The organism is Sphaerotilus sp. (genome assembly GCF_031429695.1).
Classification (GTDB): Bacteria; Pseudomonadota; Gammaproteobacteria; order Burkholderiales; family Burkholderiaceae_C; genus Sphaerotilus.
In genome coordinates, this window is record NZ_JANPAB010000030.1 from 55931 (window position 1) to 98969 (window position 43039).

The 43039-nt window shown below is 69.1% G+C and carries 40 protein-coding genes (1 of these 40 only partly in view); 14 read left to right on the forward strand and 26 right to left on the reverse strand.

Annotation, left to right across the window (positions count from 1 at the left end; genetic code table 11):
- Positions 1-716: the 5' portion of a B12-binding domain-containing radical SAM protein gene (locus tag RMP06_RS05905; protein WP_310460846.1), read on the reverse strand. The gene continues 1210 nt to the left of window position 1, outside the view; only the first 716 of its 1926 coding nucleotides appear in the window; its start codon is at positions 714-716; the stop codon falls past the left edge of the window.
- A 154-nt stretch (positions 717-870) separates the two neighbouring features.
- Between RMP06_RS05905 and RMP06_RS05910 the strand changes: the two genes are divergently transcribed.
- From RMP06_RS05910 to RMP06_RS05920, 3 genes are read left to right on the forward strand one after another with little or no spacing between them, the layout of a single operon-like run.
- Complete coding sequence (locus tag RMP06_RS05910; RefSeq protein ID WP_310460847.1) at positions 871-1881, forward strand: patatin-like phospholipase family protein; 1011 nt, start codon at positions 871-873, stop codon at positions 1879-1881.
- Positions 1874-3982, forward strand: a complete 2109-nt coding sequence (locus RMP06_RS05915) for a hypothetical protein (RefSeq protein WP_310460848.1) — start codon at positions 1874-1876, stop codon at positions 3980-3982. Before RMP06_RS05910 ends, RMP06_RS05915 begins: the two co-directional genes overlap by 8 nt.
- A 14-nt stretch (positions 3983-3996) precedes the next feature.
- Positions 3997-5205 carry an MBL fold metallo-hydrolase gene (locus RMP06_RS05920; RefSeq protein WP_310460849.1) on the forward strand — a complete coding sequence of 403 codons (1209 nt, stop codon included), beginning with the start codon at positions 3997-3999 and terminating at the stop codon, positions 5203-5205.
- Between the two features lie 11 nt (positions 5206-5216).
- On the opposite strand, the gene RMP06_RS05925 is transcribed toward RMP06_RS05920, so the two are convergent.
- The 15 genes from RMP06_RS05925 to RMP06_RS05995 all read right to left on the reverse strand — a co-directional run bounded on the left by RMP06_RS05925 (position 5217) and on the right by RMP06_RS05995 (position 21723).
- Entirely contained in the window at positions 5217-6002 is a 786-nt protein-coding gene (locus RMP06_RS05925) for an SDR family oxidoreductase (RefSeq protein ID WP_310460850.1), read from the reverse strand.
- Positions 6003-6015: 13 nt separating this feature from the next.
- Complete coding sequence (locus RMP06_RS05930; RefSeq protein ID WP_310460851.1) at positions 6016-6666, reverse strand: nucleoside/nucleotide kinase family protein; 651 nt, start codon at positions 6664-6666, stop codon at positions 6016-6018.
- Between the two features lie 36 nt (positions 6667-6702).
- Positions 6703-10449, reverse strand: coding sequence for an EAL domain-containing protein (locus RMP06_RS05935; RefSeq protein WP_310460852.1), 3747 nt, complete (start codon positions 10447-10449; stop codon positions 6703-6705).
- A complete protein-coding gene (locus RMP06_RS05940) occupies positions 10427-10864 on the reverse strand; it encodes a hypothetical protein (protein WP_310460853.1) in 438 nt (145 codons plus the stop codon). The genes RMP06_RS05935 and RMP06_RS05940 overlap by 23 nt, the downstream gene beginning before the upstream one ends.
- Positions 10865-10952: 88 nt before the next feature.
- Entirely contained in the window at positions 10953-11594 is a 642-nt protein-coding gene (locus RMP06_RS05945; RefSeq protein WP_310460854.1) for a response regulator, read from the reverse strand.
- The gene (locus RMP06_RS05950) at positions 11591-14089 is read right to left on the reverse strand and encodes a PAS domain-containing sensor histidine kinase (RefSeq protein WP_310460855.1); all 2499 of its coding nucleotides are present in this window, start codon (positions 14087-14089) and stop codon (positions 11591-11593) included. The genes RMP06_RS05945 and RMP06_RS05950 overlap by 4 nt, the downstream gene beginning before the upstream one ends.
- Before the next feature lie 10 nt (positions 14090-14099).
- Positions 14100-14696: a malonic semialdehyde reductase gene (locus RMP06_RS05955; protein ID WP_310460856.1), complete on the reverse strand. Its 597-nt coding sequence runs from the start codon at positions 14694-14696 to the stop codon at positions 14100-14102.
- Positions 14697-14729: 33 nt separating this feature from the next.
- Positions 14730-15989 carry a phosphate regulon sensor histidine kinase PhoR gene (phoR, locus tag RMP06_RS05960; RefSeq protein ID WP_310460857.1) on the reverse strand — a complete coding sequence of 420 codons (1260 nt, stop codon included), beginning with the start codon at positions 15987-15989 and terminating at the stop codon, positions 14730-14732.
- On the reverse strand, positions 15986-16702 hold the full coding sequence (gene phoB, locus RMP06_RS05965) for a phosphate regulon transcriptional regulator PhoB (RefSeq protein ID WP_310460858.1): 717 nt from the start codon (positions 16700-16702) through the stop codon (positions 15986-15988). Before phoB ends, phoR begins: the two co-directional genes overlap by 4 nt.
- Before the next feature lie 18 nt (positions 16703-16720).
- Positions 16721-17422, reverse strand: coding sequence for a phosphate signaling complex protein PhoU (gene phoU, locus RMP06_RS05970; protein ID WP_310460859.1), 702 nt, complete (start codon positions 17420-17422; stop codon positions 16721-16723).
- A gap of 40 nt (positions 17423-17462) precedes the next feature.
- Complete coding sequence (gene pstB / locus RMP06_RS05975) at positions 17463-18260, reverse strand: phosphate ABC transporter ATP-binding protein PstB (RefSeq protein ID WP_310460860.1); 798 nt, start codon at positions 18258-18260, stop codon at positions 17463-17465.
- A gap of 14 nt (positions 18261-18274) precedes the next feature.
- Positions 18275-19216, reverse strand: coding sequence for a phosphate ABC transporter permease PstA (gene pstA / locus RMP06_RS05980; protein ID WP_310460861.1), 942 nt, complete (start codon positions 19214-19216; stop codon positions 18275-18277).
- A 22-nt stretch (positions 19217-19238) separates the two neighbouring features.
- A complete protein-coding gene (pstC, locus tag RMP06_RS05985; protein ID WP_310460862.1) occupies positions 19239-20216 on the reverse strand; it encodes a phosphate ABC transporter permease subunit PstC in 978 nt (325 codons plus the stop codon).
- Positions 20217-20232: 16 nt separating this feature from the next.
- Complete coding sequence (locus tag RMP06_RS05990) at positions 20233-21231, reverse strand: PstS family phosphate ABC transporter substrate-binding protein (RefSeq protein ID WP_310460863.1); 999 nt, start codon at positions 21229-21231, stop codon at positions 20233-20235.
- 96 nt (positions 21232-21327) lie between these two features.
- Positions 21328-21723, reverse strand: a complete 396-nt coding sequence (locus RMP06_RS05995; RefSeq protein ID WP_310460864.1) for a winged helix-turn-helix domain-containing protein — start codon at positions 21721-21723, stop codon at positions 21328-21330.
- 133 nt (positions 21724-21856) lie between these two features.
- On the opposite strand from RMP06_RS05995, the gene RMP06_RS06000 reads away from it, so the two are divergent.
- Genes RMP06_RS06000 through RMP06_RS06015 form a run of 4 tightly spaced genes read left to right on the forward strand, consistent with a single transcriptional unit; the run spans position 21857 to position 23967 of the window.
- Positions 21857-22195, forward strand: a complete 339-nt coding sequence (locus tag RMP06_RS06000; RefSeq protein WP_310460865.1) for an ArsR/SmtB family transcription factor — start codon at positions 21857-21859, stop codon at positions 22193-22195.
- A gap of 43 nt (positions 22196-22238) precedes the next feature.
- Positions 22239-22718 (forward strand): ArsI/CadI family heavy metal resistance metalloenzyme, encoded by a 480-nt coding sequence (locus RMP06_RS06005; RefSeq protein WP_310460866.1) that lies wholly within the window; start codon positions 22239-22241, stop codon positions 22716-22718.
- A 24-nt stretch (positions 22719-22742) separates the two neighbouring features.
- Entirely contained in the window at positions 22743-23258 is a 516-nt protein-coding gene (locus RMP06_RS06010; protein WP_310460867.1) for an arsenate reductase ArsC, read from the forward strand.
- Between the two features lie 4 nt (positions 23259-23262).
- A complete protein-coding gene (locus tag RMP06_RS06015) occupies positions 23263-23967 on the forward strand; it encodes an MIP/aquaporin family protein (protein ID WP_310460868.1) in 705 nt (234 codons plus the stop codon).
- On the opposite strand, the gene RMP06_RS06020 is transcribed toward RMP06_RS06015, so the two are convergent.
- Both RMP06_RS06020 and RMP06_RS06025 read right to left on the reverse strand, forming a co-directional pair.
- Entirely contained in the window at positions 23945-25162 is a 1218-nt protein-coding gene (locus RMP06_RS06020; RefSeq protein WP_310460869.1) for an OmpA family protein, read from the reverse strand. The genes RMP06_RS06015 and RMP06_RS06020 overlap by 23 nt on opposite strands.
- 47 nt (positions 25163-25209) lie before the next feature.
- On the reverse strand, positions 25210-26619 hold the full coding sequence (locus RMP06_RS06025; RefSeq protein WP_310460870.1) for a serine/threonine-protein kinase: 1410 nt from the start codon (positions 26617-26619) through the stop codon (positions 25210-25212).
- A gap of 102 nt (positions 26620-26721) precedes the next feature.
- Between RMP06_RS06025 and RMP06_RS06030 the strand changes: the two genes are divergently transcribed.
- Positions 26722-28020, forward strand: coding sequence for a hypothetical protein (locus RMP06_RS06030; protein ID WP_310460871.1), 1299 nt, complete (start codon positions 26722-26724; stop codon positions 28018-28020).
- Positions 28021-28096: 76 nt separating this feature from the next.
- On the forward strand, positions 28097-28372 hold the full coding sequence (locus tag RMP06_RS06035) for a hypothetical protein (protein WP_310460872.1): 276 nt from the start codon (positions 28097-28099) through the stop codon (positions 28370-28372).
- A 7-nt stretch (positions 28373-28379) separates the two neighbouring features.
- Here the strand turns inward: RMP06_RS06035 and RMP06_RS06040 are convergent, their stop codons facing one another.
- Positions 28380-29144 carry a CAP domain-containing protein gene (locus RMP06_RS06040; protein ID WP_310460873.1) on the reverse strand — a complete coding sequence of 255 codons (765 nt, stop codon included), beginning with the start codon at positions 29142-29144 and terminating at the stop codon, positions 28380-28382.
- A gap of 145 nt (positions 29145-29289) precedes the next feature.
- On the opposite strand from RMP06_RS06040, the gene RMP06_RS06045 reads away from it, so the two are divergent.
- Complete coding sequence (locus tag RMP06_RS06045) at positions 29290-31227, forward strand: hypothetical protein (protein ID WP_310460874.1); 1938 nt, start codon at positions 29290-29292, stop codon at positions 31225-31227.
- A gap of 137 nt (positions 31228-31364) precedes the next feature.
- Positions 31365-32141, forward strand: coding sequence for an enoyl-CoA hydratase/isomerase family protein (locus tag RMP06_RS06050; protein WP_310460875.1), 777 nt, complete (start codon positions 31365-31367; stop codon positions 32139-32141).
- A gap of 37 nt (positions 32142-32178) precedes the next feature.
- Here RMP06_RS06050 and RMP06_RS06055 read toward each other — a convergent pair whose 3' ends face one another.
- Genes RMP06_RS06055 through RMP06_RS06070 form a run of 4 tightly spaced genes read right to left on the reverse strand, consistent with a single transcriptional unit; the run spans position 32179 to position 36564 of the window.
- On the reverse strand, positions 32179-33738 hold the full coding sequence (locus RMP06_RS06055; protein WP_310460876.1) for a tannase/feruloyl esterase family alpha/beta hydrolase: 1560 nt from the start codon (positions 33736-33738) through the stop codon (positions 32179-32181).
- Positions 33739-33790: 52 nt separating this feature from the next.
- Positions 33791-34567 (reverse strand): alpha/beta fold hydrolase, encoded by a 777-nt coding sequence (locus RMP06_RS06060; protein WP_310460877.1) that lies wholly within the window; start codon positions 34565-34567, stop codon positions 33791-33793.
- 4 nt (positions 34568-34571) lie between these two features.
- Positions 34572-35567 (reverse strand): Bug family tripartite tricarboxylate transporter substrate binding protein, encoded by a 996-nt coding sequence (locus RMP06_RS06065; RefSeq protein WP_310460878.1) that lies wholly within the window; start codon positions 35565-35567, stop codon positions 34572-34574.
- Positions 35568-35580: 13 nt separating this feature from the next.
- Complete coding sequence (locus RMP06_RS06070) at positions 35581-36564, reverse strand: Bug family tripartite tricarboxylate transporter substrate binding protein (protein ID WP_310460879.1); 984 nt, start codon at positions 36562-36564, stop codon at positions 35581-35583.
- 208 nt (positions 36565-36772) lie between these two features.
- Between RMP06_RS06070 and RMP06_RS06075 the strand changes: the two genes are divergently transcribed.
- Positions 36773-38005: a CaiB/BaiF CoA transferase family protein gene (locus RMP06_RS06075; RefSeq protein ID WP_310460880.1), complete on the forward strand. Its 1233-nt coding sequence runs from the start codon at positions 36773-36775 to the stop codon at positions 38003-38005.
- Positions 38002-38607 carry a glutathione S-transferase family protein gene (locus RMP06_RS06080; RefSeq protein ID WP_310460881.1) on the forward strand — a complete coding sequence of 202 codons (606 nt, stop codon included), beginning with the start codon at positions 38002-38004 and terminating at the stop codon, positions 38605-38607. The genes RMP06_RS06075 and RMP06_RS06080 overlap by 4 nt, the downstream gene beginning before the upstream one ends.
- 15 nt (positions 38608-38622) lie before the next feature.
- Here RMP06_RS06080 and RMP06_RS06085 read toward each other — a convergent pair whose 3' ends face one another.
- The 3 genes from RMP06_RS06085 to RMP06_RS06095 all read right to left on the reverse strand — a co-directional run bounded on the left by RMP06_RS06085 (position 38623) and on the right by RMP06_RS06095 (position 41049).
- The gene (locus RMP06_RS06085; RefSeq protein ID WP_310460882.1) at positions 38623-39426 is read right to left on the reverse strand and encodes an amidohydrolase family protein; all 804 of its coding nucleotides are present in this window, start codon (positions 39424-39426) and stop codon (positions 38623-38625) included.
- The gene (locus RMP06_RS06090) at positions 39426-39995 is read right to left on the reverse strand and encodes a carboxymuconolactone decarboxylase family protein (RefSeq protein WP_310460883.1); all 570 of its coding nucleotides are present in this window, start codon (positions 39993-39995) and stop codon (positions 39426-39428) included. The genes RMP06_RS06085 and RMP06_RS06090 overlap by 1 nt, the downstream gene beginning before the upstream one ends.
- 85 nt (positions 39996-40080) lie before the next feature.
- Positions 40081-41049, reverse strand: coding sequence for a LysR substrate-binding domain-containing protein (locus RMP06_RS06095; protein WP_310460884.1), 969 nt, complete (start codon positions 41047-41049; stop codon positions 40081-40083).
- Positions 41050-41276: 227 nt separating this feature from the next.
- On the opposite strand from RMP06_RS06095, the gene RMP06_RS06100 reads away from it, so the two are divergent.
- Positions 41277-43039: phosphoketolase family protein (locus RMP06_RS06100; RefSeq protein WP_310460885.1), on the forward strand; the 1763-nt coding region annotated here is incomplete at its 3' end.

A 43039-nucleotide genomic window follows, 5' to 3' on the forward strand; every position in this document is an offset into this window, starting at 1 on the left:
GCAATCCGGAACGCCGCGTACACCGCCCCCGGAAACGGCACCGACAGCAGCACCAGCCGCGGCCGATGCCGCTCGACTGCCGCCTTGGTCAGCTCGGTCAGCACCTCGTCCATCAGATTCGGCGCGGCGGCCAGCGCGGCGGCCAGCGGCTCGAAGGTCGGCTGGCTGGTGGCGAGCGACTCGGCGTAGCGCACGAACTCGAAGCGTGGATCGACCGCGTCGCGCAGCACGTCGGCGAGGTCGTTCAGGTACAGCGTGGCCAGATGGCGCGCCTTGTCCTGCAGGCCGAGCGCGCCGAACGCCCAGGCCAGCGGGTCGCCACCGTCCTCGTCCACATAGACATCCAGCGTGCGGAACCGCGGCCCCTCGGGCAGGAAGGCGCGGCTGTTGATCCGGTGCGCCAGCGTTGCATCGCGGCCTTGGAGGAAGGCGATGACGCGGTCGATGGTCGCCACGTACCGGTCGAACTGCGCCATGAAGCTCTGCACCGGCTCGGTCGGTTGCGTTGGCGGCGCAGCCTCGACGCGCCGCCGGATTTCCAGCAACCCGCCCCGCGACAGCAGCCGCAGCACCAGCGCCAGCGCCAGATCCTCCTGCACCGCGTCCACCCCGCGCGAGCGCAGGAAGCCGGTCAGGTAGGCGGTGGACGGGTACGGGGTGTTGAGCTGGGTCATCGGCGGGATGACAGACAGCACGCGCAAGGGGGTATCGGGCATGGCGCGGCTCGGGGTGCAAGCAGACGACTGGGGGCGTACATTTTGCCAGCCGCGCGCATGTCCTTTGAATGAAGGATGCCTCGCCGCGCGCACCCTTGACTTCATGGCGAGGTACGTCTATGAACCATGTGGTGCGACGACCAAGGAGCGCGACATGGCAATCACCGTGGGCAATGTGCAGAAACGCATCGGGCTGGCCTTGTCCGGCGGCGGATTCCGGGCTGCGGCGTTCCACCTGGGGGTGTTCCGGCAGTTGCAGACCCAGGGGTTGCTCTGGAAGCTGGATCTGCTGACCTGCGTCTCCGGTGGCAGCATCGCCGGCGCCTTCCTGTGCCGGCACTGGGGCGACGACAGCGCGCTCGATCGGCTGGAACAATACCTGCGCAGCGCATCCATCGCGGTGTCGTCTGTCCTTGGCGGGATGTTGGACCCCTTCCATACCCGGCTGGACAAGCTGGCCGACACCTACGACCGCGACCTGTTCGGCGACTGCACGCTGAATGCGCTGTCCGCCGGCCCGCGCCTCTACCTGAACGCGACCAATCTGGCCACCGGCAACCTGTTCTCCTTCGTCACCGGTGGCGGCAAGCCAACCGAGATGGGTGAATGGGAGATGGGTTTCCAGCCCGCCGATGCCTTCCGGCTGAGCCGCGCGGTGGCCGCGTCATCGGCGTTTCCGCCGGTGTTCCCGCCGCTGCGGCTGGACCGGAGCGACTACCCGGCCGACGGCGCCGATTTCATCTGCCTGACCGACGGCGGCGTGTACGACAACCTCGGCGTCAACCCGCTGCTGCGCGACCGCAACGCGCTGGACTATGTGATCGTCAGCGACGGCGGCAAGCCTTTCTCGATCGTCGAGCGGCCCACGGAGACCGGCAGCGCGGTGCTGGTCGAGGCCATCGACATCCTGATGGAGCAGGTGCGCGGTCTGCAATTCAGGCGGCTGGAGCTGGGCATGCACCTCGCGCACGGACCGAAGCCGGTGTGGTTCTCGATCGACAGCGCCATCGGACAGGCGCAGGACGGGGACGCCGCGTTCGCCTCGGCGATCAGCACCAACCTGAAGCGCCTGTCCGCGCCGGAGATGGTGGTGCTGAAGCGGCATGCCGGGGCGCTGCTGATGCACCGCCTGCTGAGCTACACGCCCGAGCTGCTCCATGCCTGACCGGCTCGGCCTCGACGCGCTGGCCCCGCTGCTCGGTCTGGTGGACACGGATCCGGACCCGCAGGTCCGGCGCGTGGCGCTGGCGGTGGCCGCCCGTTTTCCGCTGGATGCGCAGGCCTGCGCCGAACTCGCCACCTACGGGCGCACGGTCGCGCCGTCCCCTGCGGTGCAGTCGCTGGACGCGGGCAGCGTGGCGGCCCGCATTCGCGCCGAGGTCGAGGTGATTCTGGACACACGCGACGTCGACGCCCGGCTGGCCTTGCTGTCCCGCCTCGGCCAGTACGGCGACCAGCTCAGCGGCCGCAAAGCCGGCGCGACACGGGGCATGCACCGCGGCGTGCGGGAGTCCGCGCACGAAGACCCGGGCGGTGCCCTGCCGGAGGAGCGTCGGGTGCAACTGCGCATCGTGCAGCAAGGGCACCGCCGCCGCACCTTCCTCGCCGGGGCGGCCCACGTCATCCGCTGCTGGATCGGCCCACTGGAGGACGACGAGATTGCCGCCAACCAACCCATTCCGGATGTCGCCCTTCCGGCCGAAGGCCTGCGGCTGCAAGCCCAGCTGTACTGGCGCGACGGCCTCGGCAACGAGCACAGCGACAGCCAGTTCCTGCTGCTGCCCGCCGCGCGCGACGCCCGCAGCGGCGACTGCGACCTGCACCTCACGGTACCGGAGGGCGAATCCTTCGTGGCGGCCGACATCGTGTTCCGCTACCGCGGGCGGATCTTCGAGGCGGTGCGGCTCGACGCGGCCGTGCTGGTCGCGGGCGAAACCGAGACGGCGGACCACCAAGTCCGGCTGCGGGTGCAGGCCAGCCGCCGCGAGGTGCTCGACATCGTCAACAGCCCCGCGGTCGACGGGACGCTGGTGCTGGATGCACCGCGATCGCCCTCGGCCGACCCCGGCGCCAGCCTGCTGCTGTTCGACGCCCACGGTGCCCATGCCGTCGACCTGGGTGGTTCGGCGACCGCGCTGCGCTGGCTGAACGACACGCTGCACCTGACCGAGACGGCCGTCGTGCGACGACAAGCCAGGTCGGGCTCGCCGGGCACTGAAGAACTCGACGCCGACGACCCCGACGTCCTCGGCCTGCTGCGCACCTTGGCACGCCACGGCGCCAATCTCTGGAACCAGTTGCGTGACAACGGCTTCCGCGATCCCGGAGAGCGCCTGCAACTGCTCAACCGCACGCGCGACCACGTGCCACTCGAATTTGTCTACGACCGCGGCGTGCCGGCCGAGGACGCACGGCTGTGCGACGGCTGGCGCGAGGCACTGCAGTCGGACACGGCGACCTGTCCGGTGTGCAGCCGCACGCCGTTGACGCAGGACCAGCGCGACAACGTCGCCACCCTGTGTCCATTGGGATTCTGGTCGTTGCAGAAGGTGATCGAGCGCATCGACCCGGACGCGCTCCCTGGGTCAGGGTCAGGCGCATCGGTGCCGACCGCGGCACGACGCAGCCTGCGCCCGATCGACTCGGCGCTGTTCGCCTGCAGCGACAAGGTGCCCGAAGCCGAGCGCACCCGGCTGTGGGAGACGCTCACCCAGTGCGTGCCCCGCGCCGCGCGGGCCGCGGACTGGCCGCAGTGGAAGGCGGCGATGCAGGCAGATCCTGCACTGCTGCTGGTCCTGCCCCACCACGACACCGACCAGGGGCTGGACTACCTGGAGATCGGCGCCGACGGCCTGGCACATGCCCAGGCACGGCTCGGGCGCGAACAGCTCTCGCCCAGCTACATCAACCCCGACGCCACCGAACCCGGCCCGATCGTGTTGATGCTGGGTTGCCAGACAGCCACCGACACCGAGAACCCGACCGGCTACACCGACCTGACCCGCCGGGTGCAGCAGCAGCACGCCGCCATCGTGCTCGGCACGCTGGCCAAGGTGCTCGGCCGCCACGCCGCACCGGTCGCGCAGGAGCTGGTCCGGCAGCTCGCCACGGTGCGCGATGGCGACACCGACTTCGGCACCGTGATGCGCCGGGTGCGCCGCCGCATGCTCGGGCGCGGCTACCTGATGGCCTTGTGCCTTGTCGCGCTGGGCGATGCGCAGTGGCGGCTGGCCCCGCTGCAAGCCGACACCACGCCCGCGCACTGAACCAGGAGTCCCCCATGTTCCGCATCGAAATGCTGCCCGCCGCCCACGGCGACTGCCTGTGGATCGAGCATGGCGACGCGGCCCACCCCCGGCGCCTGCTGATCGACGGCGGGCCGAGCCGCACCTACGCCGCCCTGCGCGCCAGGGTGCTGCAGGTACCCACTGCGGAGCGGCGCTTCGATGCACTGGTCATCACGCACATCGACGCCGACCACATCGAAGGCGTGGTCCGCCTGCTGCAGGATGCCGAAGCGCTGGGCTGCACCTTCGACCGGATCTGGTTCAACGGCCGCGACCAGCTCGACCAGGTGCCGGACCCCGCCGGCCAACCGCTGGGCGCCCTGCAGGGTGAACTGCTCGGCCTGCTCATCGCCGACTACGAACGCCGCACCGGCACCACGGTCTGGAATGTCGGCTGGCCCGACCGGCTGGCGGCGATCGACCGGGCAGACGGACGCCTGCCCAGCGTCGATTTCGGACCGGGCGGGTGCCGGCTGACGCTGCTGTCGCCCGACCACCGCCGCCTGCTCGCACTGAAGGACACCTGGCGCAGGGCGCTGGAGGAAGCCGGCATCGCGTCCGGCGACGAAACCGCCTTGCGCCTGCGGCTGGCGGCCTCGCCCCACCTTCGACCGCTCGGTGATGGGCTGGGCGCGGATGGCGCAGGGCCGGAAACGGTGGAAGAACCACCAGTCGCCGCCCCGGAGGCCGAACTGGATGACGCGCTGGGCGGCGCGGGTGAAGCCGGCTCCGCCTTCGGCAGCGATGCCAGCGAAGCCAACGGCAGCAGCATCGCGCTGTTGCTGGAATACCCCAGCGAGCGCCCCACCGTGCGCCTGCTGCTGGCTGGCGACGCCTGGGCCTCGGTGCTGGAGGCCTCGATCGGCTGCCTGTCGTCGTCCGCGCACGGCGAGCGTCTCACGCTCACTGGCTTCAAGCTGCCGCACCACGGCAGCGTGCGCAATCTCACCGCGAAGTTGCTGCGCGCCATCGACAGCGCACGCTATCTCGTGTCGACCAGCGGCGCCGTGTTCGGCCACCCGAACGCCCGGGCCATCGACCTGGTGCTGGCCGAACACCCTGGCCCGGCGGCACCGCAACTGCTGTTCAATTACCGGCGTGCGACCACCACGCCGTGGGCTGCGCCCGAGCGGCAGCAGGCCGAGCACTTCGTGGCCATCTACCCGCCGGCCGCAGCGCAGCCGACCGTGCTGGCGCTGTAAAGCAGCCGGACTCAGACGCTCGGGATCACTCCACCGTCGACACGAACCACCGACCCGGTCACGTACGACGCCCGCGCGCTCGCCAGAAACGCGACCACATCCGCGTATTCCTGCACATCGCCCACACGCCCCATCGGGATCGCCGCGGTGCTGTCGGCCTGCACCTGCGCAAGATCCTTGCCCTGCCGCTGCGCGGCCATCTCGTCGAGGAACTGGATGCGGTCGGTGGCGATGCGGCCGGGCACGACGATGTTGGCGGTGATGCCGTCACGCGCCACTTCGCGGGCCAGCGTCTTCGACCAGCCCACCAGCGACAGCCGCAGCGCGTTCGACATCGCCAGGTTCGCGATCGGCGCGACCACGCCCGACGAGGTGCTGGTGACGATGCGGCCCCAGCGCTGCGTGCGCATGCCGGGCAGCACGCGGTCCGTCACCGCGATCACGCTCAGCACCATCGCCTGGAACTGCGCCAGCCAGCGCTCGGGCGACTGGCCGGCGGCCGTGCTCGGGGGCGGTCCCCCGGTGTTGTTGACCAGGATCTCGACCGGACCGAAACGCGCCTCGATCTCGGCGATGTTCGGTTCGATCTGCGCCAGATCGGCCAGATCCCAGGTGAGCGCCAGCGCCTGGCCTCCGGCGGACTCGATCTCGGCCACGAGGGTGGTCAGCCGGTCCGTGCGCCGGGCCGCCACGGCCACGCGGGCGCCCTCGGCAGCCAGTGTGCGGGCGATGGCCGCGCCGAGCCCGCTGCTGGCGCCCAGCACGAGCGCCGTCTTGTTCTTCAGTCCCAGATCCATCGGATGCTCCGGTTCACCACGCGATGACGCGATCGGCCCGCGCCCGCGTCGATTCGATCAGCCGGGCGTTCGGCTCGTCGGTCGAGGCCACCCAGGCACGGGCCGCCTCGGCGCTGCGGCCGAACTGCACATGGCGGGCGATCAGGCGCTCCAGCCGCAGCGCAGGATCGACGTCCACGTACCACGCAGCATCCAGCAAGGCGCGCACGCCGCCCCACGCCCCCAGCCGCGGGTCGTCCAGCAGCAGGTAGTTGCCCTCGGTGATGACCAGCCGGGTTTCGGCAAACACGGGAATCGCGCCAGCGACCGGCTCCTCGATCTCGCGGCGGAACTCGGGTGCCAGCACGGTCTCGCCCGCTGGCTGATCGCGCAGGCGGCGCAGCAGCGCGACGAAACCGGCACTGTCGAAGGTGTCGGGCGCGCCCTTGCGTGCGGCCCGGCCAAGGCGGGCCAGTTCGACATTGGCGAGGTGGTAGCCGTCCATCGGCACCACCTGCGCCGTGCCCGGGTGGCGCGCCTCCCAGGCCGCGAGCAGCGCGGCGGCGAAGGTGGACTTGCCCGCCCCCGGCGGGCCGATCAGGCCGATCAGCACACGCCGTCGCCCATCGGCGAACAGCGCGTCAAGGTGGTCGAGACAGGCGACAGGGACGGTGGGGATTTGCATGGCCCGATTGTCGGCGAACCGGGCGGGCTGCCGAGGTCACAGGGTTTCGCAGCGCTTGTACCAAAGCCGGATCCACTCCGGCAACGCTTCCGCCGGCATCGGACGGCCAATGAAAAACCCCTGCGCGATGTCACAACCGGCGGCGCGCACGAAATCCCAGTCGGCCCGGTCCTCCACGCCCTCGGCCACCGCAGTCATGTCGAGCTGGTGCGCCATCTCCAGGCTGGCGGTGAAGATGGCGCGCTGGGTGGCGTGGTCACGGTTGCCATGCACGAAGCCGCGGTCGATCTTGAGTTCATCGAAGGGGATGTCGCGCAACTGCGCCAGCGACGAATGGCCGGTGCCGAAGTCGTCGATCGACAGGCCGATGTGCTTGAGCCGCAGCCGGGTGAGGATGTCCATCGGCACCCGGGCGTCGCGTGTCAGGCGCGACTCGGTCACCTCCAGCATCAGGTCGGCCAGCGGCACGCCGTGGTGCGTGGCCTCGCGCAGCACGAACTCCGGGAAGTCCAGCCGCGCCAGGTTGTCCATCGAGACGTTGACCGCCACCCGCAGCGCCATGCCCGCCGCCCGCCAGCGCCGGGCCTGGGCCAGCGCCTGCGACAGCACGTTGCGGGTGAGCGCGTCGATCTGGCCGCTGGATTCGGTCACGGCGATGAAGCTGTCGGGATACAGCAGACCTTCGGTCGGATGCCGCCAGCGCACCAGCGCTTCCACGCCGACCACCGAACCGTCGGACAGCGCCACCTTGGGCTGGTAGTGCAGCACCAGCTCGTTGCCACGCAGGGCACGCTCGATCTCTTCCGGCCGGCGCGTGCGGGCCGCCCGGTGGATCTGCGCCGGCACGAACCCGCGCCAGCGTGCCACCAGATCGCTCAGGATGGCCGACGGCACCGGCTTGTGCAGGTGGCTCAGGACATGGAGCTGGTAGGCGCTGGCGAGCTTGGCCGCCGTCTCCAGCACGCGGGTGTCGGCGCCGCTGATCAGCGCCAGCGCACCGGCGTAGTGCTGCTCGGCCAGGTGGCGCATGAACTCGACCCCGTCCATGCCCGGCATGTTCAGGTCGAGCAGCAACAGCATGGCCGATGTGTCGCGCCCGCGCAGCCGCTGCAAGGCCGCGGCACCGGACGTGCAGGACTGCACCAGCGGGACGCCCAGCGTGGCGAGCTGGCGCTGCAGCACCTGCAACTGGAACGGATCGTCGTCCACGAGCATCAGCTCGGGCTCGGCGCCGCAGAGCAATGGGGTGTCCCGCACCGCCGGTTCGTCGTCCAGACGCGCCACCAGCAGCGCCAGCTCGCTCTCGAAGCGCTGCAGCAGGGCCATGACCGCCACGCCGTCACCCGCCGCGCCAGCCTGTTCCAGTCCGGCGCAGCATCCCCCCAGCGCCATCGCCCCGATGGCACGGGCCGACGACACCAGACGGTGTCCCAGCGCGCCCACCTGTGACCAGTCGGTGCGGGCCACCGCCGTGCGCAGCACCTGGGCCGTGGCCCGCGTCGAGGCGAGGAAGTCACGCCGGAAACTGGCCAGCAGCACCGGATCGTCCCCGATGAGCTGCGCCAGCGCCGTGCTGTCGAACACCGGCAGCAGCGGGATCTCGGCGGGCAGTGGCCCAGCCGCAGCCACCTCGGGTAGACCGGTCAGCCAGCGCGCCAGCGTCGCGCCGAGCTGGTCGAGCTGCACCGGCTTGCTGAGGTAGTCGTCCATGCCGGCGGCGCGGCAGCGCTCGGCCTCGCCGCTCAGGGCGTTGGCGGTCAGCGCGATGATGGGCAGCCGCTGGCCGGGCAGTTCCTCGCGCCGCACGGCGCTGGCGAGTTCATAGCCATCCATGCCGGGCATGTGCAGGTCGGTCAGCAGCAGGGCGTAGCGTCCGCTGCGGGCGCGTTCCAGCGCATCCAGCCCGTTGCCGGCCACCTCGGCCGCCAGCCCGAGCAGTGAAAGCTGGCGGCGGATCACCTTCTGGTTGATGTCGTTGTCCTCGGCCACCAGCACCAGGCGGCCCTGCAGGCCAGTCTCGCCCTGGTCGGGCGCCAGTGCACTGCCCAGCGGCACGCTGGCGGCGAGGTCCATCGGTTCCGGCACGAGCCGGCTGGCGGCCAGCGCCACCGCCTTGAGCAGCGCGGCGCGGTGCAACGCATCGTGGTCGAGCACCACCAGCCCGGGGCCGAGCACCCGCGGGTTGCGGCGCTGGCCCGGCGCAAGCCAGACCCAGCGCAGCCCCGGCGCCCCCACCTCCTCGCGCAGCCGGTCCAGCGTGGTGTCCAGCGGCTCGCGGGTCTGGTCGGTCTGGCACAGCACGACGGTCGAGCGGTCCGGCGGCAACCCGGTCAGCGCCTGCCGCAGAGGGTCCAGCGCCGGCCAGCACTGCACCTGAGCGCCCGCGCCCGCCAGATAGGCACACCAGTCCCGGGCCTGCTGCGCGTCCCCCAGCACGATGTGGCAATGCAACCCCGACAGGTCATTCACCCGCTCGGCCGCCGCCAGCAACTGCCCCGGCACCGTGTCGCACCGGTGCATCGGCAGGGTCACCGTGAACACGGCGCCCTCCCCCGGCTGGCTCTCGACACCGATCTCGCCACCAAAGGCGCTCGCCAGACGGCGGCAGATGGACAGCCCGAGGCCGGTCCCGCCATAGCGGCGCGAGGTGCTGCCTTCGGCCTGCTCGAACGGATCGAAGATCCGGGTCTGGGCCGACAGCGGCAGTCCGACCCCGTTGTCGCACACCTGCAGGCGAAATCGGTCCACGCCGTGGGCCTCGACACGCACCCGCACCTGGCCGGGTCGTTCGATTCCCGCCGAGAACTTGATGGCATTGCCCACCAGGTTGTTGAGGATCTGACGCAGCCGCACTGCGTCGCTGCTGATCCAGTCGGGCAGCGTCGGATCGACGAACACCTGCAGCGCCACGCGCCGGGCCGCCGCCACCGGCTGCAGCGTGTCGCACACCCCTTCGGCCAGCCGCAGCAGCGCGACGGGCTCCGATTCCAGCGCCAGATGCCCCGCCTCGATCTTCGAGAAATCGAGGATGCCATCCAGAATACCCAGCAGCGCGAAGGCCGAGTCGCGGATCGTGTCGGCCAGATCGGACTGGTAGGGCGTGAGGCTAGACTGCCGCAGCACATCGACGATGCCGACCACGCCGTTCATCGGCGTGCGGATCTCGTGGCTCATGGTGGCCAGGAAGGCGCTCTTGGCCTCGTTGGCCGCTTCGGCGGCCTGCTTGGCCAGCGCCAGTTCGGCCGTGCGGCGGGCCACCCGGTCTTCGAGGTGGTGGAGGTGCAGATCCAGCGCCTGGGCCTGGCGCCAGCTCACCATCCAGTGGGCCGCCGCCCGGCCGAGATCGACCAGGATGCCGCGCTGCGCCTCGGTGAGGCGGCGTGGCTCGCGGTCGAGGATGCACAGCGTGCCGATCTTGTGGCCGTCGATGTCGATCGGCACCCCGGCGTAGAAACGCAGATTCGGTTCCCCGGTGACCAGCGGGTTGTCGGCGAACCGCTCGTCCAGCGTCGTGTCGGGCACCTCGAACACCGTGTCGCCAAGGATGGTGTAACCGCACAACCCCGTGGCACGGTCAGTCTGCGTGACGGGCAGCCCCAGAACGGCCTTGAACCATTGGCGGCCCGCATCGACCAGACTGACCATGGAGATCGGACAATCCAGCGCCAGCGCGGCACTGCGCACCAGCCCATCCAGCACTGGGTCGGCCGGGCTGTCGAGCACGTTCAGCCCATGCAGGGTGCGCAGACGCGCGGCTTCATCAAGAGGCTTCGGTGCCGGCATCATTTGCAGCTTTCATCTTGTTCTTGTGCCAGTGTCGCAACACGGCTTCCAGGTCAGCCCAGGCCCGCACCACCTGGTGACCGGGCACGGTGCGCGCACACACGTCGAACAGCAGCACCTCGGTGACCGGCGCCACGCGGGCCAGGTGGCGCACCACGATCGGCGCGAAGGCGTCGTCCACCGACAGGTCCAGCAGCAGCAAGTCGGCGGGTTTGCGCATGGAACACAAAAGCGCGTCCACCACCGAATCGGCCGACTCGACCAGCGCGCCCGGCACGGCACGGGCCAGTACCTCGCGCACCAGCGCATGCCGGCTCGACACGCCGACGACCATCAGCACCCGACAGGGCAAGGTGGCAGGCGCCGGGTCACCGGGATCGGACGGCCGCGCGAATTCCAAAAGGGTCTGGGGCATGCCATGACTCTAGGCGGGCGGCCCGTCACGGTCTGTGGGGAGTTCTGGATGCGTGGTGGCGGGAACCCGCGTCAACGCTGGAACAAAGTCACGGCTCGGCGGCATCGATCAGGCCGGCCCGGATGGCCAGCCGCACCAGCGCGGGCACATCCGCCACGGCGAGCTTGCCCATCAGGCGGCTGCGGTAGGAGTCCACCGTCTTGGACGACAGGTGCAGCAGCGCACCGATTTCGGTGCTCGACCGCCCGCGCACCACCAGCTCGGCGATCTGCCGCTCGCGCACCGACAAGGCATCGACCGCAGAGGACTCGTCGCGGGCCGTCAGGCCCTGCACGGCCAGATCGGCCACCTCGGGGCTGAGGTGGCGGCGGCCCTGCAGCACGGTGTCGATCGCGCCCATCAGTTCCGCCGACGACGACCCCTTGAGCACGTAGCCCGCCGCACCCAGCCGCATCGCCTCGGCCACATGCCGGGGCTGGGCCGACATGGTCAGCACGATGGTGCGGGTTGGCAGGCGGCGCCGCTGCAGCTCGGTGAGCAGCTCCAGCCCGGAGCGTTCGCCCAGGTGCAGATCAAGCAGCAACAGCGCGGGCACGAGCCGCTGCAGTTCCGCCAGCGCCAGCGTCGGATCCCCCGTTTCACCGACGATCCGGTGGCCGCCAGCCTGCAGCACGGCGCGCAGACCATCGCGCATCATGGCGTGGTCGTCCACCAGATAGACATCCGTCACGGCGCAGGCCCCTCCCAGTGCATGGAAACCTCGGTGCCACGGCCACTGCCAATCCCAGGGCCAATGCCGTGTGACACAGCAAAACGCGCGCCAATGGCAATGGCCCGTTCGCGCATGCCGACGATGCCGAGGTGCCCGGGCCGGCCGTGCAGCATCGGCGCCGGAATGCCTCGACCATCGTCGATCACGCACAGGTCGAGTCCCCCGTGCCCGGTCGGCGCCGACAGCAGCACGCGGATCAGGCTTGCGCCAGCGTGCTGGCGGGCATTGGCGATGGCCTCTCGTGCCACCATGAAGAAGCCGTATTCCACATCCGCCGGCCAGCGCCCCGCTACCACGTCATCGCCCGCTTCGACCAGCACGTCCGCCCCGTTGTCGATGCCGACACCGGGCAGCACCCGCGAGCGGATCTCGTTGTCGATCGCGGCGGCCAGCCCTTGCTCCTCCAGCAGCGGCGGGCGCAGGTCGGCCAGAACCTGCCGCACTTCGCGCACCGCCTGGTCGAGCATCTGCGCGATGCGGTCGCAGGCGAGGTGCAGGCCTTCTGGCATCGTCGCCCCAAAGGAGGTGTGGGCCGCGTCCAGGTGGAGGCGGACCACGGCCAGGGTCTGCCCGACCTGGTCGTGCAGCGACTGCGCCACGCGCTGGGTGGTCTCCTTTTCCTGCTCCAGCAAACGCCGGGTCAGCTCGGCCAGCTCCATCTGGTAGGTCAGCACGGCCTTCTCCGACGCACGCCGCACGGTGATGTCCCGCAGCACCTGCACGTGGCGCTGCGCGTCCAGCGACCGCATGCTGACCTCGGCCGGAAACTGCGTGCCATCGCGGCGCCGGTGTTCCCATTCGTCGAGGTGGGTACCACCCGCCGGCAGCCGCAGCATCTCGCTATCGAGCCGCGCACGTTCCTGGTCGGCCAGCAGGTCCGGCAGCGACAGCCGCAGCAACTCGTCGTGCGCGTAACCCAGCATGGCCAGCGCCTGGGGGTTAGCGTCGAGGATGCGCAGCGTGCGGTCGATCAGCAGGACACCGTCGGCCAGTTGTTCGAACACCAGGCGCCGGTAGGCCTCGGACTCGCGCAGCGCCTCCTCGGCACGTCGGCGCTCGGTGATGTCGAAGGTGGTGCCGGCCATGTAGGTGGCCCGGCCCTGCGCGTCCCACACCGCCTGGCCATGCGTGCGGAACCAGTGCCACGAACCGTCGGCATGGCGCAGGCGGAACTCCAGGCCGTACGGCACCCGCTGGCTCAGATGCGCCGTCAGGGCGTGCCGGAAACGCGACAGGTCGTCCGGATGCAGGCAGCTCTCCAGGTGCTGCAGGCTGCCCTCCGGGGATGGCGCGGTCTGCCCCAGACCTTGCCAGAATTCAGTGGCCACGATCAGTTCCCTGGTCTCTGCACTCCAGTCCCACACCTGCCCCTGGCGCGCCGCCAGCCGGTAGCGCAACTCGCTGACCTGCAGGGCACGTTCGGCGGACTTGCGGGCCGTGATGTCGGTGAAATAGATCGACAGGCCCTCTGGCGACGGGTAGATGCGGTTCTCGAACCAGCGGTCCCAGGGCTTGAAATGCTCCTCCAGCACAACAGGCTGCTGGGTGCGCATCGCCTGCTCGTAGGCCCGGTGAAACGGCTGGCCGATCCCCTCGGGAAACTCGATCCAGATGTTGCGGCCGATCAGGTCATCCGGGTGCTCTCGGCCCAGCAGGCGCGCAGCCTGCAGGTTGAGGTAGGTGTAGCGCCAGTCCTGGTCGAGCGCGACGAATCCGTCGTCCACCCGCGCCAGCACGTCACGCAACACGTCCCGCGCCTGGCTGGCCTCGGCCAGCGCCGCCTGCCGCTGCTGCGCCAGCTCGCTGCGTTCGGTGATGTCCCGGGAGATGCCGAACAGGCCCGTCACCTGCCCGCTGGCATCGCGCAGCGGTCCCTTGGTGGCGAGAAAGGTCATGCGGCCCTGAACGGTGTCGAGCACTTCCTCGAAGGTCTCCGGCCGGTCCTGCTGCATGACCTGCTGGTCATTGGCGCGGACCATCGCCGCCTGGTCGGCCGGAAAGACGGCGGTGTCGTCCAACCCGATCACCTGGTCCACCTCCAGTCCCGCCAGGCGGGCAGCCGCCCGGTTGAACAACTGGTAGCGGCCCTCGCGGTCCTTGGCGAAGATGGCGTCCGGCGAGCCTTCGGCCAGTGCCTGCAGCAGGGCCTGCGACTGCTGGTGGTGCTGCCAGACGGCCCGCTCGCGGTCGAACGCGCGGTGCAGGCGCTCGACACCCCGCGCCATCAGGCCGTAGAGCAACACCGCAGTGACTCCCACGAACCCCCAGCCCTTGACCAAGCCGGCCAGCACCCGCTGCTCCGGGTCTGCCAGCAGCAGCGCCACCACGGAGTCGGACAGACCGATCCACAGCGCCGAAACAACAACGTACCAGCCCACCACCCGCCGGACGTCGGCGAACGATTGCCTGCGGGCGTCCGAGTCGGTGGGAGACGGTGCTGGCACGGTGTTCATGGAATCCCCTTCAGAGGATGCGGGCCGCCGTGTCGAAGTCCAGACGCGGTCCGCGCGGACGGTTGCCAGCCGGATCGGCATGACCCAGATTGACCAGCAGATACGACTGGAAGCGCCCGTCCGGGAAAAACGCCGCGTCCACCTTGGCGCGGTCGAATCCACCCATCGGACCGACGCCCAGACCGAGCATCCGCGCCGCCAGGATCAGGTAGCCGCCCTGCAGCGTGCCGCTGATCCGGCCAGTTTCAGCGGCCATGGCCGGGTTGTCGGCAAATCGCTGGGCAGCCCCGGCACCGCCGGACGGGAACTGCGTTGGCAGGTGGGTGTGGAACGCGGTGTCGATGGCGAGGATGGCCGTCACCGGCGCGGCCATCGTCTTGTCCACGTTGCCGGGCGACAGCGTTGGCTGCAGCAGTGCCTTGGCCTCGGCGCCACGCACGAACACCAGCCGCATCGGCTGGCAGTTCATCGAGGTCGGGCCGAACTTGCAGAGGCCGTAAAGGGCGTGCAGCACCGCGTCGGTGACGGGCTGCGCAGTGAAGGCATTGGCCGTGTGGGCCTCGAAAAACGTCTGGTCGAGTGCGGTGGAATCGAGCGGTGTGGTCATCAGGCAGCGTCCAGTCAATGGAAGCCGCCGAGATTACAGGTTCCGGCCAATTCCCCACATGCCCAAGGGGCCTTCGCGAACCCGAAAAGCCGGCAGCACCACCCGGAACACCGAGCCCTTGCCCGGCACGCTGTCGATCAGCAGTTCGCCGTCGTGGCGCTGCACCACATGCTTGACGATCGCCAGCCCCAGCCCCGTGCCGCCGGTCTCGCGCGAACGGCTGCTGTCCACGCGGTAGAAGCGCTCGGTCAGGCGGGGGATGTGCTCGCGCTCGATGCCCGTACCGGTGTCGGTGACCCGGAACTCACCCGTCCCGTCCGGCCGCACCGACCATTGCGCCGTCACGCGACCACCGGCCGGGGTGTAGCGCAGCGCGTTGCTCACCAAGTTCCAGAACGCGCTGAACAGCTCGGACTCGATCCCGCCCAATTGCGCCGGACTGCCGGATTGCAGCTCGAAATGGTGCTGATCCCGGTCCGAGGCGCGGGCACTGATCTCGATCTGCGCCAGCAACTCTCCCACGTCGGTCCAGGTGTCGGGCAGTGGCCGCGGCGCGCCTTCGATCTGCGCCAGCGCCAGCAGATCGGTGACGAGGTTGCGCATGCGGTCGGTCTGCTGGCGCATCAGGGCGAGCACCCGCTGACGCTCGGAACCGGTCAGCGGCAGATCCGCCAAGGTTTCGATGAAGCCGGCCAGCACGGTCAGCGGACTGCGGATCTCGTGCGAGACGTTGGCGACGAAGTCGCGGCGCATCCGGTCGCTGCGCTCGCGCACGGTGATGTCCTGGGACAGGACGAGCTTCAGCGCATCACCATAGGGCCGCACCGTGACGGACAGCATCGCCTCGCCCCGCGGACTCGGAAAGCTCACGCCCTCGTCAAACCGCTCCGCCTGCAGGTACTCGACAAACGCGGGCGAGCGCACGAGGTTGGTCACCCGCTGGTCGCGGTCGCGCTGCACGTCGAGCCCGAAATGGCCCGCCGCGGTCTGGTTGATCCACTGCAACTGGTCCTGCGCGTCGAGCAGCAGGATGCCGTTGGGTGATGCGTCGATGGCGGTGAGAAAGGTCGCCAGCCGATGCGCGTGTTCGGCCTGCCGGACATCCGCGGCGCGCAAGGCCCGTTCAACCCGCTCCCCGATCTCGCCGAGCGTGCCCGGCAGATCGGGCGCGTCCTTGTCGCCCATGCCGGACGCCGTCCAGCGCAGCAGCACGCGCTGGCGCCGCCACATCTGCGAGGCCGCCACCGTGGCGCCAAACGCCAGCAGCAGGCTCAGCACCAGGGCGATGGTCATGCAGCGGCCTGGCTGGTGGCACCGGTGGCCGTCGGCCGGGCCAGCCGATAACCCGCACCACGCACCGTCTCGATCAGGTCCGAGCAGCCGACCGGCGCCAGCGCAGCCCGCAGGCGCTTGATGTGGACATCGACCGTGCGTTCCTCGATGAACACATGGTCGCCCCAGACGCGGTCGAGCAACTGGCTGCGGCTGTGGACCCGTTCCGGGTGCGTCATCAGGAAACGCAGCAGGCGGAACTCGGTCGGGCCGAGCGCGACCTCCTCGTGGCCGTGCCAGACGCGGCGCGTGGCCGGGTCGAGCCGGATCGGGCCAGCGTCGACCGGCGTGTCCAGCGCCTCAGGCAGCTTGCGGCGCAGCACCGCCCGGATGCGCGCCAGCAGCTCGCCGGGCGAGAACGGCTTGGTCAGGTAGTCGTCCGCCCCCGCATCCAGCCCCTGGATCAGGTCGCGCTCTTCGGAGCGGGCGGTGAGCATGATGATCGGCAGCTCCCGGGTGCGCACGTCACCGCGCCAGCGCCTCGCCAGCGACACACCCGACTCGCCCGGCAGCATCCAGTCCAGGATGACCAGCTCCGGCAGTTGCTCCGTCACCAGCCGCACGGCGGCATCGGCCGTGCCGGCGACCCGCACGTCATGGCCCTCGTAGCGCAGGTTCAGCGCAATCAGCTCGGCGATGGCCGGCTCGTCCTCGACGATCAGGATGCGTCCCATGGTGGGCCTCTGCGGAAGTTACTGGATAGCCGTCTCGACGCTGTCGAGCGGCGAGTGGCGCACGTCGGCGCCCTTGACGATGTAGATCACCTGCTCGGCGATGTTCTTGGCGTGGTCGCCGACGCGCTCGATCGCCTTGACGACGAACACGAGGTCGATGCTGGCGGAAATGGTCCGCGGGTCTTCCATCATGTAGGTGATGAGCTTGCGCATCAGGCCGTCGAACTCGGCGTCGATCTCGTTGTCCTGCTTGATGACCTGCAGCGCCTGCGACGCATCCAGTCGCGCAAAGGCACCGAGCGCCCGGCGCAGCGAGGTGGTGGCCAGCGCCGCCTCGAACGACACGTCGGCCACCGGCAGGCGGCTGGACATGCCCGTGGTCATCAGGCGCTGCACGGTGCGGGCGATGCGCGCCGCCTCGTCGCCGACACGCTCCAGGTTGCCGATGGTCTTGGACGTGGCGATCAGCAGGCGCAGGTCGCGGGCAGTCGGCTGGCGCCGGGCGATGATGGTCGAGAGATCGCGGTCCATGTCGATCTCCATCTGGTTGACCCGGTGCTCCTGGCGGATGACCTGGTCGGCGGTTTCGTGGCTGAAGTGGGTCAGCGCGTAGACGGCTTGCGCGACCTGGGCTTCGACCAGACCGCCCATTTCGAGCACGCGGGTGGAGATGCCGCTGAGTTCGGCGTCGAACTGCGTGGAAAGGTGCTTGTCGCTCATGGGGTGTCCTGGAAGGCGTGGATCCGAAGGCGGCGCGGACTCAACCGAAACGGCCGGTGATGTAGTCCTCGGTTTCCTTGCGCCTGGGCTTCATGAAGATGTCCTGGGTCGCGCCGTACTCGATGAGTTCGCCGATGTACATGTAGGCGGTGTAATCCGACACGCGGGCGGCCTGCTGCATGTTGTGGGTGACGATGAGGATGGTCACCTTGTGCTTGATCTCGCCGATCAGCTCCTCGATCGCGCCGGTGGCGATCGGGTCGAGCGCCGAAGTCGGCTCGTCGAACAGGAGGATTTCCGGGTCGGTCGCCAGGGCGCGGGCGATGCACAGGCGCTGCTGCTGGCCGCCGGACATGGCGGACGCCAGATCGTGCAGCCGGTCCTTGGCCTCGTTCCACAGCGCCGCGCTCTTCAGCGCCGCCTCGACCTTGTCGTCGAGGTAGCTGCGCGATTTCTCGCCCCGCACCCGCAGCCCGTAGGCCACGTTCTCGTAGATCGACTTCGGGAACGGATTCGGCTTCTGGAACACCATCGACACGCGCATGCGCACCTCGATCGGATCGACGTTCCGGTCGAGCACGTCGATGTTGTCCGGATAGAGGTGGATGCCGCCGCCACCGTAGCGGTGGCCCGGGTACAGGTCGTGCATCCGGTTGAAGCAGCGCAGGTAGGTCGATTTGCCGCAGCCGCTGGGGCCGATCAGCGCGGTGACCTTGTGCTCGTAGACGGGCATCGAGATGCCTTTGAGCGCCTGGAAGTCGCCGTAGTAGAAGTCGAGTTGCTTCGATTCGGCCTTGAGCGTCGGGGCGTTGTCGGGCAGGGTGATGGTCGAGGCCATGGAGGGTTTCCTGGTTACCACTTGATGTTCTTGCGCAGGCGGTAGCGCAGCCAGATGGCCACGCCGTTCATGCCCAGCGTCATGAAGACGAGCACGAAGCTCGCGGCGGCGGCGTTCTGGTGGAAGGCGGGGTCGGGGCGCGAAGTCCAGTTGAAGATCTGGATCGGCATCACCGTGAACGGCGAGAACAGCCAGTCGAACAGGCCCGCGACATGGCCCGCTTCGTCGGCCGTGAACGGCACCGGCGGCAGGAAGGCGATGAAGGTCAGCGCGCCGATGGTGATGATCGGGGCGGTCTCGCCGATGGCGCGCGACAGGCCGATGATCACGCCGGTCAGGATGCCGGGCGTGCTGTAGGGCAGCAGGTGGTCGCTGACAACCTGCCACTGCGACGCGCCGCAGCCATACGCCGCCTCGCGCACATGCTGCGGAATCGCCCGCAAGGCTTCGCGGGTGGTGGTGATGACGATCGGCAGGATCAGCAGCGCCAGCGTCAGCCCCGCCGTCAGGATCGACTGGCCCAGCCCGAAGGTGTAGACGAACAGCCCGAGCGCCAGCAGCCCGTAGATGATCGATGGCACGCCCGCCAGGTTGGTGATGTTCAGCTCGATCACGTCGGTGAACCAGTTCTTGCGGGCGTATTCCTCCAGGTACACCGCCCCGGCGATGCCCAGCGGCACGGCCACCAGCGCGGTCAGCACCATCACCAGGATCGAGCCGACCCAGGCCGACAGGATTCCCGCCTGCCCTGCGCGGCGCGAGGGGAAGTGGGTGAAGAAATCCGCGTCCAGCCGACCGAAGCCGGTGAGCGCCATGTCGGTGAACAGCGCCACCAGCGTCAGGATGCCGACCGCCAGTGCGGCCAGCCCGAGCAGGCCGAACAGCATGTCCCAGCGCTTGTGCTTGCGGATCAGGGCGCGCAGGCTGGCCAGATCGGTCTTGCGTGTGTGTTCCATGGGGAGATCCTCAGTCCGTAACTCAGTACGCTTCGCGGAAGCGACGGCGCAGCCAGTAGCCCGCCAGGTTGAACACCAGCGTCACGGCCATCAGCGTCAGGCCGGCGGCGAAGATGGTCTGGTAGCCGATGCTGCCGTGCGGCAGGTCACCGAGCGCCACCTGCACGATGTACGAGGTGATGGTCGCGGCGGGCTGGGTCGGATCGAGCGTGAGGTTGGGCTGCATCCCGGCAGCCACCGCCAGGATCATGGTCTCGCCCACTGCCCGGGAGATGCCCAGGATGTAGGCCGCCGCGATGCCCGACAGCGCCGCCGGCACGACCACCGTCACGGCGGTCTGCAGCCGCGTGGCGCCCATGGCGTAGGAGCCTTCGCGCAGGCTCATCGGCACCGAGCGCATCGCGTCCTCCGACAGCGACGAGATGTACGGGATGATCATGATCCCCATCACGATGCCGGCCGACAGCACGTTGAAACCCGGCAGCTCCGGGAACACCTTCTGCAGCAGCGGCGTCACGAACAGCAGCGCGAAGTAGCCGTAGATGATGGTCGGGATGCCCGAGAGCAGCTCCAGCATCGGCTTGAGCGTTTCCCGGGTCTTGTGGCCGGCGAACTCGGACAGGTAGATGGCGATCACCGTACCGAGCGGGATGGCGATCAGCAGCGCGACGACCGAGCTGGTGAGCGTGCCCGACAGCAGCACGCCGATGCCGAAGTGCGCGTCCGAGAACAGCGGCGTCCACTGCGTGTCGGTCAGGAAATCGACGATCGACACGGCCTGGAAGAACACCAGCGATTCCTTGACCAGCACGTAGACGATGCCCAGCGTGGTGAAGACCGACACGCAGGCCGCCGCCAGCAACACCAGCTCGATGGCCTTCTCGCGGCGCTGGCGCTTGGCCTTGGATGCCGCGTATTCGGCCAGTTTCGCCGCCCCCGAGAGGGCCGGCACGGAGGTCACGTTCATCACGTCATCCGGGGTTGCTGAGGTGGCAGACATGCGCGGTCTCCGGCGCTTACTTGGCTTCGCGCGCCTGCAGCGCCTCGATCGTCACGCCGACTTCGGCGACACCACCGAACACGGTGCCCTTCTTGCCCTTGGCGAGGTGCTCCAGGTTGGTGATGTACGCCTTCGGGGGCAGCGGCACGTACTTCACTTCCTTGGCGATCTTCGGGCCGGCCTTCATGTAGTACTCGACGAACTCCTTCACCTCCGGCTTGGCCAGCGACTTGGCGTTGACGTAGATGAAGATCGGGCGGGCCAGCGGCTGGTAGGAGCCGTCGATCACGGTCTGTTCGCTCGGCAGCACGCCCGGCTTGCCCGCCTTCTCGACGATCGGCACCGCCTTGAGCTTGGCGGTGTTCTCGGCGTAGTAGGCGTAGCCGAAGTAGCCGAGCGCGTTCACGTCGTTGGCCACACCGGTGACCAGCACGTTGTCGTCTTCGGATGCGGTGAAGTCACCGCGGCTGGCCTTGGCCTTGCCGTTGATGGCTTCGGTGAAGTAGTCGAAGGTGCCCGAATCGGCGCCCGCGCCGAACAGCTTGATCGGCGCCTTCGGCCACGCGGGGTTCACCTGGTCCCAGGTCATGACCTTGCCTTGCGCGGCCGGCTCCCACATCGTCTTCAGCTCGGCGACGGTGATCTGTTTCAGGAAGGTGTTCTTCGGGTTGATGACCACGGTCAGCGCATCGAACGCCACCGGCAGCTCGAAATACTCGACGCCCGCGGCCTTGCAGTCGGCGATTTCCTTGGTCAGGATCGGCCGCGAGGCGCCGGAGATGTCGGTCTCGTCGCGGCAGAATTTCTTGAAACCGCCACCCGTGCCCGAGATGCCGACGGTGACCTTGATGGCACCCTTCTTCATCTTCTGGAAGTCCTCGGCCACGCCTTCGGTGATCGGGAACACGGTGGACGAGCCGTCGATCTTGATGACCTGCGCCTGCGCCACGCAGGGCAGCACGCCAGCAGCGGTCACGAGGGCGGCGACGGTGGCCAGTTGGGTCAGCTTGTTCATCAGAGGTTCTCCTGGGGAGACGAATCGTTGTGGGACTCGGGCCAATGTAGGCAGAAGCTGTGAAAGTTTCGTGACACCCGGCGTCACGGATCCGCATCACGACCCGGCACTGAAGCGGTAGCCGATGCCGCGCACGGTGCGGATGACATCACCCGCCCCGGCGTCTTCGAGGCAGCGGCGCAGTCGCTTGATGTTCTGGTCCACGGTGCGGGCATCGACCTCGCTGCCCTCGCCCCAGACCGCGTCGAGGATCTGCCGCCGCTCGACGGCATGGTCCGGTCGCGCCATCAGGCACTGCAGCAGCTTCAGTTCCACCGGGGCCAGTTCGACCGGCGTGGTGCGCCCGTGGCGGTGGACGGTGATCAGGTGCCGCTCGGCGTCGATCTCGATCGGGCCGGCGCGCAGGCACCGCGTGTCATGTGCCGTGTGCGCCGAGAGCCACTCGCGAACCACCGCGTCGTCGACCAACATCACCACCATGCGCATCGCCATCGCTTCACCTCTTCACCGACCAGAAGCCGCCATGGTCGTGCTGACATGTGACAGTGTTTTGACAAGGAGGGGCCACCTTGAAATAAATCCACTATTCCAATAAAGTGGAAACATGGAATCAACCAGCGAAACAATGCAAGAATCCGCCGCTATCGCCGCGCTGGCCGCACTGGCTCAAACGATGCGGCTGCGCGTCTTTCGGGCCTTGATTGGCGCCGGGCCGGACGGCATGACACCGAGTGCGCTCGGCGTGCTGCTCGACGTGCCGGCCTCGACGCTGTCGTTCCACCTGAAGGAGCTGATGCACGCCGGACTCGTCACCCAGGAGCGCGACGGCCGCAACCTCATCTACCGCGCCGCGATGGCGCAGATGAACGCGCTGCTCGACTACCTCACCGCGCACTGCTGCGAAGGCGCAGCCACCGCCTGCGCCACGACCGCCCCACCCGACTGCGGCACCACCTGCCGCTGATCACCCGACCCAAGCCATCCCCACATCCCCACCGGAGTCCCGCATGAAGCGTTTCCACGTCCACCTCCACGTCAATGACCTCGCCAGGAGCATCGCCTTCTATTCGAAGCTGTTCGCCGCCGAACCCGCCCGCGTCGAGGGCGACTACGCCAAGTGGATGCTCGACGACCCGGCGGTCAACTTCGCCATCTCGACCCGCGGTGCCCAGCCCGGCATCGACCACCTGGGCATCCAGACCAACAACGCCGAGGAACTCGCCGCGCTGAAAGCCCGTGCCGAGGCCGCCGACATGGCCTTGCTCGACGAAGGCGCGACCACCTGCTGCTACGCCAAGAGCGAAAAGCACTGGCTCACCGACCCGCAGGGCATCGCCTGGGAGCATTTCCACACGCTCGGCAACATCCCCGTGTTCCGCGAGGCCCCGGCCGCAGTGGTCGAAACCGCCACCGCCTGCTGCACGCCAACGCCGCGTGGCAAGCCGATCGGCATCCCCGTCAAGTCGGCGGGCTCGTCCTGCTGCTGAGCAGAACGCTGAGCGGAACCCGCCATGACCGTCCACGTCCTGATCCTCTGCACCCACAACTCGGCCCGCAGCGTGCTGAGCGAGGGCATGCTCAACCACCTGGCGGCTCGGCTCGGTCGCGATGTCCGTGCCCACAGCGCCGGCAGCGCCCCGAGTGGCCGGCTCAACCCGTTCGCGCTGCAGGCGCTGAACGCCGCCGGCATCGACACCGCGGCCTGCCGCAGCAAGTCATGGGACGAGTTCACTGGCCCGGACGCGCCGCCGCTGTCCATCGTCATCACCGTGTGCGACTCGGCCGCGGCGGAAAGCTGCCCGGTGTTCCATGGCGGCAGTGGTTCGAACGGCGCCCCGCCCGTCAAGGTCCACTGGGGCTACCCGGACCCGTCGAACGCGGAAGGAGGCGACGCCGGCAAGGCCCGCGCCTTCGAGCTGGCCCGGCAGGCGATCGGCTACCGGATGCTGCAGTTGCTCGCGCTGCCGCTGGAGACGATGGACCGCGCTGCGCTGCAAGCGGCGCTCACCGCCATCGGGCGGAGCTGAGCCGATGCCGACTTCCACGACCACGCTTTTTCGTCACCTGAGCGCCGAAGCTCTCGGCACCGCGCTGCTGCTGGCCATCGTGATCGGCTCCGGCGTCATGGCCGAGCGGCTCTCGGGCGGCAACGTCGCGGTGGCGCTGCTGGCGAACACGGCGGCGACGGTCGGCGGGCTGTATGTGCTGATCGAGGTCTTCGGCCCGGTCAGCGGCGCGCACTTCAATCCGGCCGTCAGCGCCGTGATGGCGTGGCGTGGCGAGCTGCCCGCCACGCGCTTGCTGCCCTGCGTGCTGGCGCAGCTCGTCGGCGCCGTGGCAGGCGCGTGGCTGGCCCACGGCATGTTCGACTTGCCGGTGCTGCAATGGTCCACCAAGGTGCGCAGCGGCACGGGACAGCGGCTGGCGGAAGCGGTCGCCACGGCCGGGCTGCTGCTGGTGATCCTGCGCGCCGGTCCGGGCAAGGCACCGTCGCTGGTGGCGGCCTACATCGGCTCGGCCTACTGGTTCACGGCCTCGACCTCGTTCGCCAACCCGGCCGCCGCCTTCGGGCGCATGTGGAGCGACACCTTCGCCGGCATCGCCCCGGCGAGCGTGCCGGGGTTCATCGTGGCGCAGTGCGCGGGGGCTGTCCTGGGGGTGTGGCTGGACCGGCTGCTCGGGCATCCGGCACCCACACCGTCCCCCGGGCCCCTCAACGGCAGTCCACGACCTTGAACTCGACCCGCCGGTCCACGGCGTCCTTCAGGTCATCGCTGCCAGTGCCGACGAGGTTGTCGCGCCAGGCCACGCCGGCGGTGTCGATGCGGCGGGCCAGCATCGGGTTGGCGGCTTCGAGCTGCTCGCGCACGGCGGCGGCGCGCTGGGCGGACAGCGTCAGGTTGAAATCCAGCGCCCCGGTGCGGCTCGAATGGCCGATCACCTGCAGGCAGGACGGCGCCTCACCCGCCTGCCGGGCGATCTCGCGCAGCCAGTCCGGGTAGGGCTTGCGGATGGCAGGGTCGGCGATGTAGTCGGTCTTGCCGGGTGAGAACAGCAGCTTCACGCCCATCGCGCGGGTCTTCAGGCCGAGCGCGACGATGCGGGAGAAGGCATCGCGCGATTCGTCCTCGCGGCCCGAGCGGACGGACGCGAGGTAGGTGCCGACCAGCGCCTGCATCGTGTCCGCACCAGGCAAGGTGGCCGCCGAACGGTAGAGCATCAGCGCCCGGTCGTAGCTGCCGACGCTGTAGGCCAGCCCGGCCTCGTCCAGTCGGGCGATGGACACGGTGCGCTCACGCTCCGACAACACCGCGGCACCGGGTACTGCGGGTGTGGCACTGGCGTCTGCCGCCATCAGCGCAAACGGGCTTTCCCGAAAGAACGCCACCGGGGTTCCGTCCAGCGTGCCGTCGGCTATCGATGCATCGCTGCGCGCCAGCGTGCGGCCGTCTTTCAGGCTGACGAAGCGCAGGGCGAGCGTCATGCGGTCGGTGGCGCGGCGGCCGTCGGGCAGCGTGGCCGCGGTCAGCGTCGTGTCCAGGCGCACATCGCTCACGGCCGCCGCGGCCGCCGTGAACGGCACCAGCTCCAGCCCGCGGTGCTGGCTCTTGAGGTGGACCGCGATCAGTTCGCGCACGCGCACCGTGGTCGCCGTCTGCTGCCGGCTGATGGCGTCGAGCACCGGCGCGACGTAGACCTGCGTGGGACGGATGGTCAGGAAGCGCGCGAGACCGCGCTCGGTTTCCATGCGCCGCACAGCGTCGTCGGTGGCCATGCCCACCGCCTGGGCCAGCGGCAGCTCGGCGGTGATCGGCGGCGGGGGCAGTGTGCTGCAGCCGGCCAGCGAAAGCGCCAGCGCCAGCAGCACGGCGAAGGTCAGGTGGCCAAGGTGGCGGCTTGCGGCGTGGTGCAACGGGGGGCGCTGGGGCATGGTGGCAGCTCCTGGGTCAGGGTCAAGGACGCACGGTGTGCGCGGGTTCATTCGCAGGCGGGATTGCGCTCACGTTCGGCGCCACCGATCTCCAGCGAGCGGCGGCGTAGCCAGTCGATGCAGGCCTCAGACGGTTTTTTCTTGCTGGCAGCAGCGGTCTGGACTGGCGGAGGCACCGGCACGGGGGCTCGGCTGGCCGCAGCGACGGGTGGACGGACAGGCTTGGCGGTCTCGGCAGAGCGCACGGGCCTGGGTGGTGGCGCGGGGGCGGCGGTTGGCGGCGGCGCGATCACCACCGCCGACGCAGGCCGAGGTGGTGCGACCGGGGCAGCGACCGGGGGCACCAACTTGGCCGGCTCTGCGGTGCGGGCGATCGGAACGGGCGGGGCTTCGGGCGGGGCGGGCTCGTGGTTGATCCACAGCACCGAGAACACCGCCGAGAACGACACCAGCAACCCCACCAGCGTCACCACGCCTGTGCGGTCGGGCTTGACCGGCGCGGGGGGTGGCGCGGGCGGCGGCGGGGCCACCCCCGGTTTCGGCTCGGCAACGACCGGCGCGTGGTGTTCCGACCAGCCCAGGGCCATGCGCAGTGCCGCGACGCTGCCGAGGCGGTCCGCGGGTTTGAGTGCCAGCGCGCTGCGCAGGGCACGGCGGCGCAGCGGATCGGGCTCGACCCGCTCCAGCTCGGCCCAGCAGTCCGGCGCATCGGCCTGGCGACGTGACAGGCTGGGCGGCGCCGAGCCGGTGAGCAGCCAGTGGGCGAGTGCCGCGATGCCATGCACGTCGGTCCACGGGCCGGTGGCCAGCCCGGCGTCCCGGCCAGCGTCGGTCTGCTCCAGCGCCAGCCAGGGGGACAGCGGCTGGCGGCTGGGATCGGTGTCCGGCAGCGGCAGGCACCACGCCCCGCTGTCCTGCACGCGCACCCGCTCGGGTGTCAGGCTGCCGTGGACCTCGCCCAGGCGGTGCAGCGGCTCGACCGCGCTGCAGCATGCGTGCAGTCCGGCGTCCACGGTGGCGCGGTCCGGCCAGCCGGGGCCGTCCTCGGCCACCTGGCGCAGCGTGCGGCCCGTCACGGGCGTCAGGCAGACCCAGGCGGTGCCGTTGGCCTGCCCTTGCGCTTCGATGCGCACCAGCGCCGAAGGGGCCAGCCGGGCCAGATCGGCGGAGCGGCCGGCCTGCGCCCAGTGGCCGGTCAGCCGCGTCCAGCGCGCCAGCCAGTCGCGGAAATCGGCCTCGGCGTCTGGCAGCGGCACCACCTCCACACCGATGCGCTGCACCAGCCCGACCGGGCAGCCCTCGCGGACCGCCACGGTGCGGCCGCTGTGGCGCTCTTCGGCGGCGTAGTCGAAGCCGTCCAGGTCATCGCCCAGGCAACCCGTCAGCACGTATGGACCCAGGCAGGTACCCGGTGGCAGCGGGGTCGGGAAGGCGAGAGTGGCGTAATGGGATGGCATGAGCGGCTGGATTATGGAAACAATGCCCCGATCTGACATTGCGCATGGGACGTTTTCACACGCCGGCTTCAGCATTGGCAAAGTTTCGAAGGGATTCCCGCAATGAAAGAAGTGATCGATACCACAGTCGCCGATGCACTGAACCAGGATTGCCACTGCCTGACGCTCGACCCCGCCGCCCTGGCCCGCGCGCTGGACGCCGAACTCGGCGCGCCGGGCCTGTCCGCGGATGTGCAGGCACGCTGTCCCTACGTCTTCGCCGCGCAGCCGGTGTTCGTGGCCGCCAGCCACCTGCGGCGCATGGCCGAGGTGGTGCATGCGGTTGAATCGGTCGTCGCCCAGCCCGCCTGGCACGAGCGGGTGCTGGCCGCCGCGCCCGAGACCGCCCGCGTGGCGCTGGCGCCTGGGCAGGCACTGCCGCGCAGCGTCTTTTTCGGCCATGACTTCCACCTCGACCGCGACCAGCTCGGTCTGATCGAGGTCAACACCAACGCCGGCGGCGCGCTGCTGAACGCCGTGCTCGCCCGCGCCCAGCGCGCCTGCTGTCCGGAGACGGCCCCGCTGGTGCCCACCCGCGCCCACGCCGAGGCCTTCGAAACGGCCATCGTCGCCATGTTCCGCGCCGAGTGGGCGCACACCGGCCGCACCGCGCCACTGCGCACCATCGCCATCGTGGACGAGGCACCCGAGGCGCAGTACCTGCACGCCGAGTTCCTGCTCTTCCAGCAGCTCTTCGCGCGCCACGGCCTGCATGCCGTCATCGCCGATCCGACTGCGCTGGACTGGCGCGCCGGCCGCCTCTGGCACGGCGACACCGCGATCGACCTCGTCTACAACCGCCTGACCGATTTCTACTTCGACCAACCCGCCAGCGCCGCGCTGCGCCAGGCGTGGATGACACAGACCGCCGTCATCACGCCGCATCCGCAGGCCCACGCGCTCTACGCCGACAAGCGCCACCTCGCCGTCTTCAGCGACGAAGCAGCGCTGGTCGAACTGGGCGTGCCGGCCGAGACGCGGGCGCTGTTGCTGGCGCATGTGCCCCGCACCGAGGTGGTCCTGCGCGCCAACGCCGAGCGGCTCTGGGCAGCGCGGCGCGGGCTGTTCTTCAAGCCGGCAGGCGGCTTCGGCAGCCGCGCGGCCTGGCGCGGCGACAAGCTCACCCGGCGTGTCTGGGACGAGATCACCGCCCGCGACGGCGACTACGTGGCACAGGCCATCGCCGCTCCCGGCCAACGCCAGCTTCGGGCCGAGGATGCCCAGAACCTGATGAAGTTCGATCTGCGCGCCTACGCCTACGACACGCAGGTGCAGTGGGTCGCCGCGCGGCTCTACCAGGGGCAGACGACCAATTTCCGCACCTCGGGCGGCGGGTTCGCGCCGGTCTACAGCACCGGCTGAACCAGACCTGACCCGGGCCGGCCAAGCCGTACTTCAGTCGGGGACCACGGGCGGCACGGCGCCACAGAATCACCGCATGAACTCTCCCCTTTCGTCCCCGCACCGCTACGCTGGCTCCGGCCACGAAGCCTCGCCCGCCCGGGCTTGCGGGCGGCGCTTGCTGCACACGCGCCGCTACGTGACCTCGCTCATCCACCTGGCCAAGACGATGGACATCCACGCCATCAAGCGCCTGCGCCAGCGCGCCCGCCAGTCCGGTCGCGGCGCCGTGCTCGGGCTGACGGCACTGACCGAAACGCTGATCCTGCCGACGCCGGAACTCGGCCTGCCGCACCAGCCCACAGCGCGCTGAAACCGCCTCAGGGACACTGCGCCGCGGTGCGCGCGCGCGGCAGCACCTGCTCGCGGTAGCAGCCCTGCATGTTCGGCGTGGTGCAGTCCGACGCCTTGGTGCCGGACCAGTAGTTGCAGAAGAGGTTGCCGCCCGCACGGGCGCAGCCGAGGTAGCGCACGTCCTTCCAGATCAGCGCCGTGAAGTGGCCCGCAGCGCCGGAGGGGTCGCCCGGCCGGTATCCGGACACTTCCCCGTACCAGGCCCGCACCGCATCGGCGCCGGTGGGCACCTCCGACGAGCCGTACAGGTTTTCGCCCAGTGGCCCGATCGGGGCGTTGTAGGCATCGCTGTGCGCGAACCCGCCGCGGCTGACCCAGTTGCGGGCATAGGCCGCAATCCCCTCGTGCCAGGCCAGCGGCGGCGCGCCGTGCAGGCAGCGCACCTGGTTGTGGGCGCGCAGGATGTCCCGGGCAAACGCATCGTTGCCCGCCGTGCCGGCAGTGGCGCGGGGTGGCTGGGCGGACGGGGCCGGCGCTTGCGCGGCGGGCGCCACCTCGGCAGCGGCAGGCGCGCCGTCACAGGATTCCGTGAGCATGGAGAGCGGCAGCGTGCCACTGCCGCTCATGTTGCCCTCCCGCCAGCGGTAGGACGCCTGACCGTCGCCCGTGCGAACGAGGGTGACGCAGCGGTCATCGACCACATAGCGCTCGCCGGCCCGCGGCGCCGCGGCCGCCGTGCAGGCGAACGCAAGGCCCGACAACAGGGACAGGGTCAGGGATGGAACGCGCATGTCGAACTCCTCCGCCAATGAGCTGGCTGCCGGCATCTTCGGCCCGAACGCTGCCTGGCCGTGTGAAATCGTACCGGCACATCCTCAAGACTGAGGACGACAGGTACCACAACGAACCGCGCAGCGTGACGCAAAATCGCGGCCCATGAACCTCCTCCTCTGCACCGCCCTGGGCCTCGTCACGGCGGTGGCGCAAGCCGCCGTCACCACGCCAACCCCACCGCTGAAGGGCTACGGCATCGTTGCCTACAGCTCCCCCGACGCGGCCACCACCGCCTGGATGGACCAGCGCTTCGAGGTTCGGCTGGCCGGCCCGAAGCCGGGGTCGACCGCGGTGAAGTGGATGGGCTACCAGGACATCTATGGCCTCGGTTCGATCGCCGAGCTGCTGGAGATGAAGGACTGGGCGCTGTCGAAGCGGCTGGTCGCCGAGGACATGCTGCTGCACGCCAAGGCGGACTACACCGCCCGCATCGGCCGCATCTTCGACGGCCTGGACCGCTTCGACGCCTTCGAGGGCCGCAATGGCGTGCTGCGCAGCACGGACGGACGCACCTTCACCGACGTGTCCCCCCTCGCCTATGCAGGCCAGGTGGCCCTGTCCGGTGAAACCTACATCGGCTACGAGGAGCCGTATGCGGACATCCGGTTCACGCTCGCCATGGCCGGCGTGGAGGTCGTGCGCAGCGTGCAGTACTGGAACGGCAGCGCCTGGGCGAACCTGGTCAACGGACTGCAGGACGACACCGCCAGCCTCACCCGTTCGGGCAAGCTCTCGTTCGTGCCGCCAGCGGACTGGCAGCCGACGAGCCTGAACGGCTCGCGTCGCAAGTACTTCGTCCGCCTGGTCGTCAGCGCGGCCCGTGTCGTGCCGGTCAGCAGCCAGATCCGCGGCGACGACTGGCTGGGCGCCACACCGCAGAGCGGCCGGGGCTGGGACGCCAGCAGCCCAAGCATCGTCCACCGCGGCACGCCGCTGGCCTACAACCCCACTCCGCCGGCCGGCGCCACAGCGAAATTCCCTTACCAGGCCCGCATCTCGTTCTGGTCCGTCAACCACTTCGTCGCCAACCCGGCCGACCAGCAAGGGCTGGCCGACGGCACCTGGGCAACGTTCCTGGCCGACAAGATCGTCAAGGACAGCCGCAGCAGCGGCGCCGGCGGCGTGATGTGCGACGACGGGGAGCGCGATGTCGCCGACGACGGTGTCCCCGCCACGGCCACCGACTTCGCCGACAAGGCAGGCACCACCACCTGGGCCGCGGCGACGCTCGCCAAGTACCGCAACCTCGTGCGCCTGGTGCGCCAGCAGCAGCCCGCGCTGCTGCTGGGCGTGAACGCCGCCAGCACCGCGCTGGCCAAGGCCGGCCAGTGGAACATCGTCGAATACCACACCTTCGTCTGGAAAACCAACGACCTGCGGGGCATCACGTCGGGCGACGACGGCCGCCCGACCCGCATGGCCTATGACGACTACCTGCCCGCCAGCAACCCGGGTGGCACGCTGGGTGTCTTCCTCTACGCCGACACCGAGGCCACGGTTGCGGCCGGTGGCGCAGCCTGGGACCGCGGCAACCGCGGCCCGATCGCGGCCCTGTCCAAGCACCACATCGCCCGCAACGCCAACACCGTGTTCGCCTACTACTCGCGTGGTGGCTACATCTACAGCGAAACCGACGAGGTGCTGCGGGTGGATGGCGTGGTGCTGCACCAGGCGAAGCAGGCGCTGCCACGCCTCGACCAGGTGCGCCGCTGGGCGACGTGGTTCCCGGCGATGGGTGTGGACATCGGCGTGCCGGATGCACGCGGCTACCGCGCCGGGGTGCGCGATCTGGCGTGGAAACGCGGCGCCGACCTCGGCGGCGGGCCGGATGTCTGGCGGCGGGACTACACCAACGCCGTCGTGCTGCACCGCCCCGCGGCGTGGAACACCACGGCGGCGCAGTACACCGTCACATCGCCCGCCATCGACCTCGGCGGGCGCTACTACCCGCTGGCCGCGGACGGCAGCGCCGGCGCGGCGGTCACCAGCGTGCGCTTGCGGGCGGGGGAAGGGGCGATTCTGCTGAAGAGTCCGCGCTGAGCCGCAGCGGCGGCACGCCATCGATGGACATTGCCGAATCGACATAGCAGATCTGCGGGTGCAGCGCTGTCGATGGCGTCTCGCGCTCCATAGACTCGGTCCTCTGCGGGCACCCATGCCCGCCACGAGGAGAGAACATGGACGACCTGACCCAACTCGACGTCAGCATCGCTGACCATATCGCCACCCTGTCCATGAACAGCCCACCCGTCAATGCCCTGACGAGGGTGCTGAACGACGAGTTGACACTGGCGCTGGACCGCATTTCGGAGATGGACGACGTGCGCGTGGTGGTGTTGACCGGGGTCGGCAAGGTCTTCTGTGCCGGCGCCGATCTCAAGGGCCGCGCGGAGATCATCAAGGGGCCGGGCGACCTCCCCGCCCACTCGCGCCGGACCCGGGAGTGCTTTCATTCGATCCGCGAATGCGCCAAGCCGGTCATCGTGGCCATCAACGGCGCGGCGCTCGGATCGGGGTTGGCGATGTGTGCGTCCGCCGACATCCTCGTGGCCTCGGAAAAGGGCTCGCTGGGCATGCCCGAAGTGGATGTGGGTCTGCTCGGCGGTGCCCGCCATGCGATGCGCTTGTTCAGTCACTCGCGGCTGCGCCGCATGGCCCTGACTGGGATGCGCGTCGACGGCGCGGAACTCTACCGTCTGGGGATTGTGGAAGCCTGCACCACGCCCGAGAACCTGATGCCGACCGCGCTGGAGATCGCACGCACGATCGCCAGCAAGAGCCCGGTGTCCACACGCATGGGCAAGCACACGCTGAACGTGATCGAGGACATGAGCCTGCGCGACGGCTATCGCTACGAGCAGGACATGACCGCGGCCATCGGCAAGACCGAGGATGCCAGGGAAGCACAGCTCGCCTTCAAGGAAAAGCGCCCCCCGGTCTTCACGGGCCGGTGAGGATGCGAGGGCGCGCCACGGCCAGGCCGACGCGCCGTCAGGGCATTTCGCAACGGAAGCTGGCCGCGGCATCGACGCTGCCAGAACCGACGTAGCGCGAGATCAGCGGGTAGGCGCAGATGTTCCGGGTGCGGCCGGGAAAGCGCTTCCCCTTGGCCACCAGCACCTCGGGAGCCTGGCCTTTCTCGACCCAGTCCTGGATGGCGGCGACGGGATCGAACTGGTCGAGCGCAGCCCCGCCCGCGGAGTGGCCCATGCCGGGGAAGTTGAACAGGCGCGCGAACTGTTTGGTGGACTCAAGACCGCCATTGGCGGCAATCAGCGCGCGGTACCAGCGATTGACCCCGCTCGGATTGACCAGGGTATCGGCCAGCCCCACATACACGATGTGCTTGCCATTGCGTGCCTTGAACGCTTCGTACTGGGTCGAGTTGGTGGCCGTGAAGGCGGCCGATGCAAGCATGGAGGCCGGGTCGGTGTCGAAGTTGAACTTGAGGTAGTCGAAGTCCGGTGCCGCAGGCGTCATGAAGACGTATCGGATGGACTGGTTGGTGAACTTGCTGGCGTTCGGCACGGCGCCCGTCGCGCTGCCGATGTGGTCGGTGCGCCACTCCGGTTCACCGATGCCCGTGTCCCAGGGGGTGGGTGGGTAGAGCAAGGTGCCCGCCGAGTCACGTGGCCCGGACATCACCTTGTTGAACGCGGCCACCTGCTGGGCCGACAGACAGGTGTCGGCCTTGGCGCCGGGACACTGCAGCTCGCTGACGTCGTAGGTGCATGCCGGGTAGTTCTCGATCAAGCCGTCGACCACACCGTCCAGTGCGTCACACGTTCTCAGCACACCCGCGTTGATGAGTTTCAGGTCGCTGTCGGAATAGGCCTTGCTGAGGATCGGCTGACCATTGGCGTCCAGGGGCGCGATGGCCGTGAATTCCTGCAGCATCTGCATCGAGCCGGTCTGGGCCAGGTGCTGCTCCAGGATGGGGGCGCCGGAGACGATGCCGTCAAAGTGCTGCGGGAAGCGCTGCGCCATCATCATGCCCTGGCGTCCGCCGCCCGAGGTTCCGACGTAGTAGGCGTACTGGGGCGCCTTGCCGTAGAACTTGCCGATGACGTCCTTGGCCAGGACGGTCACCTTGTCCACCGCGTTGTAGCCCCAGTCGATGCGCGCCTGCGGATCGAGCCCGAAGGTGGCGTCACGCCCGCTGGTGCCGGTATGGCCCATGTCGCTGGTCACCACCGCAGTGCCTTGCGACAGCGCGGGGGCGCCGCCCGTGCGCTGGAAGCCGTAGGCCGGCGGAATGCTGCCATCGACGCCGCCGCCGCCCAGGAACTGGAATCGTCCGTTCCACGCGAGCGGCAACCTCAGTTCGAAGCCGATGCTGTACCGCACCCCGTTCACGCCTGTTCGCGGATGGATCTCGCCGGTGACCAGACAGTGCGCTGGCATTTTGGTGGTGCCCGAACTGACCGCTCCGGCATCGATCTGGACCGCGCTCTTGAATACGGTGTTCGCGAAGCTCAGCCCTTGTACTGCCGTGCAGTCGGGTGCCAGGACGGATGTGGCTGCGAGGGCGCTCAGCGCAATGATCATCATGGTGTGTCTCCAGTGTTTTGAACGCGCTGCTGCACAGCGGCGGCATTGGTCTTCATGTCGGCAGCGTGCGCGCCCAGGCCGTGAGGGCTGCGGCCACCGCTGCCGGCTGTTCAGGGAGCATGGCGTGGCTGGCCTGCTCCAGCAGCTGTACCGTCACTTTGGCGCCGAGGACTTCTTGCAGTTCCAGGCGGGTGGCAGCCGGGCGCCAGGGGTCGCATGCACCTTGCAGGTCTAGGATCGGTGCGTGGCTCACCGGCCACCACGCCGTCTTGGGCGGCGTCACGGCAGCAGCGCGATAGGTCTCCCGCAGCGCCGGATGCCATCCGTCCAGCCACACGCTGGCGTCGTTGCCGGGCGCGAAAAAAGCCCTTTGCAGCGCAGACAGGCGTTCGTCCCGCGGCCGGCTGGCATCGGCAGCCACATCCAGGGCCGCTGTCAGGCCGGGTGGAAACGTCCGCGCTGCGCCGGCCAGCACGGCCACCCCGCGCACCAACGCAGGATGGTTGAGGGCAGCTACCCGCGCAACGAAGTGACCGAAGGCGTGGCCGGCAACGATGGCGCGGCCGCCGCCCAGGCGTTCGATGACCAGCGCCACATCCTGTGCCAGCGCGTCCAGTGTCAGGCCCTGCATCGGCCCCTTGCTGTTCGCCATGCCACGGGGCTGCGGCCGCAGGACCGAGAAGCCCGCTGCAGCCGTGCGCCCGGCCACGTCGTCGAAGTCGAGTGAGTCGCGCTGCGACGACGGCAGCACCACGATGGCCGGGCCGATGCCGTCGACGAGCACGTCGACCTGCACCTGCCCGTCGACCAGCAATTCGCGTCGCTGCACAGGTCTAGTCCACCGTCGCGCCCGACTTCTTCACGATCTCCGCCCACTTCGGCAGTTCGGCACGCACGAGGGCCGCGAACTCCTCGGGTGTGCTGAAGGTCGGCTCGATGCCCAGCGCGATCAGCTGGCTGCGCAGCGCCGGCGTGGCCATCGTGCGCCCCAGCGCGGTGTGCAAGGTGGCGATGACCTCCTTGGGCGTGCCGGCAGGGGCGAGCACACCGAGCCAGTTCGACACGTCGTACCCCTTGAGTCCAGCCTCCGCGATCGTCGGGACTTGCGGCAACGCACCGATGCGGGTTTTCGAGGTGACGCCCAGTGCGCGCACCTTGCCGGCCTTGATGTGTTCCTCGTACACGGTGTACGAGTCGAAGGTCATGTCCACGCGCCCGGCGAGCACGTCCACCAGCAGCGGTGAACTGCCCTTGTAGGGCACATGCACCATGGTCACGCCGGCCTGGGACTCGAACAGCGCACCCGCCAGGTGGCTGGAGCTGCCGTTGCCGGCCGAGCCGTAGCTCAGACTGTCAGGCTTGCTCCTGGCCTGCGCAACCAGCTCGGCAACGCTCTTCGCCGCGACCGACGGGCCCACGATCAGCACGCGCGGCGTGATGTGCGTCAGGCTGATGGGGGCAAAGTCCTTCTGCGGGTCGTAGCGCAGCTTGGGGTAGATGGCCGGGTTGATGGCCTGGGTGCCCATGGTGCCGAAGAACAGCGTGTAGCCGTCCGCGGGCGACTTGACGGCCGCTTCGGCGGCGGTGGTGCCGCCGGCCCCGCCGCGGTTGTCAATGACGATCTGCTGCCCCAGTTCCTGGCCCAGGCGCTGCGCCATGCCGCGCGCCATCACGTCGGCAGCGCCGCCTGGCGGGAAGGGCACGATCAGGCGGATCGGCTTGTCGGGGTAGGCGGCGCTCGCGGCGGTCGAGAGGCCGCAGAGCCCTGCCAGAGCGAGCAAGCCCGCCCGCAGGACGGTGTGCACCGAGGTCGAGATGGGTGTGGTCATGTCGGAAGTCTCCTCATTCGAGGGTGATCTTGGCCTGGGTCACGACGCGGCGCCACTTGTCGAACTCGGCCTGCACCATGGCCTTGTACTCTTGCGACGTCGACGCGGTCGCGATGACGCCTTGCCTGGACAACTGCTCCTTCACGTCACTCGACTGCACCGCCGCCACAAGCGCGTCGCGGAACTTCTGCTGCACGGCCACCGGCACGCCGCTCGCGGCGATGACGCCATACGCCGTGTCCATCACCACGCCGGGGAGGCCCGCTTCCCGGGTGGTCGGAACGTCGGGCAGTTGAGGCGCACGGCTGGGGCTGGCCACGGCCAGCACTTTCAGTGCGCCGGAAGCGACATGCGGCAACACGACCAGCAGGTCCACCATCGCCACATCGATTTCGCCACCGAGCAGGCCGGTGACCGCGGGGGCCGCGCCCTTGTACGGCACGTGCGTCATGTCGATGCCGGCCTCCAGCTTGAGGAGTTCGGCACCGATGTGCGGCGTGGTCCCCGGTCCGGCCGAGCCATAGTTGAGCTTGCCAGGTGCCGCCTTGGCCAGCTTGATCAGGTCGGCCAGGTCGACCAGGTTCTTTGCGACCAGATTCTTCCCGACCACGATGACGGCAGGTCCGCGTGCGACGGTGGTGACGAACTGGATGTCCGCCAGGGCATAAGGCACCTTCGTCAGGTTGGGCATGCCGGCCAGCGGTCCCTGGGCGGTGAGCGCGAAGGTGTAGCCGTCTGGCGGCGCCTTCAGCATGAGGTCGACTCCGATGCTGCCGCCGGCGCCGCCCTTGTTGTCGACGAGGATGGTCTGCTGCAGGCCTTCGCCGGCCTTTCTGGCCACCAGACGTGCAATCACGTCGCCCGGGCCGCCGGCGGCGTAGGGAACCACCAGGCGGATCGGCTTGGTCGGCCAGGACTCGGCGTGTGCCGCCTGCATGGCCATCGACAGCGGTGCGGCGGCCATGCAGAGCGCGACGAATTTCAGTATCCGTGTCATCTTGTCTCCTGATCGAATGGACGCGAGTCTGGACGTCGGGGCCACATCCAGGAAGGCACTGGCGAGGCAACTCAGCTATGTACGGACTGCAAGGCGCGCTGCACGGTATGCGTTCCGGCGCATGCCAGCCTTGCCATCGGGTGGGTAGGCAAACCTGCGGTGCGTACCTAAAGTCCCCTCCCATGCACCGACCCGGAAAGACACCGCGATGAACGCCAACGCCGGCCCCCTGTCCCATGTGAAGGTTCTCGACCTGAGCCGCATCCTGGCCGCACCTTGGGCGGCGCAGATCCTCGCGGATCTGGGCGCCGAGGTGATCAAGGTCGAGCGGCCCCAGGTCGGCGACGACACGCGCGCATGGGGCCCGCCCTTCCTGAAGGGCCCCGACGGCAAGGACACCAAGGAAGCCGGCTACTACCTGGCCGTGAACCGTGGCAAGCGCTCGATCACGGTCAGTCTCGACAAGCCCGAGGGCCAGCGCATCGTGCGTGAACTGGCGCTGCAGGCGGACATCGTGCTGGAGAACTACAAGGCCGGCACGCTGGAGCGTTATGGCCTCGACGAGGCCTCGCTGCGCAAGATCAATCCCCGCCTCATCTACTGCTCCGTCACCGGTTTCGGCCAGACCGGACCGCGCCGCGACCAGCCCGCCTACGACTTCCTGATCCAGGCCATGGGCGGCCTGATGAGCGTGACCGGAGAGAAGGACGGACGGCCCGGCGGCGGTCCGCAAAAGGTCGGCATTCCCATCGTCGATCTGATGACCGGCATGTACGCTGCCGTGTCGGTGCTCGCGGCACTGGCCCGCCGCAACGAGACGGGCACGGGGGACTACATCGACATCGCGATGCTCGATGTGCAGGTCGCCACGTTGTCCAACCAGGCGATGAATTACCTGGTGTCGGGCAAGGTGCCCAGACGCAATGGCAATGCGCATCCGAACATCCAGCCCCAGGACGTGTACGCCTGTGCCGATGGCGACGTGATCCTGGTCGTCGGCAATGATGGCCAGTTCGCCAGGCTCTGCGAGGTGTTCGGGCGCACCGAATGGGCCAGCGATGAACGTTTCGCGACCAACGCACAGCGCGTGCGCCACATTGGCGAGTTGTCGGCCATGCTGTGCAGCGTGTTTGGCGCGTGGGAGCGCGAGCGGCTGATCGCCGCACTCGATGCCGCCGGCGTGCCTTGCGGGGCGATCAACTCGGTGGCCAACGTTTTCGAGGATCCGCAGGTGAAGGCCCGCGGCATGTTGAAGCATGTGCCGCATCCGAGCGGTGTCGACGTGCCGCAGGTGGCGACGCCGATGCGTTTCTCCGACACGCCGCTGCAGTCCCGGAGCGCGCCGCCGCTGCTGGGCCAGCACAGCGACGACATCCTTGCCGAACTGGGCTACGGCGCCGCCGACATCGCCGCGTTGCGCGCGACAGGAGCCATCGGATGAAGCTGCACTGGTCACCCAAATCGCCCTACGTCCGCAAGGTGATGGTCTGCGCCCATGAACTGGGGCTGGAGGACCGGATGGAGCTGGTGCGTTCGGTCGCGGCGATGCTCAAGCCGAACGAGCGCCTGATGCAGGACAACCCGCTGTCCAAGATTCCGACCCTGGTGCTGGACGATGGCTTCGTGTTGTTCGACTCGGTCGTCATCTGCGAGTACCTGAACGACCTCGGCGGCGGAACGCTGTTCCCCTCGCAAGGCACCGACAAGTGGCAGGCACTGCGGTGGCATGCCCTGGGCGACGGACTGCTCGACGCGCTGATCCTTTGGCGCAACGAGCGTGAACGGGCGGTGCCGCTCGCAGTGCTGCTCGATGCCTTCGAACTGAAGGTGCGGGCGACGCTGCAGCAGCTCGACGACGAGGCCCAGGCGCTCAACGAGACGGTCTTCTCCATCGGCCACGTTGCCGTCGGCTGCGCCCTGGGCTACCTGGACTACCGCTTCGACACCCTGGATTGGCGCGGCGCCGCACCACGCCTGGCGGAGTGGTACGCCGAGACCCGCGCGCGTCCGTCCCTTCAGAACACGGAACCGGTCGATGGCTGATCGGGTGCCGCCGGCTCAGCCGTACAGCGCCGACGGGTTGTGGACCAGGATCTGTTCGACCAGCGCGGGGCTGGCGGTCCAGCGCTTGAACGTGTCCAGCAGGAGGGCCGCGTCGGGACTGGGCACCACACGCAGATGCGGCCAATCGCTGCCCCACAGCAAGCGCTGCGGATTGGCCCGCAGCAAGGCCTCGTGGAAAGGCCGGCACGGCGCCAGGTCGGTGGCCGGCAGCAGGTTGCGATAGGCACACAGCTTGACCCAGGCGTGGCCAGCGTTCACCAGCGACAACAGGCAGGCAAAACCGGGTTCGTCGACTCCGGCGTGCGCATCGAAGCCCCCCATGTGATCGATGACCACGGGCACCGGCAACTGACGCAAGCGATCGGCAATGTCGGGCAGCACCTTGCAGTCGGTCCACAGCTCGGCGTGCAGCCCCGCATCGGCCAGTTGCGGCGCCATGCGGAGCAGGTCGTCTAACGAGGCACTGCCCGCGAAGTTGGCACCAGCGCCGCTGCGGTGGCTGAAGCGCGCCGCGCGGATGCCCTTGTCGCGCAGTCCCTTCAGCGTGGGCAGGGTGTCCGGCCGCAGCACGAGCACGCCGCGCAGTTGCGGATGGGCGGCCAGCGCATCGAAGACCAGCGAGTGGTCATCGCCGCAGGCGCTCGGATGCACGAGCACGCCGTGCGACAAGCCCAGGCGCGCCAGCAGCGCCAGGTAAGCCGGAGCCGGCGCTTCGGGCGGCGTGTAACTGCGCTCGGCCGCGAGCGGGTAGCGCGCGTACGGGCCGAACAGGTGGGCGTGGCAGTCCCAGCCCGCCATCACGACCTCTGCCTCTGCGGCAAGGGGAACGCAGGCTCCACGCCTTCGGGCAAGGGAATCTCGTGCGCATTGAGCGTCATCGCGACCATCGTGTAGTAACCCACCAGCGCCGTCAGCTCGACCAGCTTGCGCTCGCCCAGCCGTGCCAGCGCGTCGGCATAGGTGGCATCGGCAATCGAGTGGCACGCGTTGAGTTCGACAGCAACCTGCACGATGGCGGCGTCGTCTGCCGTCAGGCCCGCTGGCGGGGTTCGGGCCAGGATCGCTTCGATGACAGGCGCTTCGATGCCCACCCGCTCGGCCTCCAGGCGGTGCGCGTACCACTCGAAAGGTGAGTTGCAGGCACGGCCGGTGACAAGAATCGCCAGTTCCGACTGCCGCGGTGTCAAGGTGGTGTTGTAGCGCAGCAGTTCACCCAGGGCTTGCCAGCGGTCGGCAAGATCGGCGTTGTGCAGCGCGGCGCGCAACGGACCCTGGATCTTGCCGCGGCGGCCGGACACGATCTTGTCGTGGACGCGGCGCTGGTCGGCATCCATGGTTTCTGGCGTGGGCAAGGTGATGCGCGGCATGGGGTCTCCTGGGGCACGTCCGAGCTTAGCGGGCCGAACGGCGCGGGCCAACGCAGCCCCGTGAAACCCAGCTATGCCTGTCCGGTCAAGGCAGCGTGCCTGGCTGCCACATGCCGGCCCGCGCCATGTCATCGACGATCGCGACGATCTGCGACGCGACGGCGGTGACTGCGCGCGCCGGTCCCTTGGACTTCGAGCAGGCCATCGCCACCGTGCGCTGGAACGGCGGATCCACGATCCTGGCCGCCCGCAGGCGCCCGTCGGCGACCTCGCTCCACACGGCGTGCAGCGGCAGCACGGTGTAGAGCCGCTCGTTGGCGACGAGCGACTTCTGCAGCGGCAACGAGTCTGCCTCGATGGCTGGCACCAGCGTGATGTGGTGTTGCCGGGCCACGGCATCCAGCGCCGTGCGCAGACCGTTCGGCGCACTGGGAAGGATGAATGGCAATCCGTCCAATGCAGTGAACGGCACATCGGGGCCGGCGGCATGCCGGTCACCGGGAGGCCCGATGAGGTAACTGTCCACCACCGCCAGCGACTGTTCGGCGTCGGCCAGTGTTGGCCCGTAGCGGTACAGAATGGCGATGTCGATGCGTGCATCGGCGAGCCACTCTTCCACCTGACCGCTCGATCCTTCCAGCACCTTGAGGCTCACGGCTGGATGCCTGCTGCGCATTTCCGAGAACAGGCGCCCCACCAAGGGCTGCGCGATCGACGGCAGGAAGCCCACCGTCACGCGGCCAGCGGGCTCGCGCGCCTCGCCCCGAATCTCCTGCTCCAGCTGCTCGGCATCGGACAGCAAGGCCTTGACGCGGGGAAACAGCCGCTGGCCCACCTCGGACAGCTCGACACCTCGCCCCGTCCGGTTGAACAGGCGGGCACCGCATTCACGCTCCAGCGCGTTGAGTTGCCGGCTCAGCAACGATTGATTGCTGTCGAGAAACAGAGCGGCCCGCGTCAGGCTGCCGAGTTCTCCGATGGCGACGAAGGCCCGCCATTTCTGCAGGTCGGCGGCAATCTCGATCTTGAAGTCGGTGGCTTTCGGTGCTTGCATGAACGAGGCCGCCTGAACGGGTTTCCTTGAGCTGCCCATTTTGCGCTCGGCGCGGCACAGCCGTGTGGACTGCCCTTGCTCCTGGAATCCGCATCCCATCGCCGAGTTCATGCACGGGTGGTTCAGAGCACGTGCAATGCCGGACTGCGGCGCTCCCACGCGGTCTGTTCTGCAGCGCACAGACGCGTGCCCAGCCACGGGCGCACCGTGCTGTCCGGAGACCCCCCATGCCCACCCCTGTGACACCCGACACCCTGCAGAAGATGGACGCCTACTGGCGTGCGGCCAACTACCTGTCCGTCGGGCAGATCTACCTGCGCGACAACCCGCTGCTGGAGCGCCCGCTCACGCTCGCGGACATCAAGCCGCGCCTGCTGGGGCATTGGGGCACGACGCCGGGATTGAACCTGCTCTACGTCCACCTGAACCGGCTGATCCGGGAGAACGACCTCGACATGGTCTATGTCATCGGCCCCGGCCACGGCGGGCCGGGCATCGTGGCGCACAGCTACCTCGAAGGGTCGTACACCGAGCACTACCCGGCGATCGAGCGCAACCGCGACGGGCTGCAGCGGCTGTTTCGCCAGTTTTCCTGGCCGCAGGGCATTCCCAGCCATGTGTCGCCCGAAGTGCCGGGCTCCATCCACGAAGGCGGCGAGCTGGGCTACTCGCTGGCGCACGCCTACGGCGCGGCCTTCGACAACCCCGACCTCGTCGTCGCCTGCGTCATCGGCGACGGCGAGGCCGAGACCGGCGCGCTGGCGGCGAGCTGGCATTCCAACAAGTTCCTGAACCCCGCACGCGATGGCGCGGTGCTGCCGATCCTGCACCTGAACGGCTACAAGATCGCCAACCCCACGGTGCTGGCGCGCATCAGCCGGGAGGAGCTGACCGACCTGATGCACGGCTACGGCCACGAGCCGCATTTTGTCGAGGGGGACGACCCGGCGCGGGTCCACCAGGCGCTGGCCGGCACGCTGGATGCGGTGCTGGCCCGGATACGGCAGATTCAGGCCGACGCCCGGTCACTCGACCCCGCGCAGGCGCCGCCGCGGCCACGCTGGCCGATGATCGTCCTGCGCACCCCCAAGGGCTGGACCGGGCCGAAGCAAGTCGATGGCAAACCGACGGAAGGCAGTTGGCGCTCGCACCAGGTGCCGATCACCGAGTTCAGGACCGCCGGGCATGTGCAGCAGCTCGAAGACTGGCTCAGGAGCTACCGGCCCGAGGAGCTGTTCGACGCGCACGGCCGTTTTCAGGACGACCTGGCCGCGCTCGCGCCGACGGGCCGGCGCCGCATGGGCTGCAACCCGCACGCCAACGGCGGCATCCTGCTGCAGCCCCTGGACATGCCCGCCTTCCGCGACTACGCCGTGGCGGTGCCCGCACCCGGCGGCGTCGAGGCCGAGGCGACACGCGTGCTGGGCACGTTCCTGCGCGACGTCATGCAACGCAACCTGGCTGCGGCCAACTTCCGCCTCTTCGGCCCGGACGAAACCGCATCGAACCGGCTGGAGGCCGTGTTCGAGGTCTCGGGCAAGGTGTGGCTGGACGGCGTGCAAGCGGGCGACAACCACCTCGGCGCCAACGGCCGCGTGATGGAAGTGCTGAGCGAACACCTGTGCGAAGGCTGGCTCGAAGGCTACCTGCTCACCGGGCGCCACGGCCTGTTCTCGTGCTACGAAGCTTTCATCCACATCATCGATTCGATGTTCAACCAGCACGCCAAGTGGCTGAAGGTGTGCAACCAGATCCCCTGGCGCAAGCCCATCGCGTCGCTGAACTACCTGCTGACCTCGCACGTCTGGCGGCAGGACCACAACGGTTTCTCGCACCAGGACCCGGGCTTCATCGACCACGTCGCCAGCAAGAAAGCCGACGTGGTGCGCATCTACCTGCCGCCCGATGCGAACTGCTTGCTCTCGGTGGCCGATCACTGCCTGCGCAGCCGTCATTACATCAACGTGATCGTCGCCGGCAAGCAGCCGGA

Bases quoted from the DNA above. Each gene is read 5' to 3' on its own strand.
- RMP06_RS05910 (WP_310460847.1), top strand. From the start codon at position 871: ATGGCAATCACCGTGGGCAATGTGCAGAAACGCATCGGGCTGGCCTTG.
- RMP06_RS05915 (WP_310460848.1), top strand. From the start codon at position 1,874: ATGCCTGACCGGCTCGGCCTCGACGCGCTGGCCCCGCTGCTCGGTCTG.
- RMP06_RS05920 (WP_310460849.1), top strand. From the start codon at position 3,997: ATGTTCCGCATCGAAATGCTGCCCGCCGCCCACGGCGACTGCCTGTGG.
- RMP06_RS05925 (WP_310460850.1), bottom strand. From the start codon at position 6,002: ATGGATCTGGGACTGAAGAACAAGACGGCGCTCGTGCTGGGCGCCAGC.
- RMP06_RS05930 (WP_310460851.1), bottom strand. From the start codon at position 6,666: ATGCAAATCCCCACCGTCCCTGTCGCCTGTCTCGACCACCTTGACGCG.
- RMP06_RS05935 (WP_310460852.1), bottom strand. From the start codon at position 10,449: ATGCCGGCACCGAAGCCTCTTGATGAAGCCGCGCGTCTGCGCACCCTG.
- RMP06_RS05940 (WP_310460853.1), bottom strand. From the start codon at position 10,864: ATGCCCCAGACCCTTTTGGAATTCGCGCGGCCGTCCGATCCCGGTGAC.
- RMP06_RS05950 (WP_310460855.1), bottom strand. From the start codon at position 14,089: ATGAACACCGTGCCAGCACCGTCTCCCACCGACTCGGACGCCCGCAGG.
- RMP06_RS05955 (WP_310460856.1), bottom strand. From the start codon at position 14,696: ATGACCACACCGCTCGATTCCACCGCACTCGACCAGACGTTTTTCGAG.
- phoR (WP_310460857.1), bottom strand. From the start codon at position 15,989: ATGACCATCGCCCTGGTGCTGAGCCTGCTGCTGGCGTTTGGCGCCACG.
- phoB (WP_310460858.1), bottom strand. From the start codon at position 16,702: ATGGGACGCATCCTGATCGTCGAGGACGAGCCGGCCATCGCCGAGCTG.
- phoU (WP_310460859.1), bottom strand. From the start codon at position 17,422: ATGAGCGACAAGCACCTTTCCACGCAGTTCGACGCCGAACTCAGCGGC.
- pstB (WP_310460860.1), bottom strand. From the start codon at position 18,260: ATGGCCTCGACCATCACCCTGCCCGACAACGCCCCGACGCTCAAGGCC.
- pstA (WP_310460861.1), bottom strand. From the start codon at position 19,216: ATGGAACACACACGCAAGACCGATCTGGCCAGCCTGCGCGCCCTGATC.
- pstC (WP_310460862.1), bottom strand. From the start codon at position 20,216: ATGTCTGCCACCTCAGCAACCCCGGATGACGTGATGAACGTGACCTCC.
- RMP06_RS05990 (WP_310460863.1), bottom strand. From the start codon at position 21,231: ATGAACAAGCTGACCCAACTGGCCACCGTCGCCGCCCTCGTGACCGCT.
- RMP06_RS05995 (WP_310460864.1), bottom strand. From the start codon at position 21,723: ATGGCGATGCGCATGGTGGTGATGTTGGTCGACGACGCGGTGGTTCGC.
- RMP06_RS06000 (WP_310460865.1), top strand. From the start codon at position 21,857: ATGCAAGAATCCGCCGCTATCGCCGCGCTGGCCGCACTGGCTCAAACG.
- RMP06_RS06005 (WP_310460866.1), top strand. From the start codon at position 22,239: ATGAAGCGTTTCCACGTCCACCTCCACGTCAATGACCTCGCCAGGAGC.
- RMP06_RS06010 (WP_310460867.1), top strand. From the start codon at position 22,743: ATGACCGTCCACGTCCTGATCCTCTGCACCCACAACTCGGCCCGCAGC.
- RMP06_RS06015 (WP_310460868.1), top strand. From the start codon at position 23,263: ATGCCGACTTCCACGACCACGCTTTTTCGTCACCTGAGCGCCGAAGCT.
- RMP06_RS06020 (WP_310460869.1), bottom strand. From the start codon at position 25,162: ATGCCCCAGCGCCCCCCGTTGCACCACGCCGCAAGCCGCCACCTTGGC.
- RMP06_RS06025 (WP_310460870.1), bottom strand. From the start codon at position 26,619: ATGCCATCCCATTACGCCACTCTCGCCTTCCCGACCCCGCTGCCACCG.
- RMP06_RS06030 (WP_310460871.1), top strand. From the start codon at position 26,722: ATGAAAGAAGTGATCGATACCACAGTCGCCGATGCACTGAACCAGGAT.
- RMP06_RS06035 (WP_310460872.1), top strand. From the start codon at position 28,097: ATGAACTCTCCCCTTTCGTCCCCGCACCGCTACGCTGGCTCCGGCCAC.
- RMP06_RS06040 (WP_310460873.1), bottom strand. From the start codon at position 29,144: ATGCGCGTTCCATCCCTGACCCTGTCCCTGTTGTCGGGCCTTGCGTTC.
- RMP06_RS06045 (WP_310460874.1), top strand. From the start codon at position 29,290: ATGAACCTCCTCCTCTGCACCGCCCTGGGCCTCGTCACGGCGGTGGCG.
- RMP06_RS06050 (WP_310460875.1), top strand. From the start codon at position 31,365: ATGGACGACCTGACCCAACTCGACGTCAGCATCGCTGACCATATCGCC.
- RMP06_RS06055 (WP_310460876.1), bottom strand. From the start codon at position 33,738: ATGATGATCATTGCGCTGAGCGCCCTCGCAGCCACATCCGTCCTGGCA.
- RMP06_RS06065 (WP_310460878.1), bottom strand. From the start codon at position 35,567: ATGACCACACCCATCTCGACCTCGGTGCACACCGTCCTGCGGGCGGGC.
- RMP06_RS06070 (WP_310460879.1), bottom strand. From the start codon at position 36,564: ATGACACGGATACTGAAATTCGTCGCGCTCTGCATGGCCGCCGCACCG.
- RMP06_RS06075 (WP_310460880.1), top strand. From the start codon at position 36,773: ATGAACGCCAACGCCGGCCCCCTGTCCCATGTGAAGGTTCTCGACCTG.
- RMP06_RS06080 (WP_310460881.1), top strand. From the start codon at position 38,002: ATGAAGCTGCACTGGTCACCCAAATCGCCCTACGTCCGCAAGGTGATG.
- RMP06_RS06085 (WP_310460882.1), bottom strand. From the start codon at position 39,426: ATGGCGGGCTGGGACTGCCACGCCCACCTGTTCGGCCCGTACGCGCGC.
- RMP06_RS06090 (WP_310460883.1), bottom strand. From the start codon at position 39,995: ATGCCGCGCATCACCTTGCCCACGCCAGAAACCATGGATGCCGACCAG.
- RMP06_RS06095 (WP_310460884.1), bottom strand. From the start codon at position 41,049: ATGCAAGCACCGAAAGCCACCGACTTCAAGATCGAGATTGCCGCCGAC.